The organism is Bifidobacterium callitrichidarum, from assembly GCF_003129905.1.
Lineage (GTDB): Bacteria > Actinomycetota > Actinomycetes > Actinomycetales > Bifidobacteriaceae > Bifidobacterium > Bifidobacterium callitrichidarum.
Map to the genome: position 1 here is coordinate 1 of NZ_QFFM01000021.1, position 55,233 is coordinate 55,233.

General features: G+C 64.6%; 41 protein-coding genes, 3 tRNA genes and 1 pseudogene. 26 read left to right on the forward strand and 19 right to left on the reverse strand.

Annotated features, from left to right (window positions below):
* Positions 1 to 100 precede the first annotated feature (100 nt).
* The 7 genes from ilvN to coaD all read right to left on the reverse strand — a co-directional run bounded on the left by ilvN (position 101) and on the right by coaD (position 6,335).
* Positions 101 to 655 (reverse strand): acetolactate synthase small subunit, encoded by a 555-nt coding sequence (ilvN, locus tag DF196_RS09630; protein WP_109057621.1) that lies wholly within the window; start codon positions 653 to 655, stop codon positions 101 to 103.
* 24 nt (positions 656 to 679) lie between these two features.
* Entirely contained in the window at positions 680 to 2,629 is a 1,950-nt protein-coding gene (locus tag DF196_RS09635) for an acetolactate synthase large subunit (RefSeq protein ID WP_109057622.1), read from the reverse strand.
* Positions 2,630 to 2,968: 339 nt separating this feature from the next.
* Positions 2,969 to 3,718: a ribonuclease III gene (rnc, locus tag DF196_RS09640; RefSeq protein WP_109057623.1), complete on the reverse strand. Its 750-nt coding sequence runs from the start codon at positions 3,716 to 3,718 to the stop codon at positions 2,969 to 2,971.
* A gap of 111 nt (positions 3,719 to 3,829) precedes the next feature.
* Positions 3,830 to 4,024 carry a 50S ribosomal protein L32 gene (gene rpmF, locus DF196_RS09645; protein WP_109057624.1) on the reverse strand — a complete coding sequence of 65 codons (195 nt, stop codon included), beginning with the start codon at positions 4,022 to 4,024 and terminating at the stop codon, positions 3,830 to 3,832.
* A gap of 122 nt (positions 4,025 to 4,146) precedes the next feature.
* On the reverse strand, positions 4,147 to 4,758 hold the full coding sequence (locus tag DF196_RS09650; protein WP_109057625.1) for a YceD family protein: 612 nt from the start codon (positions 4,756 to 4,758) through the stop codon (positions 4,147 to 4,149).
* A 114-nt stretch (positions 4,759 to 4,872) separates the two neighbouring features.
* Positions 4,873 to 5,832 carry a cell division protein gene (locus DF196_RS09655; protein WP_421728479.1) on the reverse strand — a complete coding sequence of 320 codons (960 nt, stop codon included), beginning with the start codon at positions 5,830 to 5,832 and terminating at the stop codon, positions 4,873 to 4,875.
* Positions 5,833 to 5,834: 2 nt separating this feature from the next.
* On the reverse strand, positions 5,835 to 6,335 hold the full coding sequence (gene coaD / locus DF196_RS09660; RefSeq protein ID WP_109057626.1) for a pantetheine-phosphate adenylyltransferase: 501 nt from the start codon (positions 6,333 to 6,335) through the stop codon (positions 5,835 to 5,837).
* A 106-nt stretch (positions 6,336 to 6,441) separates the two neighbouring features.
* Between coaD and DF196_RS09665 the strand changes: the two genes are divergently transcribed.
* Positions 6,442 to 6,723 (forward strand): DUF3039 domain-containing protein, encoded by a 282-nt coding sequence (locus tag DF196_RS09665; protein ID WP_109057627.1) that lies wholly within the window; start codon positions 6,442 to 6,444, stop codon positions 6,721 to 6,723.
* A gap of 275 nt (positions 6,724 to 6,998) precedes the next feature.
* Here DF196_RS09665 and DF196_RS09670 read toward each other — a convergent pair whose 3' ends face one another.
* Positions 6,999 to 8,009, reverse strand: coding sequence for an aldo/keto reductase (locus DF196_RS09670; protein WP_109057628.1), 1,011 nt, complete (start codon positions 8,007 to 8,009; stop codon positions 6,999 to 7,001).
* 236 nt (positions 8,010 to 8,245) lie between these two features.
* Here DF196_RS09670 and DF196_RS09675 point away from each other — a divergent pair, with 236 nt between their 5' ends.
* Positions 8,246 to 8,689, forward strand: a complete 444-nt coding sequence (locus tag DF196_RS09675; protein ID WP_109057629.1) for a MerR family transcriptional regulator — start codon at positions 8,246 to 8,248, stop codon at positions 8,687 to 8,689.
* Between the two features lie 289 nt (positions 8,690 to 8,978).
* Here the strand turns inward: DF196_RS09675 and DF196_RS09680 are convergent, their stop codons facing one another.
* Positions 8,979 to 9,647, reverse strand: a complete 669-nt coding sequence (locus tag DF196_RS09680; protein ID WP_158276310.1) for a TenA family protein — start codon at positions 9,645 to 9,647, stop codon at positions 8,979 to 8,981.
* Between the two features lie 375 nt (positions 9,648 to 10,022).
* Complete coding sequence (locus tag DF196_RS09685; RefSeq protein ID WP_109057631.1) at positions 10,023 to 11,345, reverse strand: nicotinate phosphoribosyltransferase; 1,323 nt, start codon at positions 11,343 to 11,345, stop codon at positions 10,023 to 10,025.
* 120 nt (positions 11,346 to 11,465) lie between these two features.
* Here DF196_RS09685 and rph point away from each other — a divergent pair, with 120 nt between their 5' ends.
* Together rph and DF196_RS09695 are read left to right on the forward strand one after the other, a co-directional pair.
* A complete protein-coding gene (rph, locus tag DF196_RS09690; RefSeq protein ID WP_109057632.1) occupies positions 11,466 to 12,230 on the forward strand; it encodes a ribonuclease PH in 765 nt (254 codons plus the stop codon).
* Positions 12,231 to 12,491: 261 nt separating this feature from the next.
* Positions 12,492 to 13,217, forward strand: coding sequence for a non-canonical purine NTP pyrophosphatase (locus tag DF196_RS09695; protein WP_109057633.1), 726 nt, complete (start codon positions 12,492 to 12,494; stop codon positions 13,215 to 13,217).
* Between the two features lie 191 nt (positions 13,218 to 13,408).
* Here the strand turns inward: DF196_RS09695 and DF196_RS09700 are convergent.
* Positions 13,409 to 13,481 (reverse strand) — tRNA-OTHER (locus DF196_RS09700).
* 172 nt (positions 13,482 to 13,653) lie between these two features.
* Between DF196_RS09700 and DF196_RS09705 the strand changes: the two genes are divergently transcribed.
* From DF196_RS09705 to DF196_RS09715, 3 genes are all read left to right on the forward strand, one after another.
* Positions 13,654 to 14,925 (forward strand): aminoacyltransferase, encoded by a 1,272-nt coding sequence (locus DF196_RS09705; protein ID WP_109057634.1) that lies wholly within the window; start codon positions 13,654 to 13,656, stop codon positions 14,923 to 14,925.
* 107 nt (positions 14,926 to 15,032) lie between these two features.
* Positions 15,033 to 16,361 carry an aminoacyltransferase gene (locus DF196_RS09710; RefSeq protein ID WP_109057635.1) on the forward strand — a complete coding sequence of 443 codons (1,329 nt, stop codon included), beginning with the start codon at positions 15,033 to 15,035 and terminating at the stop codon, positions 16,359 to 16,361.
* Between the two features lie 26 nt (positions 16,362 to 16,387).
* The gene (locus tag DF196_RS09715; protein ID WP_109057636.1) at positions 16,388 to 17,665 is read left to right on the forward strand and encodes an aminoacyltransferase; all 1,278 of its coding nucleotides are present in this window, start codon (positions 16,388 to 16,390) and stop codon (positions 17,663 to 17,665) included.
* Positions 17,666 to 17,981: 316 nt separating this feature from the next.
* Here the strand turns inward: DF196_RS09715 and DF196_RS09720 are convergent, their stop codons facing one another.
* The 3 genes from DF196_RS09720 to DF196_RS09730 all read right to left on the reverse strand — a co-directional run bounded on the left by DF196_RS09720 (position 17,982) and on the right by DF196_RS09730 (position 19,348).
* On the reverse strand, positions 17,982 to 18,983 hold the full coding sequence (locus DF196_RS09720) for an AEC family transporter (RefSeq protein ID WP_109057637.1): 1,002 nt from the start codon (positions 18,981 to 18,983) through the stop codon (positions 17,982 to 17,984).
* Between the two features lie 111 nt (positions 18,984 to 19,094).
* Positions 19,095 to 19,176: transfer RNA gene (locus DF196_RS09725), tRNA-Leu, on the reverse strand.
* Positions 19,177 to 19,275: 99 nt separating this feature from the next.
* Positions 19,276 to 19,348 (reverse strand) — tRNA-Thr (locus DF196_RS09730).
* Between the two features lie 389 nt (positions 19,349 to 19,737).
* Here DF196_RS09730 and pgi point away from each other — a divergent pair.
* The 16 genes from pgi (at position 19,738) to araA (ending at position 39,770) form a co-directional block, all read left to right on the forward strand.
* The gene (gene pgi, locus DF196_RS09735) at positions 19,738 to 21,438 is read left to right on the forward strand and encodes a glucose-6-phosphate isomerase (protein WP_109057638.1); all 1,701 of its coding nucleotides are present in this window, start codon (positions 19,738 to 19,740) and stop codon (positions 21,436 to 21,438) included.
* Between the two features lie 186 nt (positions 21,439 to 21,624).
* The gene (locus tag DF196_RS09740; protein WP_206603795.1) at positions 21,625 to 22,563 is read left to right on the forward strand and encodes a DUF362 domain-containing protein; all 939 of its coding nucleotides are present in this window, start codon (positions 21,625 to 21,627) and stop codon (positions 22,561 to 22,563) included.
* A gap of 130 nt (positions 22,564 to 22,693) precedes the next feature.
* Positions 22,694 to 23,275, forward strand: coding sequence for an ECF transporter S component (locus DF196_RS09745; protein ID WP_109057639.1), 582 nt, complete (start codon positions 22,694 to 22,696; stop codon positions 23,273 to 23,275).
* 16 nt (positions 23,276 to 23,291) lie between these two features.
* Positions 23,292 to 23,846 (forward strand): DUF1893 domain-containing protein, encoded by a 555-nt coding sequence (locus tag DF196_RS09750; protein WP_109057640.1) that lies wholly within the window; start codon positions 23,292 to 23,294, stop codon positions 23,844 to 23,846.
* A 211-nt stretch (positions 23,847 to 24,057) separates the two neighbouring features.
* Positions 24,058 to 25,086: a LacI family DNA-binding transcriptional regulator gene (locus DF196_RS09755; protein WP_109057641.1), complete on the forward strand. Its 1,029-nt coding sequence runs from the start codon at positions 24,058 to 24,060 to the stop codon at positions 25,084 to 25,086.
* Positions 25,087 to 25,474: 388 nt separating this feature from the next.
* On the forward strand, positions 25,475 to 26,470 hold the full coding sequence (locus tag DF196_RS09760; RefSeq protein WP_241519680.1) for a carbohydrate ABC transporter permease: 996 nt from the start codon (positions 25,475 to 25,477) through the stop codon (positions 26,468 to 26,470).
* A gap of 19 nt (positions 26,471 to 26,489) precedes the next feature.
* Positions 26,490 to 27,290 (forward strand): carbohydrate ABC transporter permease, encoded by an 801-nt coding sequence (locus DF196_RS09765; RefSeq protein WP_109057643.1) that lies wholly within the window; start codon positions 26,490 to 26,492, stop codon positions 27,288 to 27,290.
* A gap of 10 nt (positions 27,291 to 27,300) precedes the next feature.
* Positions 27,301 to 29,433 carry a glycoside hydrolase family 43 protein gene (locus tag DF196_RS09770; RefSeq protein WP_109057644.1) on the forward strand — a complete coding sequence of 711 codons (2,133 nt, stop codon included), beginning with the start codon at positions 27,301 to 27,303 and terminating at the stop codon, positions 29,431 to 29,433.
* A 127-nt stretch (positions 29,434 to 29,560) separates the two neighbouring features.
* On the forward strand, positions 29,561 to 30,889 hold the full coding sequence (locus DF196_RS09775; RefSeq protein ID WP_109057645.1) for an ABC transporter substrate-binding protein: 1,329 nt from the start codon (positions 29,561 to 29,563) through the stop codon (positions 30,887 to 30,889).
* A 321-nt stretch (positions 30,890 to 31,210) separates the two neighbouring features.
* Positions 31,211 to 31,576, forward strand: coding sequence for a 50S ribosomal protein L19 (rplS, locus tag DF196_RS09780; RefSeq protein WP_109057646.1), 366 nt, complete (start codon positions 31,211 to 31,213; stop codon positions 31,574 to 31,576).
* A gap of 586 nt (positions 31,577 to 32,162) precedes the next feature.
* Positions 32,163 to 32,933 (forward strand): signal peptidase I, encoded by a 771-nt coding sequence (gene lepB, locus DF196_RS09785; RefSeq protein WP_421728480.1) that lies wholly within the window; start codon positions 32,163 to 32,165, stop codon positions 32,931 to 32,933.
* Positions 32,934 to 32,961: 28 nt separating this feature from the next.
* Positions 32,962 to 33,897, forward strand: coding sequence for a ribonuclease HII (locus DF196_RS09790; RefSeq protein ID WP_109057661.1), 936 nt, complete (start codon positions 32,962 to 32,964; stop codon positions 33,895 to 33,897).
* A gap of 210 nt (positions 33,898 to 34,107) precedes the next feature.
* Positions 34,108 to 35,223 (forward strand): LacI family DNA-binding transcriptional regulator, encoded by a 1,116-nt coding sequence (locus DF196_RS09795; protein ID WP_109057647.1) that lies wholly within the window; start codon positions 34,108 to 34,110, stop codon positions 35,221 to 35,223.
* A gap of 198 nt (positions 35,224 to 35,421) precedes the next feature.
* Positions 35,422 to 37,068: a xylulokinase gene (locus DF196_RS09800; protein WP_109057648.1), complete on the forward strand. Its 1,647-nt coding sequence runs from the start codon at positions 35,422 to 35,424 to the stop codon at positions 37,066 to 37,068.
* A gap of 158 nt (positions 37,069 to 37,226) precedes the next feature.
* Positions 37,227 to 37,919, forward strand: a complete 693-nt coding sequence (locus tag DF196_RS09805) for an L-ribulose-5-phosphate 4-epimerase (RefSeq protein WP_109057649.1) — start codon at positions 37,227 to 37,229, stop codon at positions 37,917 to 37,919.
* 333 nt (positions 37,920 to 38,252) lie between these two features.
* Positions 38,253 to 39,770, forward strand: coding sequence for an L-arabinose isomerase (araA, locus tag DF196_RS09810; protein ID WP_109057650.1), 1,518 nt, complete (start codon positions 38,253 to 38,255; stop codon positions 39,768 to 39,770).
* Positions 39,771 to 40,206: 436 nt separating this feature from the next.
* Here the strand turns inward: araA and DF196_RS14125 are convergent.
* From DF196_RS14125 to DF196_RS09825, 3 genes and pseudogenes are all read right to left on the reverse strand, one after another.
* Positions 40,207 to 41,050, reverse strand: a pseudogene (locus tag DF196_RS14125) (gamma-glutamyl-gamma-aminobutyrate hydrolase family protein).
* 84 nt (positions 41,051 to 41,134) lie between these two features.
* Complete coding sequence (locus tag DF196_RS09820; RefSeq protein ID WP_109057651.1) at positions 41,135 to 42,667, reverse strand: hypothetical protein; 1,533 nt, start codon at positions 42,665 to 42,667, stop codon at positions 41,135 to 41,137.
* A gap of 3 nt (positions 42,668 to 42,670) precedes the next feature.
* Positions 42,671 to 43,426 carry a response regulator transcription factor gene (locus tag DF196_RS09825; protein WP_158276311.1) on the reverse strand — a complete coding sequence of 252 codons (756 nt, stop codon included), beginning with the start codon at positions 43,424 to 43,426 and terminating at the stop codon, positions 42,671 to 42,673.
* 338 nt (positions 43,427 to 43,764) lie between these two features.
* Between DF196_RS09825 and DF196_RS09830 the strand changes: the two genes are divergently transcribed.
* Positions 43,765 to 44,664 carry a hypothetical protein gene (locus DF196_RS09830; protein WP_109057653.1) on the forward strand — a complete coding sequence of 300 codons (900 nt, stop codon included), beginning with the start codon at positions 43,765 to 43,767 and terminating at the stop codon, positions 44,662 to 44,664.
* A 93-nt stretch (positions 44,665 to 44,757) separates the two neighbouring features.
* On the opposite strand, the gene DF196_RS09835 is transcribed toward DF196_RS09830, so the two are convergent.
* Positions 44,758 to 46,581 (reverse strand): AMP-dependent synthetase/ligase, encoded by a 1,824-nt coding sequence (locus DF196_RS09835; RefSeq protein ID WP_109057654.1) that lies wholly within the window; start codon positions 46,579 to 46,581, stop codon positions 44,758 to 44,760.
* 513 nt (positions 46,582 to 47,094) lie between these two features.
* On the opposite strand from DF196_RS09835, the gene DF196_RS09840 reads away from it, so the two are divergent.
* Positions 47,095 to 48,735 carry a sugar porter family MFS transporter gene (locus tag DF196_RS09840; RefSeq protein WP_109057655.1) on the forward strand — a complete coding sequence of 547 codons (1,641 nt, stop codon included), beginning with the start codon at positions 47,095 to 47,097 and terminating at the stop codon, positions 48,733 to 48,735.
* A 162-nt stretch (positions 48,736 to 48,897) separates the two neighbouring features.
* Positions 48,898 to 52,770 (forward strand): thiol reductant ABC exporter subunit CydD/CydC, encoded by a 3,873-nt coding sequence (locus DF196_RS09845; protein WP_109057656.1) that lies wholly within the window; start codon positions 48,898 to 48,900, stop codon positions 52,768 to 52,770.
* 3 nt (positions 52,771 to 52,773) lie between these two features.
* Here DF196_RS09845 and DF196_RS09850 read toward each other — a convergent pair whose 3' ends face one another.
* Positions 52,774 to 55,038, reverse strand: coding sequence for a sugar porter family MFS transporter (locus tag DF196_RS09850; RefSeq protein ID WP_241519683.1), 2,265 nt, complete (start codon positions 55,036 to 55,038; stop codon positions 52,774 to 52,776).
* Between the last annotated feature and the right edge of the window lie 195 nt (positions 55,039 to 55,233).

Here is a 55,233-nt window from a genome sequence, read left to right on the forward strand (position 1 = left end):
TGGCTTAACAGAGCCAAAGAGAAAGCCACGCTCAATGCACGCCGACAAGAACTCGGCGTGCATTGAGCGAGGCTTTCTCTTTGGCTCGCGGCTTAGCGGCTCAGCGGCCGGTGACTTCGGAGCCGACGACCTTTTCCGAAAGAGCGCGCGGGCCACGGGTCACAGCCACGGCACCGGAACGCACCAGCTCGATGACGCCGTAATGCTCGAGAAGTCCCAGCAGTGCGTCAATCTTGCCCTCGGCGCCGGTGGCCTCGATGGTCAGCGACTCCGGATTCACATCCACCACGCGCACGCGGAACAGACGCACAATCTCCAGCACGTCGGAACGGTTGGACTGGTTGGCCGCCACCTTGATAAGCACGAGCTCGCGCTCCACGGTGGAATTCGGATCCAGCTCCACGATCTTCAGCACATGCAGCAGCTTGTTGAGCTGCTTGATGATCTGCTCCAGCGGCACGGCCTCCACATCGGCGGTCACGGTCACGCGGGAGATGTCCGGACGCTCGGTGGGGGAGACGGACAGCGAGTTGATGTTGAACGCACGGCGTGCGAACAGGCCGGCGATACGGGCCAGCACGCCAGGGCGGTTCTCCACCAGGACGGAGAGCGTGTGACGCTCGGAACCCGGCTGGGATGCAGGATACATAGCCATGATTATTCCCTTTCCTCGCTATCCTCAGTGCTCGTCCGCGGCGTTGTCGATGACGGACGGATCGCCGACCGATTCGGTGCCGGGAGCCGGCGCGCCGCCCATCAGTGGCTTGATGCCGGGCATGTACGTCACCTCGTCGTTCGAGGCGCCCGCGGCGACCATCGGCCACACCATCGCGTCCTTCCACACACGGAAGTCGATGAGCACCGGACGGTCGTTGATCTCGTTCGCCTGCTTAATGGCGGCAATCGCCTCGTCCTCGGTGAACGCGCGGATGCCCACGCAGCCATACGCCTCGGCCAGCTTGATGAAGTCGGGCACTTCCAGCGGCGCCTCGCCGGCGGACAGCTGGGACTCGCCCTCGGTGCCGTGGGCCTCGCCGTCCTTGAGGTTGGTCTGCGAGTAGTGGTGCTGGTAGAACAGCGTCTGCCACTGGCGCACCATGCCGTACACGGAGTTGTTGAGAATCGCGATTTTGACCGGGGCGTGATCCAGGAACGCCGCGGCCAGCTCCTCGGAGGTCATCTGGAAGGAACCGTCACCGTCGATGAGCCACACCGGCTTCTTGCCGTCGAACTCGCGGGCGGAGCCCACGGACGCGCCGATGGCGGCGGGCAGGCCGTAACCCATGGTGCCCAGACCGCCGGAGGAGAGCCAGGAGTGCTGGTTCTTGAAGTCGATGAACTGGGAGGCCCACATCTGGTGCTGGCCCACGCCTGTGACCCAGATGGTGTCCGGGTCGGCGAGCTCGGAAAGCTTCTTGATGACCCACTGCGGGGCAAGGGAGCCGTCGGTCGGTTCGTCCCAGGTCATCGGGTACTGCTCGCGCCAGCCGTTGATGGCATCCCACCACGGCTTGAGGTTCGGCTTGCCCTGGATGGCCTGCGTGCGCTCGATCTCGGGGATGAGGTCATCCAGCACGGTGGCCACATCGCCCACGATCGGCACGTCCGGCTGACGGTTCTTACCGATTTCGGCCGGGTCGATGTCGATGTGAATCACGCGGGCCGTGGGTGCGAAGGCATCCAGCTTGCCGGTGACGCGGTCGTCGAAGCGGGCGCCGATGGCCACCAGCAGATCGGCGCGCTGCACGGCGCCGGTGGCGGCGATCGTGCCGTGCATGCCGAGCATGCCGAGGTTCTTCGGGTCGCTGTCCGGCACGATGCCACGGGCCGGCAGGGTGGTCACGATCGGGGCGCCGGTCAGGTCGGCCAGGGCCTTGACCTGGGCGCCGGCGTTGGAGCGGGCCGCGCCGCCGCCCACGTAGAGCACCGGGCGGTAGGACTTGGAGAACAGCTTCGCGGCGTCGGAGAGCACGCGGCCGTGCGCCTTGGTGGTGGGGTTGTAGCCGGGCAGGATCATGCGCTGCGGCCATGAGTAGTACATCTCGCCGGTCTGGGCGGTCTTGGTCAGATCCACCACCACCGGGCCGGGGCGGCCGGTGCGGGCGATGTAGTACGCCTCGGAGAGCACGCGCGGGATGTCCTGCGCGCGGGTCACGAGGAAGGAGTGCTTGGAGACCGGGTAGGTGATGCCTACGATGTCCGCCTCCTGGAAGGCGTCGGTGCCGATGGCGTTGACGCCCACCTGGCCGGTGATGACCACCATCGGCACGGAGTCCATGTTCGCGTCCGCGATGGCGGTGACCACGTTGGTGGCACCCGGGCCGGAAGTCACGATGCACACGCCCACCTTGCCGGTGGCCAGCGCGTAGCCCTCGGCGGCATGGCCGGCGGCCTGCTCGTGGCGCATGAGCACGAAGCGGAACTTGGTGTCCTCATTGATCTGGTGGTAGACGGGCAGAATGGCGCCGCCGGGGATGCCGAAGACGTCCTCAACGCCCAGGTCCTCCAGCGAACGGACCAGCGCCTGCGCGCCGGTCATCTTCTCGCCGTCGATGATGGTCTGCTTGTCGGTGGCCGCATAGGTCTTCGGCACGCCGCTGAATGCCTGCAAGGGCGTAGGTAAAGCCATGATTCCTCTCACCTTGTTATCGATGCGCGCGAGATCCCGCCCGGCCCGGATTGAGGTCGGTCTGTCTCGTCCGTGATTCCGGCCGCGTCTGCTGGGACTTGTGGCCCCGGCGCGGCCTGTCGCTCGTGTGTTCCTAAGTCTATTCGTTCGTCAGACAGCGAGGCCCGGCGTGCTCAGTGGGCAGACATCGGGCCCCGCGTGCCGTCCGCAATGCAGACATGGCACCGATGCAATCGGTTGCATCGGTGCCATGTCATGTGTTTCTTTGCTTGTTCGGCAAGTCCAAGATTGGCTGGCCAACCTGGCGCTACCCGGGCAGCCAAGTATCAAGTCGCGCCGTCAGCGGGCGTCCTTGCGCTGGTCGAGCGTCTTCCATCCGGCCTCGGCGGCGGCCAGCTGCGCCTTGCGCTTGCTGGATCCCTTGCCCACGCCGATCACTTCCTTATAGGTTTCGCCGCCGGTCTTGTCGGTCATGACCAGCGTGGCCTTGGCGGTGAAGATCTGCGCGTATTCGGGGCCGGAGACCTCCATGCGGTAGATCGGGTCCGGCAGTCCCATGTTGTGCGCCTTGACGGTCAGCGAGGTCTTCCAATCGAGCGCCGGGCCTTCGGTGGCCACTTCGGCGAGCGTATCGTCGATGAGACGGTGAACCACCTTGCGGGCCTCGTCGATGCCATGCTCCAGGAAGGTGGCGCCGATGAGCGATTCCACGATGTCGCACAGGATGGAGTTCTTCTCAGCGCCGCCCTGCTCGGCTTCGCCGTGGCCCAACAGAATGTAGGGGCCCACCTTGAGCTTGGTCTTGGCGATGGCGCTCAGCGCGTCCTCCGAGACGGCCTTGGCGCGCATCTTGGCGAGCTGGCCCTCGGTCATGTCCGGGTGGATGGTGAACAGCGTTTCGGTGGAGACCAGCTCCAGCACCGCGTCGCCCAGGAACTCCAGTCGCTCGTAGTTGGGCACACCGGGGTGCTCGTGCGAGAAGGAGCGGTGGGTGAGCGCCTGAACCAGCAGGTCCGGGCTGATGGTGGTGCCCAGAGCCTCAAGCAGTTCGTTGGCGGGTTGCGGTTGCTGTTCGGTGTCTTCGGTCATGGTGATAGGTCATCCTCCGGGTGGGATGGTGGGATGTGATGTGTGGTTGGTTACGCGAAGGCCCCGCCACCCGTCGATGGCAGGGCCTTCATTATGCCGTTATCTCAGGGCTCACTTGGTGTGGGCCGGCTGGATGGCGGAGCGGTAGGTGCGGCCGCGGAAGGAACCGCAGCTCGGGCAGGCCATGTGCGGCAGGGCCGGGGCGCCGCAGTTCGGGCAGCTCACGGTCTTAGCAGCGGTGGCCTTCCAGTTCGCGCGACGCGAGTGCGTGTTGGCGCGCGAGGTCTTGTACTTAGGCAGTGCCATTTTCAGTATCCTCTATTTCGTTCGAACAATTGAGCTTAAGCGTCCGTTATCTTAGCGCGGGGCTCGTACAAAGTCCAAACCGGCGGTGTCACTGTCGAGTTCGCCGCTTGGGCGCCACTGCGTCACTCGCCCTGCTCGGCCTCCAGCTGGGCCTTGAGCGCGGCCAGACCGGCGAAACGGATGTCGGTGGTCTCGTGGTGATGGTCCGGTTCCTCATTGAGGTCCACGCCGCACTGCGAGCACAGGCCCTTGCAGTCTGGGCGACACAGCGGCTGCAGCGGCAGGGACTCGACCAGCGTGTCGCGCAGCATGGCCTCGATGTCCGCGAACGCGCCGCGCTCCAGCAGCGGATAGGTGTCCTCGGACTCGTCCTCGCCGGCGATGATGTCCACTTCCTCGTCGCGCTTGCCCTGCTTGCCGTGGGAATCGTTGGCGGGCGAATCGTAGGGGAAGAAGACGGTGACGTTCACCGTCCAGTCCTTGTCGATGGGCTTCAGGCACCGGGTGCATTCGCTCTTGAACGGTGCGGTCACGCGGCCCGTGAAGATCAGGCCGTCCACGATGGAGTCGAACGCGCCGCTCACGTGGACGGGCTCGCCCTCCTTGATGCCCACGATGTCGTCGCCGATGCCGGCGGGGGCGGGGAAGTCGGCGTCGACCGGCTTGGACTGGCCGGCGCGGGAGGCGACCTGCGCCACCGGGATCGCCCACGGGGAATCCTCAACTCGTGCCATGGTTATGTTGCCTTTCGTGAAAGTGATTGTGCGCGCGTCGTTTCATGCCTGCGCGCGTCTGTATGGTTTCGTGCGGTTTCCGGGTCGATGCTGTCGTTTGCCGGTCGCCGGCCGTCACTGCGCCTCGGGATAGTCGTTGAGCGTCAGGTTCGGCATCTTCTCGCCGGCGGCGCGCTGGCGTTCCTCCAGCACGTTGAGGCCTGCGTGCACATCCTGGGTGAGTTTGCCGAGCTGCTGGGACAGGCCCTCCATCACGGTGGTGCAGTACTGGTCCGCGCCGCGCGTGAGATGGTCCGCCTTGGCCTGCGCGGTCTCCAGGATCGTGCGTGCCTTCTGACGGGCCAGCTCGGTCACGTTCTCCTGACCGGCCAGGAACTGCGCCTGCTCGTTGGCATCCTTGATCATGTCCGCGGCGCGGCTCTGGGCGGAAGCCACGATGGCGCTGGACTGGCTCTGGGCCGATTCCAGTCGGCGCTCGGCCTCGCGCATCAGGGCCGAGGCGCGCTCCAGCTGCACCGGCAGCATCTTCTTGAGCTCGGAGAGCCGGTCGGTGAACTCGTCGCGGTCCACCTTGACCATGCCGGGGGTGAAGATGGACGACTTCGCCTCCTCCAGGGAGGCCTCCATCTCGTCGATGATGTCGTAGACCGTGGTGAATTCCTCGCGGCTCTGGTCGTCGGGGTCGTCGGCCGTGCCTTCGCGCAGGTCCGGCATCGCATCCATGAAAGCGGGGCGGGTGCCTGCTGCGTTGGCCGCGCTGGCGTTCGCGGCGGCCTCAGCGCGGGCCTTGAGCTGGGCGGGCGTGGGCTGCAACGGGCCGTCCGGCATGGCCTGGGCGGCTTCGGTGGGACCGGGCTCGCGCAGGTCCGGCATCTGCGGCATGGCGGCCGGCTGCGCCGGGGCCACCGGGGCCGGGGCGTCGGGCGCGGTGGCGGCCTGCGGCTGGGCGGCGGCCTGGGCCGTCACCGGATCCGCGGGCGGCGTGGGAATCGAGTTGGTGCTCGGCGACTGACCGTCATCGTTCTGGTTCCGGCCGGTCAGATCGACGTAGCCGGTGGGGTGATCATCGTTCATATTCAGTCCTTCCGCATACGTTCCTGGGCCAGGGCCTCGGCGAGCATCGGGACCACGCAATCGGGCACCATGCCGGTCACGTCGCCGCCGTGGCGGGCCACGTCCTTGACTATGGAACTGGAGATGTGTTCAAGAATCGGGTCGGCCGGCAGGAACAGGGTCTCGATGCCGGCGAGCTTGCGGTTGACCAGGGCCATGCCGAGCTCGGCCTCGTAGTCGCCGTTCTGGCGCAGGCCCTTGACGATGACGCTGGCGCCGACCTTTCTGCAGTAGTCGGTGATCAGGCCGTCCGTGGAGGAGACCGTGATGTTGGTGCATCCGGCCTTGTCCAGGGCGCGGCGGATCACCTCCACGCGCGTCGATTCGGAAAACATCGGTGTTTTCGCGGCGTTGACGGCCACCACCACGTGGACCTCGTCAAAGAACCGCGCCGAGCGCTCGATTACATCCAAGTGTCCGGCGGTCACGGGGTCGTACGAGCCGGGGCATACTGCGATAGTCATGCCTTATAGCCTACCGCGACTGGTGCGCTTCGGTGCCGCCGGTGACGTGGGGAATCTATGATGGTAGGCAGACTTGCTGCCAAGTGTGTAAGGAAAGTGGTGCACGATGATGTTCGTTGATGATGCCGAACCGTTGAGGAATCCCGATCAGGGCGCCGGTACGTCGGTGTTGGAGCGCCCGCAGACCCAGGAAGCGCCGGTGCGTGACGATGGCGGCGATGCCGACCGCTTTGCGCATTACGTGTCCAAGGACCGCATCGCCGAGTCCCGTATGACGGGCCGCCCGGTGGTGGCCCTGTGCGGCAAGGTGTGGGTGCCCAAGCACGACCCGTCCAAGTACCCGGTCTGCCCGGACTGCAAGCGCATCTATGAGGAGATGATGGCGTAGTTTTCGCTGGGGATGGAATCGGCCTTCGGCCGATATGAGTTCTTCCGCAGGGCTTACGCCCTGCTTTTTCTTCTCTCCCTCCGTCATCGGCTTCGCCGATGCCACCTCCCTCGTCAGAGGGAGGCAAGGCCCTATAGGTATAGGCTTGGCCCCCTCTGACGAGGGGGCTCCCGCGAAGCGGGTGGGGGAGAGAAGAAGAGCGGGACGTGAGTCCCAGCAGGAAACCCGTATCGGACGAAGGCCGATTCCGCTATCGCCGATGCCGAATGGCGGGATTACCGTGCCGCGATCTCGTCGATGAGCTTGAGCTCCTCGTCGGTGAAGTGCGTGTTCTTCAGCGCGCCGATGTTGTCGATGATCTGCTGCGGCTTGGAGGCGCCGGCCAGCACGGAGGTCACCTTGCCGTCATGCAGCAGCCATGCGAGGCTCATCTCCGCGAGCGTCTGGCCGCGCTCGGCCGCCAGGTTGTTGAGGTCCACGATCTGGCCGTGCAGTTTCTCGGTCAGTGCGGAATCGTTGAGGAACCGCGGGTCGCGGGCGATGCGGCTGTCCGCCGGGATGCCGTTGAGGTAGCGGTTGGTCAGCAGGCCCTGCTCCAGCGGGCAGAAGGTGATGAGGCCCTTGCCCAGCTTGACGGCCGTGTCCTTGAGACCGTTGCGCTCCACGGTGCGGTCGAGGATGTTGTACTTGTTCTGGTTGATGATGAACGGCACATGCAGTTCGGCGAGGATCGCGGCGGCCTTCTCCATGGTCGGGCCGTCGTAGTTGGACAGGCCCACGTATAGCGCCTTGCCGGAGTTCACGGCCTGGGCGAGGGCGCCCATCGTCTCCTCAAGCGGGGTTTCCGGATCCGGGTGGTGGTGGTAGAAGATGTCCACGTAATCCAGGCCGAGTCGTTCGAGGCTCTGGTCGAGGCTGGCGAGCAGGTACTTGCGGCTGCCGAGGTCGCCGTAGGGGCCGGCCCACATCTCGTAGCCGGCCTTGGTGGAGATCACGAGCTCGTCGCGGTGGTGCTTGAAGTACTTGGCGAGCAGCAGGCCGCAGTTCTTCTCGGCCTGGCCGGGCTCGGGGCCGTAGTTGTTGGCCAGGTCGAAGTGAGTGATGCCGTTGTCGAACGCGGTGAAGACCAGCTGCTTCATCTGCTCGAAGGGCGTGATGTCGCCGAAGTTGTGCCAGAAGCCGAGCGAGACGGCCGGAAGCTTGAGGCCGGAGACGCCGGCGTGGTTGTAGGCCATCGAATCGTAGCGATGCGGGTTCGGGGTGTACGTGGCGGTTGGTTCGAACATGATGCTCCTTTGCGCGGGATTGCGGTGCTGATAGTATGGTTCCAGTTCAAGTGAACTTGAATGCAAATGTGGGATGGCACTTCGGCGTGTCGCGCTTTATTGCGGAAAATGATTGGTTCTGTTGAACTGATATGCCGATATGGTTCCTTCCCCTAGCCCCTTGCTGGAGGAGCTGGCGGCGAAGCCGACCGAAGGACAGTCCACTGAAGCCTTGATTTTGCTGGGAGGTTGTCGGTATGGAGTCGGACAAGGAAACGTACACGATTCGCGAGGTGGCGGCGCGGTTCCACATGCAGCCGTCCACGCTGCGCTATTACGAGGACCAGGGTCTGCTGACCAATGTGGGGCGCACCATGTCCGGGCAGCGGGTATACGAGGATTGCCATATCAACCGGCTGCGGGCCATCTGCTGCTTCAAGAATGCCGGCATGACCATCGACGATCTCAAGAAGTTCTTCACGTACGAGCAGGACGAGCCGGCGCACATCGACGAGATCATGGAACTGTTGGAGTCCCGCCGTGAGACCCTGGACGAGCAGCGGCGTGCGCTGAACGAGGCGGCGATGCACGTCCAGCGCAAGCTGCATTACTACGGCGGCATCAAGCAGGCCCTTGACGCGGGTGAACCGTTGCCCGACTGGAACGACTTCAAGACCCGCGTCTATTCGATTGATTGCTGAGCCGGTCGCGGTTTTTCCGGTGACCCTGTTCCGGTGAGGGGACACCAAAACGTTTGGCTCTGTTACACCGGGATCGGCATGAACCTATTCCTAGCTCCCCTTGTCAGGACATTGCCGTGAAGCAAACGGCAGTGCCGTTTGCAGGCAATGTGCGGAGCGACGGCCGATTCGGTAGGCTGCGAACGGAGTTCGTCATTGATTGCAGGACGAGCCGTCGGCGTGGCCGACTGAAGGCGGTCCCATCGGATTCATGCCAATCCCGGTGTAACTGAGCCAAACGTATGGGCGGTTACTTGCCGACGTACGGGTCGTCGAAGAAGCCGAGCTCGTACTTGACGGCGGTCTGGAAGCGCTCGCGCAGCTCGGGGTCGTTCGGGTCGGCCACGCGGTTGAACTCGTTGATGAGGAACTCGACCCACTCGGTGAAGTAGTCGCCGCGATGCACGTCCACCCAGCCGCGGTGCTCAGGCTTGACCGGCAGGTTGCGGCCGTGATCCGTGGCACGCTCGGCCCAGTCGAGGTAGAGGCTTTCGGCCACCACGAGCACGGCGAGGCCGTCCGCGTAGGAGCGGGTCTCGATGGTGTCCGTGTACAGCTTCTTGAAGCCGATGCTGGCCGGGGCCAGTTCGGGGTGCAGGATCTGGTCCTCGCTCACGCCGTACTGGTCGAAGCGGTCCTGGAAGTAGGTGTCCTCGTCGGCGGCGATGAAGCCGAGCTGGGCGGCGAGACGCACCTTGGCCTTCATCGTGTCGGCGGAGGCCAGCACCTGGCCGATCAGGGAGAGGAAGTCGCTGGCGAACTGGTAGTCCTGGATGAGGTAGTCGCGCAGGACCTCCGGGGCGATGGTCTCGTTCACGAGCTCCTTGACGAAGCGGTGGTTGACGGCCGCCTCCCAGTCGTCGTGGGTCAGTTCGCGCAGCTGCTCGTACGGGGTTTTGGTGGTGCTGGTCTCGGTCATGGTCGGAGCCTTCCCTTGTTCGTGGTGATGATGCATTGGACGCCGTGGCGGCGCATGCCCCTTCACGCGCCCAGTCTAGCGGGATACGGCGTGGTGCGGAAGGGTTTCGCGCTATGACCAATCGCACATTGGGGGGAGTAGAGTCTTTTGGCTCCCCTTGAAGGACGCCGCCGTAAAGCGGACAGTTCAGTGGACTGTCCGCTTTACGGCGTGCGAGACGGCAGTCGAGCCAGCAAAACGCGAACGAAGTTTGTCCGTAATTGCGGAAGAGTCGCGGAGCGTGCCTGAGGGGTAGTCTGTTCGATTAATCTGGACTACCCCTCAGTCACGCTCCGCGTGACAGCTCCCCTGACAAGGGGAGCCGAGAGAGGGGGGCTACAGGACTGTAGTCTCAGTAGGAATCACCGGCTCGCCCTTCATGAGGCTCTGGGCGGTGATGGGCAGCTCGGCCAGGGCCTTGGCGCGGTAGTCGTGCGCGGCCATGATGGCGTCGTGGCCCTGCCAGGTCGAGTCGATCTCGCCGTGGTCCACGAAGTCCACCAGCAGGTTCTTCCACTCCGGGTTCGGCTCGAACGTGGCCAGCTTGTCCTCCGAGCCGGAGATCACGTGCTCGGCGTCGGCCAGTGCATATTCATAGGAGCGGAACGCCAGCTTGCGGCCCGGTACGGTGGCCTTGTTCTTGGACTTCTTGGCCACGGACTGCATGGTGCCGTCCGCGCCCTCGCGCTCGGTGAGCTTGTACACCATCGCGCAGGTGGGGGCGCCGGAGCCGGTGACCAGCATGGTGCCCACGCCGTAGGAGTCCACCGGCGCGGTCTGCAGTGCGGCCAGCGCGTACTCGTCCAGATCATTGGTCACGGTGATGGTGGTGTTCGTGGCGCCCAGGGCATCCAGCTGGTTGCGCACGCGCTGGGCCATGGCGGCCAGGTCGCCCGAATCGATGCGCACGCCGCCGAGCTCCGGGCCGGCCACCTCCACGGCGGTCTTCACGGCTTCCTCGATGTTGTAGGTGTCCACCAGCAGCGTGGTGTTGCGGCCCAGGGCGTTGATCTGCGATTCGAAGGCGTCACGTTCGGAATCGTGCACCAGCGTGAAACAGTGCGCGGCCGTGCCGATGGCCTTGAGCCCGTACATCTGGGCGGCCAGCAGGTTGGCGGTGCCCTTGAAGCCGCCCACCACGGCGGCGCGGGCTGCGGCCACGGCGGCCCACTCGTTGGTGCGGCGTCCGCCCATGTCCATGCACGGGCGGTCCTTGGCGGCCGAGACCATGCGGGACGCGGCCGAGGCAACGGCGGAATCGTAGTTCAGGATGGACAGGATCAGCGTCTCCAGCAGCGTGCACTCGCCGAACGTGCCTTCGACCTGCAGGATCGGGGAGTTCGGGAAGAACATCTCGCCCTCGCGGTAGCCGCGGATCGAGCCGGAGAAACGGAAGTGTTCCAGCCACTTGATGGTCTCGGGGCTTACCACATGGCGGTCGGCCAGGAACCGCAGGTCCTCCTCGTCCAGGTGGAAGCGTTCGAGCGCGTCGAGGATGCGGCCGGTGCCGGCCACCACGCCGTAGCGGCGGCCTTCCGGCAGATGGCGTGTGAACACCTCGAACACGCACTTGCGGTCGGCGGTGCCGTCCTTGAGTGCGGCGTCGAGCATCGTGTATTCGTACATGTCGGTCATCAGCGCCGGCGAATAATCAAGCATGGCGGACCTTTCTTCAGTGATTAGGCTGCGTTCCCACTTTTGGTTACAGTGACTATAAGTGTAGTCGCGGCCGTGGCCCGGCACCTCCCGCGTCATACGGCTGGGCGTACGATGGGGCGCATGGTTGAAATCAAAGATCTGCTCAAGGAACATCAAATCATCCGCGCCGACGGCCGCAAGGTGGACGAGCTGCGTCCGGTGCGCATCACCCGTCACTTCACCGACGCCCCGGAGGGCTCCGTGCTCATCGAATGCGGCAACACGCGCGTGATGTGCACCGCCACGTTCACCCCCGGCGTGCCGCGCTGGCGCAAGGATTCCGGTCTGGGCTGGGTCACCGCCGAATACGCGATGCTGCCGCGCGCCACCGCCGAGCGCACCGACCGCGAATCCGTCAAGGGCAAGCTCGGCGGACGCACGATGGAGATCAGCCGTCTCATCGGTCGCTGCCTGCGCGGCGTGGTGGACATGAAGGCACTGGGCGAGAACCAGATCCAGCTCGACTGCGACGTACTCCAGGCCGACGGCGGCACCCGCACCGCCTCCGTGACCGGCGCGTACGTGGCGCTGGTGGACGCGGTCAACTGGGCCGAGCGCAACCATCACATCAAGTCCGCCGCGCGTGTGCTGAAGGATACGGTCTCCGCCGTGTCCGTGGGCGTGATCAACGGCACGCCGATGCTGGACCTGCCCTACATCGAGGACAGCCAGGCCATGACGGACATGAACGTGGCCATGACCGGTTCCGGCGCGTTCATCGAGCTGCAGGGCACCGCCGAGCACCGCCCGTTCACCCGTGCCGAGCTCGGCGTGCTGCTCGACCTGGCCGAGAAGGGCAACAAGGAGCTGCAGGCCGCCCAGCGCGCCGCCCTGGCCCTGGACTAGTCGAGTCGGCGAGGCTCAAGGCCGCACGCTTCGTCAGGTCCGCCCCTGCCGGGCTCCTGCCGGGGTCTGCCCGGTCTTGCAGGGAAACCGTTTGCGGGAAAAGGACTGTATGTTCGCGTCCCAACGAGACCGCCGCGAACATACAGTCGCTACAGGCCTCTAAACAGACTGTATGTTCGCGGACCCTCCGTTCACGCGCGAACATACAGTCTTGTTTCAGACCCCGTCACCGTTCGGAATCACAGACGTAAAGGAAAAGGTATGAAAATCGTTGTCGCCACCCATAACGAAGGCAAGCTGGTGGAGATTCGCCGCATCCTCGAGGAGGATTTGGGCGAGGCCGCAGCGACCATCGAACTCGTCTCCGCCGGCAGCCTGCACCTGCCCGACCCGGTGGAGACCGGCGTCACCTTCCAGGAGAACGCGCTGCTCAAGGCCCGCGACGTGGCCAGCCGCACCGGTCTGCCCGCCGTCGCGGACGACTCCGGCCTCATCGTGGACGTGATGGGCAACGCCCCCGGCATCCTGTCCGCCCGCTGGGCCGGTGCCCACGGCCATGACAAGGCCAACAACGCGCTGCTGCTCGCCCAGATCGAGGACATCCCGGACGGCAAGCGCACCGGCCGCTTCCGTTGCGCCGCGGCCCTGGTGGTGCCGGACGTGGAGGCAGGCGCGGATGTGACCGGCGGTACGTCCGGTGCCGCTGCGGGCACGACCATGGTCCAGGCCCGCTACTCCATCAAGTCCGAGACGGTGGAAGTGGGGGAGATGCCCGGCGTGATCATCCGAAAGCCCCGCGGCGAGCACGGCTTCGGCTACGACCCGCTGTTCGTGCCGGACGACCAGCCCGGCCGCACCAGCGCCGAGCCCGACTACGAGGGCGAGCCGCTGACCAGCGCCGAAATGACCCCGGACGAGAAGAACGCCATCTCCCACCGCGGCAAGGCCCTGAAGGCCCTGGTCCCCGCCATCGAGGCGCTGCTGTAGCTGGCTGTAACCCCGTTGGCAGGAAGTTGTGGGGGAAAAGTACCACTGACAGTCGCTTCACGGTACTTTTCCCCAAAGTTTCGTACGAGTTTGGAAAAGTGCCACTGGCGACAACTCAGCGGTACTTTTCCCCAAACCGTATAACCATGGAATGCGAAATCAGCCGAACGGCCGGAACAATACAAGCAAAGAGCCACCCGAAGGAATCGAACCCCCGACCTTCCCGCAAACGATGGGGATGCTCTACCACTGAGCTAAGGTGGCGTGGCTTGAAACGTAGTCTCGAGCCAAGAGAGCAATATAGCACTTCGCATTGCGGCATGCAAACGACGATGCAAACGAATGGTGTCGGTCGTCCGCCGCATCCCGCAGCACGGGGACCGCGCGTTATGCTAGCATCGGTAAACCTGACTGCTGGTCCGGAACAAGGAAGAACATGCGTGATTTTGTGCTGGTGCGGTTGAGTGACGACGAGTTCGATGAGTTCTCCGCCAAGCATCCGCAAGGCAATTTCCAGCAAACCTCGGCCATGGGCCGTCTGCGCGCCGCCCAGGGAGTGGACGTGGAGTACCTGGCCGTCAAGGAACATGACGATATCGTGGCGGCCGCACTGTTCGAGACGCACCGTTCTCGTCTGTCCACGTTCGCCGCCATCCATGACGGGCCGATGGTGGACTATCACGACGCCGAACTGCTCACGTTCTTCATGGCCCAGCTCAAGGCCCACGCCAAGGCCAAGGGTGCCTCCCAGCTGGAGATCACCCCCGAGACCCCGTACCGCCTGCGCGACTCGGACGGACAGCCTCTGCCGGCCGGTGCCGAAGGGGCACAGCCGGATGATGCGCTGTTGGCCAATCTCCAGGCCATCGGCTTCAGGCATGGCGGCTTCACCGTGGGATACACGGCCGTGCCGCGATGGCGCTATCTCAAGGACCTCACGGGTATCGAGACCGAATCGGACCTGCTGAAGTCCTATGACAAGCGCACCCAGTGGAGCGTCAAGCGCGCCCGTTCCATGGGCGTGCACGTACGCGAGCTGGCTGACGACGAGCTGGGCGTGTTCGCCGCCATCGAGCAGCAGACCGCCGAACGCCGCAGCTTCGAATACCGCGGCGAGGAGTACTTCCACCGATTCAAGAAGGCGTTCGGCGCCAAGGCGCATTTCATGGTGGCCGAAATCCACATCGACGAGTACGTCAAGGACATGACGGCCAAACGCGAGGCGCTCGCCGCCAAAGTGGAGTCGCTGACCGCCAAGAACGCGGAGCACCCCACCACCAAGACCGAACGTCAGTTGGGGGAGGAGAGCCGTAACCTGGCCGCCGCCGAGAAGCGACTCAAAGAGGCCGCCGAGCTCGCCAAGAAGGGTGATGTGCTGCCTGCCGCGGCCTCGCTGTTCGTGGAGCACCCGCGCGAGACCATCTACCTCTTCTCCGGCAGCGTGGAGGAGTACAAGCCGTTCTACGCCTCCGCACTCATCCAGCACGAGGCCATGCTGCACCTGTGCCTCGAACGCGGTGTGAGCCGGTACAACTTCTACGGCATCGACGGCGTCTTCGACGATCCGGACGACGAGGGCCGCGGCGTGCTCGAATTCAAGCAGGGATTCAACGGATACGTCGAGGAGCTGCCCGGTGAATTCGAGCTGACCGTCAAGCCGCTGGCCTATGCCCTCAAGCAGCTGGCGCACAAGGTGCTGTCCCGCTGAGCGGACGAGCGAAACCATCGAAAACCGTCGAAACCATCGAACAAGACCCAAGACGCATCAGGCGGCGGCAAGCCGCTGCAAGAACCAAGAAGAGAAAGCCTGGACCCATGACCACTGCAACCGCAGCATCGACTTCGTTGAAACCCGTCAAGATCACGCCCGAGGAGCTGGACGCCTTCTCCGCCAAGCACCCGCAAGGCAGCTTCCAGCAGACCTCGCAGATGGCCGCCATGGGTGCGTACAGCGGCGAGATTGATTACGTGGGCGTCAAGCGCGGCGGTGACACGGGTGAGCTCGTCGCCGCCTGCTACGTGGTGTACACCAAGGGCCGCCTCGGCCTGGAAGGCTCCGTGTGGTGCGGTCCGCTGTGCGATTACGACGACCCGCAGGTGGTCGAGGCCATGACCGAGGCCCTGCGCCGCTCCGCCAAGGCCCACCACGCCATCAGCGTGTCCTGCTGGCCGGCCGCCGTCTATCAGCTGCATGATCTGGACGGCAAGCCCACCAGCGACCCGGACACCGCCATGATGGAGAACATGGCGTGCTTCGGTTGGCGTCACGGCGGCTTCACCGTGGGCTACGAGAAGGTCATCAACCGCTGGAACTTCATCAAGGGTCTCGATGGCATCCACGACGAGCAGGAACTGCTCGCCTCCTTCTCCAAGTACCGCCGCAAGAACATCCGCATCGCCCAGGATGCCGGCCTGACCGTGCGCCGCCTGCGCCGCGACGAGCTCGGCACGTTCGTGAAGCTGTGCGACATGTCCGCCGCGCGCCAGGGCTTCAAGGGCCGTGACGTGGCCTACTACGAGCGACTGTTCGACACCTTCGGCAGCAACATCGAGTTCAACGTGGTCGAGACCCACTTCGACGAGTACCTGAAGACCCTCGAGACCAAGCTCGCCGCCGCCGACAAGGACAAGCGCAACCTGGAACGCCAGCTGGAACGCGCACGTGCGGCCGCCGAAAACGGCGAAGCTCCCAAGAAGAAGGGCGCCTCCGACCCCGCCACGCTGGAAAAGCGCATCGCCACCGCGGACAAGAAGATCGGCGCACTGCAGCAGGACATCACCAAGGTGCAGGGCATCATCGACTCCGACGGCCCGGTGATCCCGGTGGACGCCGGCGTCTACTTCTGGCATCCGAACGAGGAGGTCTGCCTCTCCAGCGGCGAGGACGACCGATTCATGGACTACTACCCGTCCTCCCTGATTCATTTCCACTCGATGCTGGACTGCATCGCGCGCGGCGTGACCCGGTTCAACTTCTACGGCATCTCCGGCATTTTCGACGAGAACGACCCGTCCTACGGCGTCTGGCAGTTCAAGACCCGCTTCGGCGGCTTCGTGGAGGAATTGCCCGGCAAGTTCACGCTGCCGGTTGACGGCCTGCGCTTCGCGGCCGCCGAAGCCGCGCACAAGCTGCTGCATCGCTGACGCCGGTCTGACGGAAGGGGAATAGTATGGGCACCACATCGTTGAGCACCACGGGCTACACGTTCGGCACCATCACGCCGGACGAACTGGACGAGCTCTCCCGCACCGCCGCCCAGGGCAGCTTCCAGCAGGCCTCCGGGCAGGTCAGGCTCGCCGAGGCGCGCGGCCATGAGGCCGAATGCATCGGCGTGCGCGACGCCGAGGGCGATCTGGTGGCCGGATGCGTCGTCATTTATCTGAACGGCCGGTTCGGTGCCGACGGCTCCATCTACTTCGGCCCGATCCTCACCTCGATCGAACCGGGATTGGTCACGGCCGTCACCGAGGCGATCCGCGATTCCGCCCGCCGTCATCACGCCGTTTCGGTGGCCTGCTGGCCGAACATCACCTATCGCCGCTACTCCTCGCAGGGCGAGCCGGTGAGCACCCCGAACGATACGGTCATCAAGGCGTTCCAGGACGCCGGCTGGCAGCACGGCGGCTTCCACACCGGATATGGCGTGGTCTGCCAGTGGATGTACGTCAAGGACCTCTACGGCACCACCACGGCCAAGGAGCTCATGGCCTCGTTCGGCAAGCGCGCCCAGTGGAGCGTCAAGCGGGCCCAGTCGATGGGCGTGCATGTGCGCGAGATCGGTCCGGACGAATTCGGCGTGTTCGCGGAGATCGAGCGTCAGACCGGAGAACGCCGCGGCTTCGCCACACGCGGCGAGGACTACTTCCGCCAGTTCAAGGAGGCCTACGGCGATGCCGCGCACTTCATGCTCGCGGAGATCCACATCGCCGAATACGTGGCGGACATGACCGCCAAGCGTGAGGTATTGGCCAAGAAGGTGGCCGATCTGCAGGCCAAGTACGACGAACGCCCCACCACGCGCATTGAACGTCAGCTGGGGGAGGAGAGCCGTAACCTGGCCGCCGCCGAGAAGCGACTGGCCGAAGTGGAGGACTTCGCCAAGCGCGGCGACGTGCTGCCTGCCGCCGCCTCGATGTTCGTGAGTCATCCGAACGAAGTGGTCTACCAGTACTCCGGCTCGGTGGAGGAGTACAAGCCGTTCTACGCCTCGGCGCTCATCCAGTACGAGGCGATGCTGCACCTGTGCGTGGAGCAGGGCATCAGCCGGTACAACTTCTACGGCATCTCCGGCGTCTTCGATGATCCGGACGACGAGGGCCGCGGCGTGCTCGAATTCAAGCAGGGCTTCAACGGCTACGCCGAACAAATGGTGGGCCAGTTCACCCTGCCAGTGGACAAACTGCGCTTCGCCGTAAGCACCTGGGCGCACAAACTCCTCAACCGCTAATCGGCATCGGCCTTGGCCGATACAGGTTGCTGTGCCGCGGCTTCAAAAGATAAAGCTCTGTTACACCAAGATTGACATGAATTCCATTGGACTACCCCTCAGTCGGCTTCGCCGCCAGCTCCCCTGACAAGGGGAGCCAAGAATAGAGGGCATGTCAATTTTGGTTTAACAGAGTCGAAGATAAAGCCATGCCTCCCTCTGACGAGGGAGGTGGCATCGGCAAAGCCGATGACGGAAGGAGAGAAGTCGCAGGCGAGCCTGCGGAAAATGAAGTATCGGCCTCGGGCCGATGCCGATGTCGCTAACGACTATCGCCTCACACGCCCATCAGCATATGGGCCACGGCCATCAGCACCAGCGAGATCATCGCGGTCAGGGCCAGCGAGAACCCGGCGAGCTTGGCGTTGCCGAGCACCTTGTCCGTGAACAGCGTGGAGAAGATGGCGATCGGTGCGAGCGAGCAGATCACGGCCACCGCGCGCACCGATGCGGAGAACGGCAGCAGGAACCAAGCCGCGCAGGCGAACGCGATGCTGAACGGCAGTCGCCAGGCCACCACGGCCAGCACCTCCTTCACGTCGTGCTTGGACTGCGGCAGATCCATGAGCATGCCCACCATGAGCATCGAAACGAGCGCGTTCGCATTGCTCAGCGGCTGGCAGAACGTGGCGATCCAGCCGGGTACGTGAATATCGGCCACGGTGAGCAGGATCATCAGCAGATACGTGTCGAACGGCACGGACCCCAGGAAGCTCTTGGCGATGGTACGCAGCAACGCGCGGCGGGCGAGACGCTTGGCGTCCTTGTCTTTCGGTTTCTCATACGGCAGGGTGGGGGCATCGCCCGCGTGCTGTTCGGCCAGCGTCTTGCCGGGCTTGATGTGCAGCAGCTGCTGGGTGAGCACGTTGGTGCCGGCGGCCACCATCACGCAGTTGCCGATATCGAACATCGCGGCTGGCACCACGGCGCCCGCGCCCCAGAACGACTGCACCACCGGGAAGCAGAAGCAGCCCAGGTTAAAACCGGCGCCGTTGAGCATCAGGAAGGCGCGGTCGGTCACGTTGCGCCGGCGCGTGGTCAGGAAGATGAACACCACCGGCAGCAGCGAGCAGAAGAACGCGAACACGGAGATCCACAGCAGCGAGATGTCATGCGGGTTCGTGGCGAAGGAATAGACGATGGCACCCGGCAGCACGATGTTGAATTCGACGGTCTGCAGAATCCGGTAGTCGCTCTGCCCGAACAGGCCGAACCGCCTGAACAGGTATCCGGTGAGAATGATCAGCAACAGGCCGACCGGCGTCAGAATGGCGGACATGGCTCGCTCCCTTCAACCCTTACCACACCACTATCTGCCGTTCGGCGCGGCCGTTGCGCCGTGATTCCGTACCATGGACGGCCATGTCGTTCGGGAGGATGGGTGAATGGGTGCGAGAGACGGGAATCGAACCCGCAAGACCGAAGTCACAGGAATCTAAATCCTGCGCGTCTACCAATTTCGCCACTCTCGCGTATCCCGGCCGGATTCGTGGGGCCTTGAGGGTCCACGCCGATCCGTTTTCCGGGTGATATGCAAAACCCTAGGCGGACGAACCGACCTAGGGTAGTCGAGCCACTTGTCAGAATCGAACTGACGACCTGCTCATTACGAGTGAGCCGCTCTACCGACTGAGCTAAAGTGGCTTGGTTCGCGGGAGGCCTTTCGCCAGCCGCGCACAAGAAAATAAGTATAAGGCATCCTCCGGATTTGTCCAATCGACGTCGCGTCGGCCGTGTCGCATCGGTGCCGGCGTGGTGCGTTTCGGTGCTGTGCGGGGATGCATGTTGGGTTCGCGTGGGACGCGCCGGGTTGGCTTGGGGCGCCGCGTGTCGTTCTGCGGCCGGATGGTTCGCTTTAACTACCGATTGGTCATCTGAAGGGTGTTTCCGAAACGTCGGTTTGCTGCCATCGATGGGACACTGACTGTTTTTGTTCTGTTCATGTCTGCTTTTGTGAGTATTCTGTGGGGTGATACGGAACGCATCCAGCTGCGTGCAAGGACGCTCCAATCAACGAGGAAAGGAAAAATTCCATGGCAATCAATCCTCCTGTTGACGCCACCAAGACCCCCGCGTGGGTCGCGTTGCAGAAGCACTACGACGAGCTTCAGGCCGAGGGCATCGACCTCAAGAAGTGGTTCGCCGAGGATCCCGACCGCGTCAAGGAGCTGAGCTTCGACGCCGGCGATCTGCACTTCGACCTGTCCAAGAACCTGATCAAGCCGGAAACCCTCCGCCTGTTCACCTTCCTCGCCGACGAGGTCAAGCTCGGCGACCGCATCAAGGCCATGTACACCGGCGTGCACATCAACAACACCGAGGACCGCGCCGTGCTGCACACCGCGCTGCGTCGCCCGGTCGAGGACGAGGGCAAGTACATCGTCGATGGCCAGGACACCGTCAAGGACGTGCGTGAGGTGCTCGACCGCATCTACAAGTTCGCCGACGACGTGCGTTCCGGCAAGTGGACCGGCGTGACCGGCCGCAAGATCGAGACCGTGGTCAACATCGGCATCGGCGGCTCCGACCTGGGCCCCGTCATGGCGTACGAAGCCCTGAAGCCGTACGCGGACGCCGGCATCTCCGCCCGCTACATCTCCAATATCGACCCGAACGACCTGGCCGAGAAGACCAAGGGCCTCGACCCGGAGACCACCCTGTTCATCATCGTCTCCAAGACCTTCACCACCCTGGAGACCCTGACCAACGCCCGTGAGGCCCGCACCTGGCTGCTCGAGGAGCTCGAGGCCAACGGCGCCATCGCCGCCGGCGACGAGGCCCAGCGCGCCGAGGCCATCAAGAAGCACTTCGTGGCCGTCTCCACCAACCTGGAGAAGGTCGCCGAGTTCGGCATCGACCCGAACAACGCCTTCGGCTTCTGGAACTGGGTCGGCGGCCGCTACTCCGTCGATTCCGCCGTCGGCACCTCCCTGGCTGTGGTCTTCGGCCCGGCCCGCTTCGAGGAGTTCCTGCACGGCTTCCACGAGATCGACGAGTACTTCGCCAAGACCCCGTTCGAGAAGAACGTCGTGGTGCTGCTCGGCATGCTGAACGTCTGGTACCGCAACTTCTTCAAGGCCGCCTCCCACGCCGTGCTGCCGTACGACCAGTACCTGCACCGCTTCCCGGCCTACCTGCAGCAGCTGACCATGGAGTCCAACGGCAAGTCCGTGCGTTGGGACGGCACCCCGGTCACCACCGAGACCGGCGAGATCTTCTGGGGCGAGCCCGGCACCAACGGCCAGCACGCCTTCTACCAGCTGATCCACCAGGGCACCCAGCTCATCCCGGCCGACTTCATCGCGTTCGTGAACACCCCGAACCCGACCAAGGACGGCGACCAGGACGTGCACGAGCTGTTCCTGGGCAACTACTTCGCCCAGACCAAGGCCCTCGCCTTCGGCAAGACCGCCGACGAGGTGCGCGCCGAGGGCACCCCGGAGGAGATCGTCCCGGCCCGCGTGTTCACCGGCAACCGTCCGACCACCTCCATCTTCGGTGTGGCCCTGACCCCGTTCGCGCTCGGCGAGCTCATCGCCCTGTACGAGCACATCACCTTCGTCGAGGGCACCGTGTGGGGGCTGGACTCCTACGATCAGTGGGGCGTTGAGCTCGGCAAGCAGCTGGCCAAGCAGATTACCCCGGCCATCTCCAAGGATGACGAGGCCCTTGCCCAGCAGGACGCCTCCACCCAGAGCCTGATCGAGTTCTACCGCAAGAACCGCGAGTTCTGATATTTCCTGGCTCCCTCTGATGAGGGAGCTGTCACCGATAGGTGACTGAGGGAGAGATTAAGCCCGGCATCGTATTCGTTGATGCCGGGCATTTTTGTGCCTTGGCGGCACCGCGAACACCGTGAGTTCACCTTTGGGCGGTATCGTGGAAGTGGAGAAAAGCATGGCTTTGCAAGGAGGCACAGCATGACAGCACCATCAACGGCACCACGCGACGCCGAACGGACCCACAACCACGACACCAACTATCCCATGGCCGCCGACGTCTACTTCACCCGTGACATCAGTCCCTCCGGCCTCATGCGCGTCTACGAGGCGTTGGGCGCCCGTCCGCAGGGCAGGGTGGCGGTCAAGCTCAGCTCCGGCGAGGGCGGCAACACGCACTACCTGCAGCCGGCCCTCATCAAGGACCTCATCCAGCATCTGAACGGCACCATCGTGGAGTGCAACACCGCCTACCCCGGCACGCGCGACGTCTCCGCCCACCACTGGCAGACCATCAAGGACCATGGATTCATGGACATCGCCCCCTGCGACATCCAGGACGAGGAAGGCGAGATCGAAATACCGGTCGAGGGTGGCAAACGCATTACCGGCGACATCGTGGGCTCCCACTTCCCGAACTACGACTACTACGCCGTGCTTTCCCACTTCAAAGGCCATATGATGGGCGGCTTCGGCGGCGCACTCAAGAACATCTCCATCGGCATGGCCTCTTCGAATGGCAAGAAGCGTCTGCATTCCGGTCAGGACGAGATCCTGCCCAACCCGTTCAGCGGCGACCAGGACTCCTTCCTGGAGGCCATGGCCGAGGCCGCGACCGCCGTGTTCAACGCGCTCAAAGGCAACATGCTCTTCATCAACGTGATGAACAACCTTTCCGTGGACTGCGACTGCGACGGCAACCCGCACGCGCCGGTCATGGCGGACATCGGCATCTGCGCCTCGCTCGACCCGGTGGCCGTGGACCAGGCCTGCGTGGACATGATCTATGTCTCGCATGACAACAAGGAGCCGCTCATCGAGCGCATCGAATCCCGCCATGGGATCCACACCATCGAGCACGCTGTCGAAATGGGCCTCGGCTCGCGCGACTACCACCTCATCGACCTCGATCAGCGCTGAGCTGACGGCGAAGCGTGATTATCCGCCTCCCTTTGTGCTCCCCTTGTTAGGGGAGCTGTCGTCGGAAGGCGACTGAGGGGTAGTCACTGCCATCGATACGCAAACAGTCGTTTATCAAGGAGTCTTCATCATGCAAAACACCGCAACCACACGCACCCACGCCCTGCCATCCGTCAAATTCCAGTCCGCGGCGGCCGTACTCGCCGTCATCGCGGCCGTGGCCCTGCCACAGGTTTTCCACCTGGCCGGCGCCGCGCTCGGACTAGGCACGGCCCTCGGCCAAACGCTGCTGCCGATGCACCTGCCGGTCCTGCTGGTCGGTCTTCTGGCCGGCCCCTACGCCGGCGTGGCCACCGGTGCGCTCGCCCCGATTGTCAGCTTCGCGCTGACCGGCATGCCGATGGCCCCGATGGTGCCGTTCATGGTCATCGGACTCGCCTCCTACGGCCTGTTCGCAGGTCTGCTGCGCGGGGTCTGCCTGCCCGCCGCGATTCGCTCCCCGTTCGACTGGCTCGCCAAGCTACTGGCCGCGCAGGTGGCCGGTCGCGTAATCGACGCCGTTGCGATCGCCGTGGCCGTGACGCTGCTCGGCAACGCCACCATGACGGTCGCGTCCGTCTGGACCGCCGTCGGCACCGGACTGCCCGGCCTGATTCTCCAGTGGCTGGCGATTCCGGCCATCATGTTCGCCGTGGACCGTCACCACGAGTGACGGGACGGGCCTCTGCATGAACGACAATGCTCTGGAACGCGCCAAGGCCGCGCTGTTGGCCGACCCGTCCGTCGGCTGCGTGGCCTGCCGTGTCCATGCCGGCGGTGACCCGGACGATGATATGGGACGTGACGATCTCGTCGGCTCCGGACTCCGCCGTAGCGGTGGCGATACCGGCTATAGGCGGAACCTCTCCGCCGGCACACACGCCGAATCCGACGAAATCCTCACCGGCTTCGGCCACGGCGTACGTCCGCTGCTGCAATGGCTTGCCGCCGGGCAAAGTCTCATCGGCTATTGCGCCGCCGACCGTGTGGTGGGCAAAGGCGCGGCGCTGCTGTACGCCAGACTCGGCGTCAGAGCCGTGTACGCCGAAACGATGAGCGAAGCCGGCCTCGCCGCCCTGCGGGCCAACGGCATCGCGGCCTCCTATGGCACGCTGGTGCCGGTAATCCTGAACCGTTCGCACACCGGCGTCTGTCCGATCGAGCAGTCCGTGGCGTCCATCGGCGATCCGGCCGCCGCCGAACCCGCCATCCGCGCCGCCGTGGCCCGTCTCATGCGGCGGTGATTTTCCCGAACCGCACATTCCGGGTGAACGATTTCGTGCCGTGGGCTATGCTGGGAATGGAAATCTGAAACATTTCAGAAACCGGCTGGTCGGATGCCGACAATCGACGGCGCGGAACGCCTGCCCGGAATGCCGGTCCGGCCGCTGGTCGCGGGGCATCTGGTATACATCGATGCGAACCGCAATGACCGGCAAACGAGGGGAGAGACCAATGGCCGCGGGCTCACGCAAGCCGACGCTTCATGATGTGGCGAAGCGCGCAGGCGTTTCGGTGGCATCGGTCTCGAACTACCTCAACGACTACCCGTACATGAAGCCCGCCACGCGCGAACGCATCCAAAAGGCCATCGACGAACTGGGCTACGTGACCAACCAACAGGCCCGCAACCTGCGTTCCGGCCGCACGGGCCTCATCTCCCTGTCCCTGCCTGATCTGAACCAGATCTACTTCGCCGAACTCGCCGAGGAGACCATCAAGCAGGCCCGCGAATACGGCTACCGGGTGATCATCGAATCGACCGGTAACGACCGTCAGCGCGAGATCGACAGCGCCCGCGCCATGGCCAGCAACATGACCGACGGCCTGATCCTGAGTCCCACGCAGCTCAGGGCCGAGGACGTCCACGAACTTGAGGGCGACTATCCGCTGGTGGTCCTGGGCGAACGTCTCTTCGGCGCCCCGGCCCCGCACGTGATGATCGCCAACGAATCCGCCGCGCAGGCCGTCACCGAGCATCTGCTGAAAGCCGGCTGCCGCACCATCGCCGTGGTCGGCGGCACGTTGGACGCCTCGCTGCCGTCATCCCGTTCGATGCGCACCAAGGGCTATGCGGCCGCCCTCGCCGACCGTGGCCTGCCGGTGCGGCCCGAACTCGTCCGTGAGATCGGCGAATGGACCAGTGCCGAGGGCGCGAAGGCCGTGCGCGACATGTACGCGCAGGGCATCCGCCCGGACGGCATCTTCGCCCTGAACGACCTGCTGGCCATGGGCGTGATCAGTCAGTTGCGGGAGATGCGCGTGCGTGTGCCGGAAAGCGTGCGTGTGGTCGGTTTCGATGACATCGACGAGGCGAAGTATACGATTCCCTCGATGACCACCGTGGACCCGGACCGTGCGCAGGTGGCCAAATTGGCCATCGAATCGATTCTGAAGCAGCTGGACGATGGGGCGCGCGCGCCGCAGAGCCGGATAGACGTGGCCTTCCAGCTCAAGTACCGTGCCTCCTCGCCGCAGGTGTGAGCCGTAGGAGGGCGGAAGAAGGCCGTGCGCCTGTATGGCCGAATGGCGCAGGCTCACAGGCTTACTGGCCGCCACGCTTGCCGTACTCGTGCGAGCGGCAGTGCTCCCCGATGGGTGGATACGGCGTGTCGCCAATGATTCCAATGGGTTGCACGGTGTCCTCCCATACGTATTGATAACAAATTGACAAACTTCTGAATCGTTATAGAATTATGACCAACAACAAAATCTGAAACGTTCTAGAAAACCGACGCGCAGTGGCGCCGGCAATGACGAAACAACATACCGAAAAGCATCCAGCACACTCCGATGCGTCGGGGCTCCGTGTTTTTCGTGCGTTATTTCTGAAACGTTTCACGAACCTGTGGGAGAACCAAGGGAGGTCACCATGACGGCAAGCGCAGACGGCGTTTCCGTAGGGAAGAAAACGGCAATAGGCCGCGGGGGAGCGGCGTCGGAAGCGGCGCAACGGCGTCGCACCCGCGTCTCGAAGCCCGGCGAATCCATGAACTCATGGCAGAGCAAGCTGCGCCCGTACCTGTTCATCGCGCCGCTGGTCATTCTTTCCGGTATCTTCATCTACTACTGCATCGGATTCACCGTGGCCACCTCGTTCACCGACTGGGACGGCATCTCCGACGAGATGGACTTCATCGGCCTCAGGAACTACGCCAAACTGCTCACCCCGGGTTCGGTGTTCTGGACCGCCCTGAAGAACAACATCATCTTCATGGTAGTCACCGTGGTCATCCAGGCCGGCCTCGGCCTCCTGCTCGCGGTGATCCTCAAGGAGCGGCTGCGCGGCTCGAACGTCTTCAAGGCGATCTTCTTCATGCCCATCGCCATGGCCCCGGTCATCATCGCGGCCATCTTCCGCATCATCATGGATCCGAACGTCGGTGCCATCAACGAGGCCCTGCGGTTCCTGCACCTCGATTTCCTGGCCCAAAGCTGGCTCGGCGACCCGAAGATCGCGCTCTACTCCATCTGCGCCATCAACATCTTCGAATGGATGGGCTTCTCGATGATCATCTACTACGCCGGTCTCATGTCCATTTCGGAGGACATCTACGAGGCGGCCAAGATCGACGGCTGCGGGTTCTGGAACACCCTCTTCCGCATCACCATCCCGAACCTGTCCGGCACCACCAACACGCTCATCCTGCTCGGCATCGTCGGCTCGCTCAAGACCTTCGACATCGTCATCCAGACCACCGGCGGCGGCCCCGGCCGCTCCACCGAATTCCTGAACACCTACCTGTACAAGGCCGGCGTGCAGCAGTTCAACGGCGGTCTGTCCGCGGCCATCGGCGTGATGGTGCTCATCATCGCCGTGATCCTCTCCATCGTCCAGGTCATCGTCAACAACCGGGCCAACCGGTAGGAACGGAAAGGAACGCATCGTGAAGCGCAAAACCAGCACTACGGTGATCATGTACGTGGTCCTGTTCTTCTTCCTGATCATCTGGCTGTTCCCCATCGTCACGGCCATCACCAAGTCCCTGCAGGTGGGCGGCTTCTCCAGCTACCAGTCGGTGATCACCAACCCGGACGTGCACTACTTCCGCGTGGTGTTCAACTCGCTGTTCATCGCCCTGGTCACGGCAGTCGTGGTGGTGTTCATCACCTCGCTCGCGGGCTTCGCCTTCTCCAAGATGAAATTCGCCGGCCAGAACGTCATCTACGTGGCGATGCTCGCCTGCATGGCCGTGCCTATCGCCTCCGTGACCATGCCGCTGTTCTTCACCATCAAGACCTTCGGCCTGACCAACACCTACCTCGGCATGATCATCCCGCTCGTGGCGTTCAACGCTCTGCAGATGCTGCTGCTGTGGCGCAACTACTTCGATGGCATCCCCAACGAGATCATCGAGGCGGCCCGCGTGGACGGCTGCTCCACCTGGCGCATCTACCTGCGCATCCTCATGCCGATCTCCACCCCGATGATCGCCACCACCGGCGTGCTCACCTTCGTCTACTCCTGGAACGAATACCTGATCCCGCTGCTGCTCATCCGCGACGAATCGAAGTACACGGTCACGCTGGCCTCCACCTACTTCATGGAGACCCGCAGCCAGACCCCGGAGATGGTGGCCCAGGAATACGCGGCCCTGATCCTCATGACCATCCCGTCCATCATCGTCTACCTGATCAGCCAAAAGTGGCTGCAGTCCGGCATCACCGCCGGCGCCGTCAAGAGCTGAGGTGAGTGAGATGACAGCAATCACAGCCAATCCCAAGCCGGGCACCGCGGCCGCCACGGTTGTGCCCGACCCGCCCGCATCCGGCACCATCGTCCCGCTCACCTCCCGCACGTACGTGAACCCCGTCCCGTACGCGGACGGCAAGTCCCACACCGCACCGGACCCGTTCGTCCTGCGCTACCGCAGCCTCTACTACTGCTACGCCACCGACGAGCACGGCATCCTCGTCTCCACCTCGCCGGACCTCGTCCATTGGACCTCGCACGGCTACTGCTACACCGAAGCCGGCCGCAGGAACTTCTGGGCCCCCTCCGTGATCCTCATCAACGGCGTGTTCCACATGTACTTCTCGAACATGCCGGAGGATGAGACGGACACCCACACCGAGATCATGCGCGTGGCCACCAGCGAGGACCCGCTCGGCCCGTTCGCCAAGCGCGCGGAGCTGTTCGGCACCTTCGCCATCGACTCCCAGGTGGTCTGGGGTGACGACGGCAGGCTCTACCTGCTCTACGCCGACAACCAGGTCACCGGCCTGTCCGAGGACCGCCCCGGCACCTCGGTGATGATCGACCGCCTCGCCACCCCGTTCGCCCGCGAAGGCAGGCCCCGCCCGCTCATCGTGCCCACGATGGACGAGGAGATCTTCGCCCGCAACCGCTTCGGCGACGGCCGCGACTGGCACACCGTGGAAGGCGCCACCTACTTCACCTACCGCGACCGCGCCTTCATCACCTACTCCGCCAACGCCTACGAGCACGAGGACTACTTCGTGGGCTACTCGGCCGCACCGCTGCCCGCCGACCCGGCCGACGCGCACATCGACACGCTCGAGTGGGCCAAGCAGCTCAACGGCACCAGCTTCGACCCGCTGCTCATCCGCAGCCCGCAGGTGGAAGGCACTGGCCACAACTCCATCGTCCGCGCGCCCAACGCCATCGACGACTGGATTGTCTACCACGGCCGCAACGCCGCCGACGAACTGTATGTGGGCACCGAACAGCGTGTGATGCGCATCGACCCGCTCTACTACGCCGAAGGCGGGCTGGATACACCCGGCCCCACCGCCGACGCCCAGGACGCGCCGCTCGCCGGCACCGTGCACGACGACTTCGCGCATGGACTGGGCCCCGCATGGACCGTGGTGTCCGGCGCCGCACACGCCGCGACCGCGCCGGAATCGGATGGTGGAACGGCAGCGCTCGCCGACGCCGCGCTCGTCGCCGACGAGACCGGCACCTTCATCGCCGTGGCCGGCACCCCTTCCGCCACGCAGGTGGTGGACGTCTGGGCCAAGGCCCCCGTGACGCCGCTGGGCGCGTGCTTCGGCATCATGGTGCGGTACACGGACGACCGGAACCTCACCAAGGTCGAAATCGACGCCGGTCGCGGCCTGATCGCCGTCATCGACGTGATCGGCGGCGTGGCCTCCGAACGTGTGATTCGCCGCGGATTCGACGGCCTCGACCTCAACGCCTGGCACGAATACCGCATCGAACGCCGCTACTGCCGCCTGAACGTGACCATCGACGGACGGTCCTTCGCCTCCTGCACCATCAGCGACGTCCCCGGCCGCACGGGACTGTTCGCCCGCCGCACCGCCGCCGCGTTCAGCGCATACGTGGCCACCGAACATGTGGATCTGTGGGGCGCGCGGCTACGCGACTTCGGCCGCGAGGTCCGGACCGACGAACGTCTGGTCATCGGCGATGGCGTGCGACCGCACGGTGTGCGGCCCGCCACCATCACCCTCGACACGCCGCTCGACGGCAACCGGTTCGTGCTGGACTTCGCCTCCGACACTGACCGCGGCCAGACGCTCATCGCCGTGGACGACTACCGGCTGTCCATCACCGCGGGCGGCGCCGTGCTCATGCACGATGGCGAGACGCTGGACGGAACGGCCCGGCCGGTGCGTCTGCGCGAGATCGGCGGGCCCGTCCGGCGCGACCGGCTTGGCCGTGCGGCGCTCACCGTCCGCATCGAAGCGCTCGACGGCACGCTGCGCATCCACGTGCGCGGCCGCAGCTGGCAGATGCCGCTGGACGGCCCGGACGCCCACGTCCGCATCACCCTCGACCGCACCTCCCTGACCGGATACACGAGGACATCGCTCGTATCCGACGAACGGAAAGGAGCGTGACTGGCAAAGTCCTTCCTCTTCCGTCCTGTCCGATGTCCCGTCCAATGTCCCGTCCAAATCAACCAATCACCATCAACCCCGCTTTCCACAACGGTGTGAAAACACAAGAGAAACAAGGAGAACCATCATGTTCAATATGAAGAAGACGGTTGCCGCCGTAGGCGCGCTGGCCATGTCCGTCGGCCTGCTGGCCGGTTGCGGTTCCAGCTCGGGCGGCGGCTCCGACGAGGGCCTGGGCACCGCGGACAACCCGGTCACCCTGACCTTCTGGACCTGGCAGCCCACCGACGCCCAGTGGAAGACCATCTACGCGGCCTTCGAGAAGAAGTACCCGAACATCAAGATCGACTGGTGGCGCACCTCCGAGATGGCCGACTACCAGAAGAAGCTGCAGACCTCGATGGCCGGCGGCGAGGGTCCGGACGTGTTCGGCGTGCAGGCCGGCTCCACCGTGGAGCAGTACGGCCGCTTCGCCGAGGACATGAAGGACCTGGCGGACAAGTACATGCCCGGCTGGGACTCCAAGGTGGCCGAGGGCGCCGTGGAGCAGACCACCAACTCGGACGGCAAGATGGTGGCCATGCCGACCATCACCTCCGGCTCCGAATACATCCTGTACAACAAGACCCTGCTGGACGAGAACGGCGTCAAGGTGCCCACCACCTACGACGAGCTGGTCGAGGCCAACAAGACCCTCGTCTCCAAGGGCCTGATGCCGCTGGCCCTCGGCGCCAAGGACGGCTGGCATCTGGACGACATCTTCGTGTGGCTGTCCAACCAGTACGGCGAGGGCGACGTGTACAAGGCCGCCGAAGGCAAGGCCAAGTTCACCGACGAGACCTTCGTCAAGACCATGAAGGCCTGGAAGCAGATGATCGACGACGGCCTGTTCCAGGACGGCGCCGTGGGCACCGCCACCTACCCGGACGCCCGCGACAACTACTTCTACGCCCGCAAGACCGCGTTCTTCCCGACCGGCTCCTGGCATGTCTCCGCCGTGCTGCCGAACGATGAGACCAAGGGCACGGCCGTCGAGAAGGACGAGCTGGGCATGATGGAGTTCCCGACCGTGGGCGACAATGCAACCGGTCCGACCACCGGCGTGGACTTCGGCCTGGCGGTGAACAAGGACTCCAAGAAGCAGGAGGCCGCCATGAAGTTCATCGAGTTCATGACCACCGGCGAGGGCCAGCAGGAGTGGATCAACACGCTGCAGGGCGCCCCGGTCGACAAGGACATGAAGGTCGAGGTGCCGTCCGACGCCACCGAATCCGCCAAGGCCAGCATCGACCTGGTGACCAAGGGCCAGGCCTCGTCCAAGCTCCAGCGCAAGCTCACCTCCCAGGAGCTCAACGACGAGATCGGCGTGCAGATGCAGAACATCTACACCGGCGACGCCACCGTCGAATCCGCGCTGAAGGCGATCGAGCAGGTCAACGAATCCATCGAACGGTAGTCACGGCGGTCCGATCCGCATCCATTGAGGGCCGGCTGGCAGGCGCGTCAGCCGGCCCTTTCGTGTCCATAATCTGCCGTACACTTATCGATTGCTGTGTCGAGAGGCAGGCCGCCGCATAAGCCGGCTTCTCCACGGGTCCAGTCCGAACGGCCGCGCGAGTCGCAAGACGAACGCAAGGCCCGACTTTCGGCGGATTGACAGGCTTCCCAAGGGCAAACCCAAGGGATACACGTGAGCGATCGCGCCCCGGCAACGCAACAACACGGGCGTGCGATCCCAAACCTGGGGCTGATATGCGGCAGCACTGAAGGAACAACAATGGTTAACGCTATTGAGGCTTTTGACGCCAAGCACCTCAAGCCGGCCGAGGAGATCCCGGCCTTCCGTCCCGGCGACACCGTCGACGTGAACGTGAAGATCAAGGAAGGCAACAACTCCCGTATCCAGACCTTCACCGGCGTGGTGATCGCCCGTCACGGTGCTGGCGTGCGCGAGACCTTCGTGGTCCGCAAGATCAGCTTCGGCACCGGTGTGGAGCGCCGCTTCCCGGTGCACTCCCCGTCCATCGACTCCATCAAGCTCGTGCGCAAGGGCCGTGTGCGCCGCGCCAAGCTGTACTACCTGCGCGCCCTGCGCGGTAAGGCCGCCCGCATCGTCGAGCGCCGCGACAACTCCGCCAAGTGAGTTCGTCTACCGGTTGGCCGCGTGACCCACGCGAATAAACCGTGAAATTCAGCCCGGAACCGTTTTGGCTCCGGGCTGTTTTCGTAGAACCCGCGTATGATGGACGCGCACCGGCGGCACCGCCGCGGTATGCGCATCGGTTGGAACTCAAGGAGATGGCATGCAGGACGATCAGGACAACGGCGTATTCCCGGCTTCCGTGGCACCCGTGGCACCCGTGGATTCGGCGGGGGAGCGGCCTCGGTCCGATGAATCCCGGATGCCGCAGTCCGTTCCCGGCCTGTCCGATGCGAACGTTGCCGGTCCGGCGGCCGATTCCGGCATGATCGTGTCCGCTGACTTCCGCGATGCCGATGACGCCGCAGATTCCGGCAGCGGGTTGGCCGCGTCCGCTGGCACCGCCGCCAACGATGGCATGATCGTCTCGGCCGACTTCCGCGATGCCGATGCGGCGGAAGACGCCGGTTCCGGAAATCCCGATGATGCTTCCTTCGATGCGACGCCGGGGAACGCCTCGCAGCCCTACGCCGCCGTCGAAACCGAATCCGCCGCCGACGCCGCGGCCCGCGACGCCCGCACCTTCCAGGTGGCCGATCACGGCGTGGACTCCTCGCCGGTGCCGCCCGCCCCGAGCGTGGCGATCGCCGCCGAACTCGCGGACGACGGCTCCCGTGCGGATACCGGCACCGCTGCGGCAGGCGGCAGGGGGCGCAAGGCCCATGCGGCCGCCAAGTCCGCCGACGACCGGTTCACCCTGCGTGACTTCTTCCTGTGGTGCGGCGTGCCCGTGCTCATCGTGCTGCTCATCCGACTGTTCCTGGTCGGCTTCTACGAGATCCCCTCCCGCTCCATGATGGACACCGTGGTGCCCGGCGACCGCGTGGTGGCCAGCAAGATCACGACCAAGATCTCGGGCCTGCAGCGCGGCGACGTGGTCGTCTTCAAGGACCCCAACAACTGGCTGAGCGCGGAACAGAGCAGCGGCATCGGCGGCGGCTACCTCATCAAGCGACTCATCGGCATGCCCGGCGACGTGGTGGAATGCAAGGGCGCCGGCCAGCCGATCACCATCAACGGCGTGGCCATCAACGAGACCTCCTACATCCGTCCCGGCGTGGATCCGAGCTCCTTCCCGTTCTCCGTGACCGTGACCGAGGGGCACGTGTTCGTCATGGGCGACAACCGCGCCAATTCCGCCGATTCCCGCTACCACCAGGACGATGCGGACCATGGTCTGGTGCCCATCTCAGACGTGGTCGGCACCGCATTCGTGCGTTACTGGCCGCTGAACCGCATCGCCGGCATCGACTCCCATCACGAGGTCTTCGCCGACGTCCCGGACGCCTCCGCCAAGTAGTGCGGGACAACTGGGGAGAATCATGGCGATAATCACACCGACGCTGGAACTGGAGCGTGAACTGGCCGCTCAGGGCTACGACCTCATCGTGGGATTCGACGAGGTGGGCCGCGGCGCGCTCGCCGGCCCGGTGATGGTCGGCTGCGCCGCCATCTGGGCCCGCGACTTGGAACCGTTGAACGATACCGATCGGGCGGCCGCCGAAGGGGAATCCGACGAAGCCCTGAGTGATACTGACCGGACGGCCGCCGGGGTGATATACGGCGAAGCCTGCAATGATGCCGACGTGCCGAAGTCACAATTCCTGACCGTCCCGGACGGCGTGGCCGATTCCAAGCTTCTCACCGAACACCGCCGCGAGGCCATCTACGACGAGCTGTGCGACTGGTGCGCCGCCTGGGCCGTGGGGCAGGCCAGCAACACCGAAATCGACGACTGGGGCATCACCTACGCCCTCGGCATCGCCGCTCTGCGCGCCCTCGCCGACGTCGAACGCCAGCTCGGACTCGACGGTTCCCAGTGCGGTACTGCGGCAAATAACTTTGGCTCCCCTCTCCGAGGGGAGCTGTCAGCGGAGCTGACTGAGGGGAGCCCCCGAACCACCGTAACCGCGTCCGCAACAGCCTCCGCTCCCACCCGTCCAATCCGCGTCGGCGCCATCCTCGACGGCCCCAGCGACTACATCACCAAGGCACTCGGTACCTTCGACGCCCCGGACGTGCCCATCCCCGCCGTCGTCACCACCAAAGTCAAGGGAGACCGCAGCTGTGCCACCGTGGCCAGCGCGGCGGTCATCGCCAAAGTGACCCGAGACCGGCTCATGGTGGACCTCGCGCAGTCGGACCCGAAGTACGCGCCGTACGAATGGGCCCACAATAAGGGTTACGGTTCCGCGGCCCACCGTGCCGCCATCGCCGAGCATGGGCCTACCGCACTGCATCGCGTCTCCTGGCATCTCACCTGACGTTTCCCCGGCCATCCGGTCGCTTCCGATCCGATCCGCCCGACCAGAACCGGACATGCGGGCCGGACCAAACGCCCCTTCCCGCGCCGCGACACGACGATGTGAGCGCTAACGCGGAACCGGCCGGAACGCGCTAAAGTCAGAGGAGACATATATCAGCCGGGTCCGCAACGATCGCAGACCCGCCAGCGGGAAGGTTCGGGAAGTTCTATGGTAACCAGCCGCAAGCCAGGCAAACGTCCGTCCATGTTCGAGGTGGCCAAACTCGCCGGGGTCAGCCACCAGACCGTCTCCCGTGTGATCAACAATTCGCCGGACGTCTCCGACGCCACCCGCGCCCGTGTGCAGGCCGCCATCGACCAGCTCGGCTATCGCCCGTCCAATTCGGCGCGCGCGCTGGCCTCCCGCCGTTCGCGCACCATCGGCCTGATCGCCGGCGGCCTCAAGTTCTTCGGCCCGATCTCCGCCATCACCTCCATCGAATCCATGGCCCGCGACCATGGCCTGTTCATGAGCGTGATGATGGTCCACGAGGCGCTGTGCACCCAGGCCGACTTCGACAACCTGTGCGACACGTTCAACGAACAGAACGTGGACGCCTTCATCTTCCTGACCCCCACGGATGTGATGTTCGCCGCCGCCTGCCGGGCCAAGGTGACCCAGCCGCGCGTGATCGTGACCTCCACCCACGGCCAGATGACCGTGCGCGAGGGGCTGAGCCTGCTCACCGCGGATGGCCGCCGCAGCACCGCGCTGGTGGGCATCGACCAGTGGGGCGCCATGGCCAAGGTGGTGGGCCTGCTCGCCGAATACGGCCACAAGTCGGCCCTGTACTTTGCCGGACCCAACGAATGGCGCGACGCCCACACCCGTCTCGACTCCTGGCGCAAGATGGCCGCGGCCAAGTCCATCGACTCGCAGATCGTGCGCTGCCACAGCTGGGATGCGGACGAGGCGTACGCGCACATGAACCACCTGCTGGATGAGTACGGCCGTCGCGGCGCCGCGCTGCCCACCGTGGCCGTGGCCGCCAACGACAGCCAGGCCATGGGCATCTGCCGCGCCCTGCACGAGCACGGCCTGCGCATCCCTCAGGACATGAGCGTGGTGGGCTTCGACGACATGTCCGGCATGGACAACATGTACCCGCCGCTGACCACCGTCCGTCCCGACTTCGAGGGGCTGGGCGTGGCCGCGATGCGCGAGACGCTGCGCCTGCTGGGGGAGAGCGGCGAGCCCGCGTTCCTCGCCAGTCAGCACGGGGTGGGCCTGATCCCCACGCAGGTGATGGCACGCCGCTCGCTGGGCCCCGCGCCACGCCGCTGAAAGCGCGCGCCACGCCCGGAAAGGCAGCCCGAAAGCATTGCGATTCGGCGGTTGTTATCTAACCGTTATCTTTTGGGACACGGTATAAGTTGTGTCGAATACGGGTTATCTGTACAATGATTTCTGGAAATTGTGAGCGCTAACAGCCACCCCAAAGAGGGGGTTCGCGCCCAGGCGTTTTCAAAGACAAGGATAGATATGGCAGCAATCGACAACGCGGCCGAACAGGTCGCCACCATTGCCGAGAAGATCCGCGCGGGCAAGACCACGCTGGGCATCGAATTCGGCTCCACCCGTATCAAGGCCGTCCTCATCGACGACGACTTCCGCACCATCGCCTCCGGCGACTACAGCTGGGCTTCCCACCTGGAGAACGGCCTGTGGAGCTACTCCACCGAGGAGATCTGGGGCGGCCTGCAGCATGCCTACGCCTCCATGGCCAACGACGTGGAGACCGCCTACGGCGAGAAGCTCACGCACATCGGCCACATCGGCTTCTCCGCCATGATGCACGGCTACCTCGCCTTCGACGAGAACGGCGAACTGCTCGTGCCGTTCCGCACCTGGCAGAACACCAACACCTCCGAGGCCCACCAGAAGCTTTCCGAGCTGTTCCAGTACAACATCCCGGAGCGTTGGTCCATCGCCCACCTGTACCAGGCCGTGCTCAACAAGGAGGAGCACGTCTCCAAGGTCGCCTACTTCACCACGTTGGCCGGCTACGTGCACTGGAAGCTCACCGGCAGGAGGGTGCTCGGCGTGGGTGACGCCTCCGGCATGTTCCCGATCGATCCGACCACCCACACCTACGAGGCCGAGTTCATCGAGAAGTTCGATGCCCTGCCCGAAGTGGCCGCCCAGCCGTGGAAGCTCGAGAACCTGCTGCCCACCCCGCTCGTGGCCGGAACCCCGGCCGGCGAGCTCACCGAGGAAGGCGCCAAGCTCCTCGACCCGTCCGGCACCCTGGAGCCCGGCATCGTGCTCGCCCCGCCTGAGGGCGACGCCGGCACCGGCATGGTGGCCACCAACTCCGTGCGCGTGCGCACCGGCAACGTCTCCGCCGGCACCTCCATCTTCGCCATGGTGGTCCTGGAGCACAAGCTCAAGGCCCTCCACCCCGAAGTGGACCTCGTCACCACCCCGGCCGGCGATCTGGCCGGCATGAGCCACGCCAACAACTTCACCTCCGACCTCAACGCCTGGGTGGGCCTGTTCGGCCAGTTCGCCAAGGCGCTCGGCACCCCGGTGGACGCCGGCACGCTGTACGGCACCCTGTTCCGTGCGGCCATCGCCGACGATGTGGACTCCAACTGCGGCGGTCTGCTGAACTACCCGTTCCGCTCCGGCGAGTTCCTGGCCGGCCTGCCCGAAGGCCGTCCGCTGTTCGCCCGCAGCCCCGAGGCCAACATGACCCTCGGTAACTTCATGCGCGCCCAGCTGTTCTCCGCGTTCTCCCCGGTCAAGATCGGCATGGACGTCATGACCAAGCAGGAGCACGTCCAGGTGGACTCCCTGGTGGGCCACGGCGGCATCTTCACCACCCCGAAGGTCGCCCAGAGCATCCTGGCCGCCGCCTTCAACACCCCGATCAAGGTCATGTCCACCGCCGCCGAGGGTGGCGCCTGGGGTATGGCCGTGCTCGCCAACTACCTGTGGAACACCAACGAGGACCACACCAACCTGGCCGACTACCTTGACGGCTGCGTGTTCAAGGACGCCAAGTCCACCACCGAAAGCCCAATCGCCTCCGACGTGATCGGCTTCGAGGACTTCTTCGCCCGCTTCACCAAGGGCCTGCCCATCGAACACACCGCCATCGAGTCCATCGATCTCGAAGACAAGTGACCGTATGGCTTGGCTCCCCTTGTCAGGGGAGCTGGCCGCCGAAGGCGGACTGAGGGGTAGCCGGACAGGTTGCTGTCTGACTACCCACCGGTTTGGCCATCATCGATAACACAAGATTTAGCAAACGTCCATCCATTTCAGTGGAAAGGAAACCAACAATGGCAACTCTGGCTGATTACGGTCCCGAGGTCCGTGCCGAGGTCAAGCAGGTGCGCGAGGTCGTCGCATCCCTGCACGAGCAGCTCATCAAGTGGAACCTGGTTGTGTGGACCGCCGGCAACGTCTCCCAGCGCCTGCACACCGCCGACCTCATGGTCATCAAGCCCTCCGGCCTGCGCTACGAGTACCTGACCCCGTCCAGCATGGTCGTGTGCGACCTGGACGGCAACGTGGTCGACGGCGCCGAGGCCCCGTCCTCCGACACCGCCTCCCACGCCTACATCTACCGCAACATGCCCGACGTCTACGGCGTGGTCCACACCCACTCCACCTACGCCACCGCCTGGGCCGCCACCGGTCAGAACATCCCCTGCGGCCTGACCATGATGGGCGACGAGTTCGGCGGCCCGGTGCCGGTCGGCCCGTTCCGTCTCATCGGCTCCGAGGCCATCGGCAAGGGCGTCGTCGAGACCCTGAAGAAGTACCCGAAGTCCCCGGCCGTCCTCATGCAGAACCACGGCCCGTTCACCATCGGTAAGGACGCCGAGGCCGCCGTCAAGGCCGCCGCCATGACCGAGGAAGTCGCCCACACCATGTGGGCCGCCCGTCAGCTCGGCGACATCATCGAGATCGACCAGGCCGATATCGATAAGCTGAACGACCGCTACCAGAACGTCTACGGACAGCACTGACCCGGCGGAGTGTCCGCGGCATTGCTCCTCGGTCGACGTACCTTCGTACGCCTTCCCTCGGTGCGCTTTGCGGACACACGCCGGCCCAGTGCTTCCAGCACTGATTTGATGGAGCGTCCTCGTCGTTGTGGAAGGCTCGAAGTACCTTCGTACTCCTTCGCCTTCCACGCCTAGAGGCCGCACGCATCAAATCACCGCTGACTCCGTCAGCACTGACCTTTCCTCTGGCTCCCCTCTCTGAGGGGAGCTGGCAGCGAAGCTGACTGAGGGGAGCCCTCGGTCAGCCACGAAATGTACAACACTCCACACAACGAAGTAAACAAAGGAGCCATCATGGCAATGGAAAACCCGTTTGAGGGCAAGGAAATCTGGTTCGGCGTCGGCTCGCAGGACCTGTACGGTGAGGAAGCGCTGCGCCAGGTCGCCGCTCACTCCGCCGAAATGGTCGACTACCTGAACGCCACCGGCAAGATCCCGGCCAAGATCGTCCTCAAGCCCACCCTGAAGTCCTCCGACGGCGTCAAGCAGTTCATGGTCGAGGCCTCCGCCAACCCGAACGTCATCGGCGTCATCGCCTGGTGCCACACCTTCTCCCCGGCCAAGATGTGGATCCGCGGCCTCGAAGTGCTGACCAAGCCGCTGCTGCAGCTGGCCACCCAGCACCACAAGGAGATTCCGTGGGAGACCATCGACATGGACTTCATGAACCTGAACCAGGCCGCCCACGGCGACCGTGAGTTCGGTTACATCGTCTCCCGCCTCGGCATCCCGCGCAAGATCGTCGTCGGCCACTACACCGATCCGGAAGTCGCCGAGAAGGTCGGCACCTGGGCCCGCGCCTGCGCCGGCTGGGACGCCTCCAACAACATGAAGGTCATGCGCTGGGGCGACAACATGCGTAACGTCGCCGTCACCGAGGGCGACAAGACCGAGGCCGAGCGCGTGTTCGGCGCCTCCATCAACACCTGGGCCGTCAACGAGCTCGTCGCCGCGTACGACGCCGTCAAGGACGACCAGGTCAAGGAGATCATCGAGGACTACAAGGCCAAGTACGACGTCGACCCGGCCCTGCTGGACGCCAAGTACGACTCCCTGTTCATCGCCGCCAAGGAAGAGGCCGCGATGGTCAACATGATGCGCGCCAACGGCTGCACCGCCGGCGTCGACAACTTCGAGGACCTCGGTGCCCTGCCGCAGCTGCCGGGCGTCGGCCCGCAGCGCTTCCCGTCCGAGTACGGCTGGGGCTTCTCCGCCGAGGGTGACTGGAAGACCGCCGTCCTGGTGCGCATCGGCGCCGTGATGGGCTACGGCCTGCCCGGTGGCGCCTCTCTGATGGAGGACTATTCCTACAACTTCACCGAGGGCAACGAGCTCGACATGGGCTCCCACATGCTCGAGGTCTCCCCGGCCATCGGCACCATCGCCAAGCCGAAGCTGGAGATCCACCCGCTGGGCATCGGCGGCAAGGCCGACCCGGTGCGCCTGGTCTTCTCCGGCGCCCCGAAGAAGGACGCCGTCGTGGTCTCCATGGCCGACGAGCGCGAGCGCTTCCGTTTGCTCATGGACGTCGTGGACGTCGTCGAGCCGCAGGGCTCCCTCAAGGAGCTGCCGTGCGCCCGCGCCGTTTGGAAGCCGCAGCCGTCCCTGAAGACCGCCGTCCAGTGCTGGATCACCGCCGGCGGCTCCCACCACACCTGCATGACCACCTCCGTCGGTCGTGAGGCTTGGGAGGACTTCGCCCGCATCGCCGGTGTTGAGCTCGCCGTCATCGACGAGAACACCACCGCCCGCCAGTTCGAGAAGGAGCTGGAGCTGTCCGAGATGTACCACCGTCTCAACAACCAGCACTGATTTATCGGACGCATCTGCGGCGTTGGATAATCCAATGCGTTGATCGCCATGCAAGGGCCGTTCCGGGAAACCGGGCGGTCCTTTTGCGTTGTAACGGGAAGAGGGCTGAATCCGGTAGTCTCCTGCCGTTGTCATCGGACCAAGGACTGGCCTCCTGACGTCATTGAGTCCCGGATTGCAGATGTCGGCGGGCCAATTGATGGTTGGACGCCGTCGCTGAGCTTCTCATTGACGTTGTGGGGCCAGTTCTTGGCTTTCCGCCGTCGCTGCAACCGTCATCAATGACGTCGGCGGGCAATTGATGGCTGGATGGCGTCGTTAAGCTTTTCATTGATGTCGTGAGGTGAGTTCTTGGCCTTTTGCCGTCGCTGAGATCGTCATGAATGACGTCAAAAGGCCAAGAGCTGGCTTGTTGACATCGCTGAGCAGCATCGGTTCATAGCCCCAAGCGTTCCGATACGAATTCAGAGGCCCACTCGCCCCGGGCCGCGGCTACGAATGCATCGAAAATGGCCTGCGAGCGTACATCCACACGGTGCAGGAATTCAGGATGCCACTGCACGGCCCACAGGAAACGGCTCGCCGGTCGCCACAGCGCCTCGATCACGCCATCGGATGCGGTGGCCATCACTTCCAGGCCCGCCGCCGGCTCCCTCACGGCCTGATGATGGTAGCTGTTCACCGCAATCTCCGACCGCCCGGCGAATAGCGCGGCCAACGGTGTGCCGGGAACCAGAGAAACCGAATGCCCGAACGCATCGTACGGCGGATTCATATGATGCTCGACCGTGCTGGGATGCTGCGCTGGGCAGATCCTGCCACAACGTGCCGCCCAGATATCGGTTGATGAACTGGATGCCGCGGCAAATACCCAGAATCGGCTTGTCCAGCTGCATCACGGCCGGCAGCAGCAGCGATTCCATGCGGTCTCGTTCGGGACTGAGCGCTTCGCTGCGACCGGTATCGGCGGCGATTGCCAAGGCGGGAGCGAGGTTGCCGTTGGATGGGGAATCGGTTTCCGCATCGGGCCGCCCGCCAGCTTCGACGCCGGAACCCACATCAGGTCCCACACCCGGCCCCACATCAGGCCCGCCCGTGAACAGGAATGCATCGAACCGTTCGGCGCATTCCTCCACCACATCCGCGTCATCGGTCAGCGGCAGTATCACCGGAGTGCCGCCCGCCCGCAGCACCGCATCCATGTAACCGGGCAGCATCCACAGGCTGTCCCGGCCGTAATCCATCAACGGCGTCACGGCGATCATCGGTCTATCGGTCATGGTGGCACCTCCATTCCGGCGGCCCGCACCGGGCCTCCAGTCGATTCACAGCGACGTCGCCACTGTACCGGACCGATGTAACCGTCAGATCAGGGGGAGTTTGAGCAGGCAGGTCCACGTGCCCTCCTCGGCGGAAGCGGTGAACTCGCCACCCGCGGATTCCGCCGCCTGCCGGCATCGGGCGATTCCCGTGCCGCCGGTCAGCACCGATGCCAACGGATTACATGCGGCAACGTCAACGCTGTCTTTCGAACCGGCGTCTGGAGAACCATCCGGCAGCGACTGTCCGATTCGTCCGCATCGATTGGAACCGATGCCGTTCGACGCCGACACCGTGGCCAATCCCGGGCCGAGCGTGACCGCGATGCAATAGCCGGCATCCGGATCGGCGTACTTCATCATGTTGCCGACGATTTCATGCAGGATATCCAGCAGTGCGGCCTTGCGCTCATCCGTGCACGTCGAGGATTCCGCGCCGCCGATGATGGTCTCGCCGACCAGCCCGTTCGCGTGCAGCCGTGCGTCGGCGGATTCGCCCAACTCCCGCAATTCGTCCGCCGTAAGCGAGGCGATGCGTGCCGGTGGGACAGACGATGACGCTGTGCCGGCACGTCGGGGCCATGACGGCCTATTCGCTGATGGAGCGACGGCAGGCGTAGGGGCAGCGATCCCGTTGTACATGACACCCTGCGCTGTCTCGGAACCTATTCCGGGGTCGGGTTTAGGTGCGGGCCGGATGCCGGTATGCGAGTCGGTGGTCACCGGGCTGCCGTCTGCATGGTCCAATCCCGCAATCAGCGTGCGTATTTTGGCCAGCGATTCGGTTGCGGTCCGTTCGATGAGGGAGATGGTCTCGGCCTCATCGATGCGTCCGATCGGATTGGCGCGTTCCAGGCCAGAATCATGCATGGGAGCCGATTGCCCGCCGTTCGGCACGCCGATGCCCTCCGACGCATCCGTCTCGCCGTGAGTCTCACGTCGTACCGCATCCGACTCCAATTGCCGGGCCAGCAGCAGGATCGTGGTCAGATCGTTGGCCACCGAATGATGCAGTTGCGTCGCCAATTCCTGATCGGCCAGCTCATGCAGCAGCTCCGCACGTTCCCGTGCCTCGATTTCCTGCCGTTCGCGCCAGCTCATCATCGATCCGAGCCAGAGCGCCACCATCAGGAACGCGGCCGTGGCGCACACGATGGTGAACACCGACGAATCCCACGGATACAGCCATATTCGGGACGCCGTGGCCATCTCGGCAATCACCGCCGCCGCCAATGCCATGCCGGCATGTAGGTAGGTCATGATTGTGACGGCCATCAAGAGACAGAACAGTATCGAAAACGGCGTAGTCTGCGGCACCACGCACCGCGCCGCCCACAGCGCCACGATCGCCCAGCCGCCAACGCTTGGCAGCAGGGCCATGAGCAGACTGCACACGATTGCGAGCAACGCGAACAGCAGCGTGACATCGTTCGCCTCACCAGTCGCGTACAGATATGCGGTCTCGATTGCCGCCGGAATCGCCGCACACGCCAGCAGCAGGCGAGTGCGCGCATCCCAAAGCAAACGTTTGCCCGTGTTCTTGCCGGCTGCGATGTCGGCCGGATTAACGACTCCCATGACTCACATCCTCAGGTATCGGCGGCACAGCGCCACCGCCTCATCGCGGTCGCGCGCATGCAGTTTCTCCCGCACGCGGGCCACCTGCGAGAAGATCGTGCCCTTCGAGATGCCGAGCTCGGAGGCAATCTCCTCGGTGGAACGTCCGTCGGCATATCGCCGCATGATGGCCGATTGCTGTGCGGACAATGCGAACGATCGCGCCGGCTGTCTGTTCGGTTCGTGGGTCGTCCGGAGCTCCGGGCTGGTGGCTTGCGCAGCGGTTTCGGTAAATGGACGACCATTATCCGGAAGGTCGGCGGAGGTGCGTTGGTCAGCTGTTGAATACGATGCAGCATATGTTTCGGGCGATTGCGTTCTCTCCGACTGTGTGCCAACCGGCAGTCCGGCAGCCGAAAGGCCGGCAGTACGTTGGACGGCAAGACGGCGGATGATTCCGGCGATGGTCGTGATGTCGTCTTTGCTGATGACATCGGTCGCACCGGCATCAAGCGCTGCATCCCGGTATACGGCCGGGTCATAGGCGGTCATGCCGATCATCGACAACTCAGGCGCCCAGCGGCGTACAGCCCGGCAAACATCGATGCCGGTCATATCCGTCAACGCCATATCCACCAGCAACACATCCGGCCGATCCTGCGCACGTATGCATCGTTGGATCGCCGCCGCCCCCAATTGCGCGGTCCACAGTATCGCGAACCCCTCGCGGGCGAGCAGCGAACGCAACGCCATCAAGGCCATCGCGTCGTTGTCCACCATCGCGATGGTGATGCGGCCGTTCCTCTGTTCCATAACCCAAGTCTATGGCGCTCGCCGCGCCGCGCCGCAACCCATGTCATGCGGCGCATGTCAGCGGCTATGCTTCTTGGGAAGGCGGGCCATAGTCTGGAACCATCAATCCACCCGATGGTGTCAGACGAACCGATAGGCTTCGTTACCACTAGGCCGGCATGATCCGGCAGGACCCGGCTTCACCGTCGGCCTCCCTGACTGGGATCCGAGGCCGCGGACCGCGCCGATTTTGGCTGAACGGGTCGGCCGGCATCCGGGATGGATTGAATGGCCAAACAACCATCACCCGAGCAAGGAGGCCCGCGATGAACAAGGCAATGCAGGCAATGCAGGCACTGCGCAACCATACGCCCGTGCTCAATGGAAGCCGCGGTCCGGAACGCAATCCGGGGCGTGTAGTCGTCAATCCAAACAATTCGGACAATCCGGATCGCCGCGCCGCGCGCCCGCTCTGGTGGTGGCTGCTGGCGGCGTTCCTGGCGTTCGCGGTGATCGTGACCAGCGCGTTCGTCTGGCAGCGTTCCACGCGCATGACCTCACAGAAGATCTACGACGAACTGGTCGCCCTCGACCCGAACGTCACCGAAGCGCAGCTGGAATCGGACGGCTACGTGTACGGCGGCGAGGCCGTGGCCGGCTGGCACGGATACTCTGACGGTGAGTCGTACCCGTGGTATTTCAATCCGGATCAGAAGCGCATCGACAAGTTCGTCGATGACGTGAAGGCCGGACGCGAATCCGTGCTGAAGCTCGTGGTGCGCGGCACGGGGCCCACGCAGCAGGCCGATGATGCCGCGAACGGCTCCTCGTCCTACGACTCAAGTGGCGTCTCGGTGCGCATCCTCTGGTATGACCCGAACATCAGCGCCGACTGGGCCGAGAAACCAAGCTCCCTCGACCCGGTGACCGTCCATCACGACGGCAAGGGACAGATTCGCGAATGGTGGTGGCGTAAAGGCGAGGTGGTCGTCTCGGATAAGCGGTTCTCGCGCGGCATCGAGCAAACGGACGACCCCAACACCGCCTATGTGCTCAAGCACCAGCCGTCAATCCCGGTCGGCGCTGATGACAAGCAGTCCACCGATACGGGTTCCGGCCAGGCCGGCCAGACCGAGTCCGGCAAGTCGGGCAAATCCGGCAAGTCCGGGCAGGATGACACCATCATCATGGAATACGACGAAGTGCTCTACGCGCTTGGCGGCTGACAATGGCGGAATGACTGTCATATACCCGGATTACCTCGCTGGACATTCCTGAGCGGGGCAATCCGGGTGATCACAACCAGCTATTGCGCCCACTCAGCGCTTGCCGTTGTAGATCTCGCGATCGATCACATCCGCGAACACACGGTTCACGGCCGGGCGCACCACCTTCAGGGACGGCGTCAGGCACTTGTTCTCCTGCGTGAACTGCGTATCTAGCACCACGAACTTGCGCACGGATTCGGCACGGGAGACCGTGGCGTTCGCCTTGTCCACGTACTGCTGGATCTCCTCGCGCACCGCCGCGTTCGTGGCCAGACGGTCCACCGGCGTCTCGACGGACAGGCCGTGCGCGGGCAGCCAGACCGCCAGCGACTCCGGGTCGAGCGTCACGAGCGCGCCGATGAACGGACGCTGGTCGCCCACCACCACGCAGTGCTCCACGATCGGGCACTTGGCGATCTCCTCCTCCAACGGGATGGGGGAGACGTTCTTGCCGCCGGCCGTGATGATGATGTCCTTGATGCGACCGGTGATGGTGATGCGGCCCTCGTCGTCGATTTCCGCAAGGTCACCCGTGCGCAGCCAACCGTCCGCGGTGAACGCCTCCGCGGTCTTCTCCGGCAGGTTGTGGTAGCCACGGAACACGTTCGGGCCCTTGACTTGCAGCTCGCCCTCATCGGAGATGCGGACGGAGGAGCCGGGGGCGGGCTGGCCCACCGTGCCGATCACGTTGTCACTCACGCGCGTGGCGGCGAACGGGGCGGCCGTTTCGGTCATGCCGTAGCCCTGGATCATCGGCAGGCCGATGCCGTTGTAGAAGTGCGCCAGATCAAGCGAAAGTGGGGCGCCGCCGCAGGCCACGTACTTGATGCGCGGGCCCAACGCGCCGCGGACCGTGCGGTAGACCAGCGTCTCGTACTTCGCACGCTCGGCGATCTCCGCGAACGTATGCTTCTCACCGGCCTGCTCCTTGCGGCTCCAGACGCGCGCGGCCTCGGCGGCCTTGAGGAACAGGCGGCCACGGAAGCCCGCACCGGCCTTGTGTGAGGCGGCGTTGTACACTTTCTCGAACACGCGCGGCACGCCCAACAGGTACGTGGGCTCGAAGGAACGCAGGTCCGGCAGCAGCGACTTGGTATCCGGCAGGTAGCCCACCACGCCGTCGTCCGAGGCGATGGAGGCGTACTGGATGAAACGCGCGAAGCAGTGGGCCAGCGGCAGGAACAGCAGCAGACGCGGATGGTCGTCGAGGATCATCTCATGCAGCGCCTGCGAGGCCGCGATGGTGATGGACACGAAGTTCTTGTGCGTCAGTTCCACGCCCTTCGGGGTGCCGGTGGAGCCGGAGGTGTAGACGATGGTGGCCAGGTCGTCGATGTGCACGGTGGCCACGCGCTCGGCCAGCTCCTCGTCGGAGACGGCCACGCCGAAGCCCTCCAGCGCGCCCAGCGCGTTGCCGTCGATCATGAGGATCTGCTTCAGGGACGGGCAGCGGTCCTTCACCGAGTCAAGGCGGTCGAAGCGCTCGCGGTTGTCTGCGATGGCCAGCTTGACCGAGGAATCGTTCATGATGTTCTGGGCTTGGGAGGCAGAGTCGGTGTCGTAGATCGGCACACTCACCGCGCCCACGGCGGCCAGCGCGAAGTCGAGGATGCCCCATTCGAGGCGGGTGGAGGAGAAGATGGTCACCGCGTCACCCTTGGCGATGCCCAGCGCGATCAGGCCTTTGGCCGTGCGGGTCACCAGGTCGTTGAATTCGCCGGTGGTGATGTTCTGCCAGCGTCCGGGGCCGAGTTTCTTGGCGGCGATGACCGTGTCCGCGCCGGTGCGGGCGAGTCGGTCCGTGAGCAGGGAGTAGATGGTCTGGTTGTCGTTGAGGGTGATGGATTCGCCGGGGGTGGTGTATTCGGTGAGCATGGATGCGTGGGTTCCTTAGGGTGTGCGGGGTCGTTCTGTCGTAAGTCTTTCGGGGATGGCTGTTGACGATTTCGGCCATTCTGTCCATGAGGTTACGCGCGCGTAGGGTGGCCGCGCGTTGTGCGTACCGGAGAAGTTGGGGCGCGCGTTTTGTCGGTTGCCTACAAGGATGGCCGGGATGTGGAGGAAGCGGTGCGGATGCGGTGCGGATTCGGGATGGATGCGGCGGGGCCTAGCCCGCGAAGCATACGGAGGGGTAACCCCGAACGGTGTCCCCGATGGTGCCGTGGGTGGCGGCTCTTGATAATGACCCCGAACGATAACGGTTTGGCAACGATTTGCTCTCGGAGTTCATTTTTGGTCATTAAGCCGTCCGATAGGGGGTAGCATATCTTTTCGGCAAGAATCGTGTTAACGCTAACAGCCGGTCGGAAGTAGCTGAATCGTCCGGATGAAACCAAGCGTTGACACCCTTGTAGGCATCGTCGGCGACGCAACGTCACGCCGCGCCACCTGAGAAGAAGAACCCCAGAGAAAACCAAGAAACGCGAGGTCACTGCAGTGAGTCAAGCGACATCGACAAGCGAACCCATCAAGACGGTCGAGGAAGAGGACGAGCACCAGCGCCGCGGTTCCGGCCGTTACATCGTGGGCCTGGCGCTGAGCGCCGGTCTGGCCGGTCTGCTCTACGGATACGACACCGTGTCCATTTCCGGCGCCATCGACTTTCTGCAGTCCAAGTACGCGCTGAGCCCGGCGCTGCAGGGCCTGGTCATCAGCTCCATCATGATCGGTGGCGTAATCGGCGCCGGCTTCTCCGGCTTCCTGTCCGACAAGTACGGCCGCCGCAAGATCCTCATGTTCGGCGGCGCGTTCTTCTTCGTGGCGGCACTGTGGAGCGCCTTCACGTTCAGCCCGTTCACGCTGATCCTGGCTCGCGTGATCGGCGGCATCGGCATCGGCCTGGCAGCCGCGCTCGCCGTGACCTACATCACCGAGTCCGCCCCGACCAACATCCGCGGCGCCCTGACCAGCGCCTACCAGCTGCTGACCATCTCCGGCATCTTCCTGACCAACGTCATCAACTACTTCATTGCCTCCTCCGGCTCCCATGAGTGGGGCATCGACTTCGGCTGGCGCTGGATGCTCGGCATCGGCGCGATTCCGGCCGCCATCTTCGTGGCCGCGCTGTGGTTCTCCCCGGAATCTCCGCGATTCCTGGTTCAGGCCGGCCGCGTGGAGGAAGGTTACAAGGTCCTCGAACGCATCAACGGCTCGGACAAGGCCCGCCGCGACGTGGAGGAGATCCAGCTCCAGATCAAGGCCGAGAAGGAGGCCAACGCCCAGTTCTCCGACCTGTTCAAGCCCGGCCTGCGCAAGGCCCTGCTCATCGGCATCTTCCTGGCCATCTTCAACCAGGCCATCGGCATGAACGCCATCTCCTACTACGGCCCGGTCATGTTCAGCCACATGGGCTTCGGCGGCAACACCGAGTTCTTGGCCTCCTCCCTGGTGGGCGGCATCGAGCTCGTGTTCACCGTGGTGGGCATGTACCTGATCGATACGGCCGGCCGTAAGAAGCTCATGGCCGTGGGTTCCGGCCTCATGGTGCTGTTCGCGCTCGGCATTTCCTTCTCCTACGCGAACAACTACCAGCTGCTCATGCTCATCTTCGTGATGTGCTTCACCTCCTGCTTCGCCTTCTCCATGGGCCCGATTCCGTGGATCATGATCCCGGAGCTGTTCCCCACCTACCTGCGTGGCCGCGCCACCGGTATCTGCACCGTGTTCCTGTGGGCCACCAACTGGGCCATCGGCCAGTTCACCCCGATGATGATCAGCGGCATCGGCGGCATGGGCACCTTCCTGGTGTTCGCCTGCACCAACCTCATCTGCTTCCTCGGCGTGATGACCTTCGTGCCGGAGACCAAGGACAAGACCCTGGAGGAGATCGCCGAGCTGTGGAAGCCGAAGGGCGAGCAGCAGTCCAACGCGCAGCTCGAAGTGGTGCGCGCCACCGCCGACCTCAAGCAGGCCGAGGCGGATATCAAGGCCGCCGAAGCCGAATTGGCTCGCGCCCGCCGTGCCAAGGAACGCGCCATCGCCACTAAGGCCGCCGCGGAGGCGCTTGTCGCCGCGCAGAAGCGCCGGTAGTCGTACGCGATTACCGCTTGGCTGATCGGTTTCAGCTGAGTTGATTGGTTCGGGCCAGAGCCCCCGTTCGGGAGCCCGGCCCGAATTCGTCTGGCGTGTGCCCGCTGTTTCCGCTACGGTGACAAGCAGTCATCGTGTATGCAAGAGGGGGAAACGACAGGCATGTTCGATAAACGATTGTTCGCCATCACGCCGGGGCTCGGCCGTCTGGTGGCCGGCAAAGTGGCGCTCATGTGGGTGAGTCTGCTGGCCAACATCGGCTTCATGCTCTCGCTGGTCATGCTGCTGCAGGGGTTGCTGGCTGCCGCGGCACCGGACATCTCCCACTGCGACGATACCTCGCCGGACGTGATCTGCCCCACGCCGCTCGCCGATGTCTCTGGATCCGCCGTGCTGCCGATGGCCGGCGACCTCGCGATCTACGTCCTGCTTGCGCTGTTGTGCGCCGCCGTACGATACCTCGCCACCACCCACGCCACCAGACTCGGCACCGAAGCCGCCGAACGGGTCAAGCTCGCCCTGCGCTCCAGGCTCTACCGCAAGATGCTGGCCCTCGGCCCGTCCTACAAGTCCCGCGTGACCACCGCGGACGTCATCCAATCCGCCGGCGAGGGCGTCGAGCAGATCCAAAGCTTCTTCGAGCTGTTCCTTCCGCAGCTCTTCTACGCCGTCCTCGCGCCTATCACGCTGTTCGCGGTCATCGCGCCGATAGACATGCCCTCGTCGCTCACCATGCTGCTGTGTGCGCCGCTCATCATCATCGTCACCGGCATGGTCTCCATGACCGCCGCCCGCGCCTTCAAGAAATACTGGGGCCGGTACACGGACATGGGTGCCGCCTTCCTGGACAACCTGCAGGGCCTCGAGACGCTGAAGAACTTCGACGCGGACGACCGAGCCGCCGCCGAAATGGACGAGAAGGCCGAAGGCTTCCGTGTCATGACCATGCGCGTGCTGCAGATCCAGCTGCGTTCGCTCACCGCCATGGACGTGGTGGCGTACGGCGGCGCCGCGGCCGGCATCGGCGTGGCCCTGTGGCGCTTCGCCCACGCGCCCGTGTTCGCGGCCGGCTGGTCCCCGGCGATGATGGCCGACCAGCTGCCCGGGCCGCTCGCGTACGTGGCCTACGGCCTGCAGTACCTGATGCCGTTCGGCGCGGGATTCCCGCTGACTCTGGCCGGACTGCTGTTCATCATCCTGCTATCCGCCGAGTTCTTCATTCCGATGCGTCAGCTTGGCTCGTTCTTCCACGTGGCCATGAACGGCATGACCTCCACCAAGCGCATCTTCGCACTGCTTGACGTACCCGAACCCGCCCGTGGCAGGGCCGCGCTGCCGGCCTCCGACAACGCCCCTGAAGTCCGATTCGACAAGGTGGGCTTCTCCTACGATGACGGTACCGAAGCACTGTCCGACGTGACCTTCACCGCGCAACCGGACCGGTTCACCGCCATCGTCGGCGTCTCCGGATCCGGCAAATCCACGGCCGCCGCGCTCTTGGCCGGCTCGCTCATCGGCTACCGTGGGTCGCTCATGCTGGGCGGCGTGGAGGTCCATGACCTGTCCGGCGAGGCGCTGGCCGGTGCGGTCACGTTGATCGGCGCGCGCAGTCACCTGTTCGCCGGAACGTTGCGCGAGAACCTGATGATGGCGTTGCCGGTGGGGGAGGGGAACGATTCCGCCGGTGCCGTGGCCGCGACGAACGTCGGCGGTGCCGCTTCGGCCAGCCCGACGGGTTCCGCCGACACGACCGGCTCGACTTCCCGGACCGCGGACGACCGGCTGTGGTCCGCGCTCGAGCAGGCCCGCATCGCCGATTTCGTGCGCTCCCAGCCGGCCGGTCTCGACATGGTTATCGAACCGGACGCCGCGAACCTGTCCGGCGGCCAGCGCCAGCGCATCGCCATCGCCCGTGCGCTTCTGCACGACTCCCCGGTGTTCGTCTTCGATGAGGCCACCAGCAGCGTGGACGTGGAATCCGAGGCGATGATCCTCGACACCATCCGCGAACTCGCGGCGGCCCATGGCAAAACGGTCATCATGATCACCCACCGCATGGTCAACGCCGAACATGCCGACCAGGTGGTGGTCCTCGAACACGGCCACTCCATCGAAACCGGCACGCACGCCGAACTCATGGCCGCCGGCGGCCGGTACGCCGAACTTTTCACCACCCAGGCCGACATCGAACGATTTGACGGACAGGTTGCAGGCGCTATCGCGGCAACCGTCACTGTCAAGACGGGTACCAATAACGCCGCTGCTCCCGCTGGTTCAACGCATGCCGGTACGTCGGCCGCGCACGGCAAAACGACGGCCAGCCAGGAGCCTGCGCCGGCCGCCTCCCGACTCACCACCTGGCAGGTCGTCGGCCGCCTCCTCAAGGAAGCCAGCCCGCTGGCGCGGCTCATGGTCGCGGCCTCCGTCTCCGGCTCCATCGGGCATCTCGCGGCCACGTTCCTGCCGGTCTTCGGCATCGTGGCAGGCTTCGCGCTCGCCGGTCATCCGGTATGGGGCATGGGCGTGGGCCCGGCGCTCGCCGGCGTGATCGTATGCGCGCTGCTGCGCGGCGTCACACGCTACGTGGAGCAGTACCTCAACCACAACGTGGCCTTCCACCTGCTCGCGCTCTTCCGCTCCAAGGCCTTCGCCTCGCTGCGCAGGCTCGCCCCGGCCAAGCTCGCCGGCAAGGGTAAGGGCGACCTCATCGCCATGCTCACCACGGACGTGGAGCTGCTGGAGATCTTCTTCGCGCACACCATCAGCCCGGTGGCCATCGCCGTGACCACCACCGTCGTCTACGCGGCCGTCATCGCCACGCTCAACCCGTGGATGGCACTCATGCTCATCGCCGCGCACCTGATCATCGGCGTGATCGTGCCGAAGTTCTTCGCCACCGGCGTGCACAACCTCGGTCCGGCCATCCGCGGTGCCGCAGGCAAACTGGATGACGTGATGCTGGACGACATGCGCGGTCTGGACGAGATCATCCGCTTCGGCCGCGGCGAGGAGCGCGCACGGGCCATCGAGGACCGTACGCGCGCCCTGTGGCGCGATCATGCGAAGCTGAGCAGCGTCAACGGCCGGTTCGCCGGCATCGGCGGGTTGCTGGTGTTCCTGCTGATGGGTGCCGCCACCATACTGGCGATGAAACTCGCCGCCGCGAAGCCGCTTGACATCCCCGCACTGGTGACCGCCTTCGTGCTGCTCGTCAGCTCATTCGGCCCCACGCTCGCCCTGAGTGCCCTGCCCGCGAACCTCACGCAAACGTTCGCCGCCGCCCGCCGACTGTTCGGCATCATGGACGAGACCCCGGCCGTCACCGAAACCGGCACTGCCACCCCTGAATACGATGGCATGCGGTTGGATCATGTGACGTTCGCCTACCCGGCCGCCGCCGGTGCCACCACCGCTGCTCCGATTCTCACCGGTTTCGGCCTCGACATCCCACGCCATGGCATCCTCGGCGTGCAGGGCCCGTCCGGCCGCGGCAAGTCCACGATGCTCAAGCTCCTCATGCGGTATTGGGATCCGCAGTCCGGTGCGATTACGATGTCCGGTACGCCGCTGTCCGCAATCGACGCGCACCATCGCCGCCGCATCCAAGCGATGATGAGTCAGGAAACCCACCTGTTCGACGGCACGATCCGCGACAACCTGCTCATCGCCCTGCCGGAATCGGATATCGAGGCGGCCCAGCCTGACGCTCTCGACGCTAGGCTGCGCGAGGCGCTGTCCAAGGCTTCGGTGCTTGACCTCATCGATTCATTGCCCGATGGCCTCGCCACGCAGGTAGGAGAGCTCGGCGATCGCCTTTCGGAAGGCGAACGCCAGCGCATCGGACTGGCCCGCGTGTTCCTGCGTCAGGCCGACCTCATCCTCTTCGACGAGCCGACCAGCCGCCTCGACGCCCTCAACGAGGCGATCATCCTGCGTTCCATCCGAGGGGCCGCCAGCGAACATGGTACCGCCGTGGTCCTGGTCTCCCACCGCGAATCCGCCATGCGCATCGCGGACGACGTGCTCAGTCTGTAAATATCACGCCTTGATGAGGGCGTCGAGCGAGTCCAGGGCCTCATCGATGGCCCGGGCTTCGCGGGCGTCCTCCGCCTCGTGGTAGGTACGCTCGTCAAAGGGTTCCTCGCGTGCAGAGGGCAGCAGTACGCCGCGCGCCGCATCGGCATCGTGGAAACGTTCCACCGACGATATCGACGTTGGCTTCAGACCCTTCGGCCGGCTTTCGTCGGAACGGTTTGCGGTACCGGAACGGCGTCCGACCAGTTCGGACAGATCGGCGGGCAGCGAGTCGACCAAGGCGTCCACCGCGGCCCGTGCCGCTGCTTCGGCGGCAGCCTCGTCCAGCATCGGCGCGTGGCCTTCATGGGATGCGTCGCCGTCTGCCGTGCTGTCGCCGACCTCCTCGGTACCGTCCGTCTGCGAAGCATGCTGTGCGGCGGCGGAAGCGGTCGCCTGCGCAATCGCCTGCGCGATGCGTTCGGACGCCTCCTGCACGGCACGGGTGACCTCATCCGTGATGACCACGGAGTTGAGCGCCCGCAGCAGCCCGGAATCATGCTGGGTGGACTGGCCTGATTCGTGTTCCCGGCCTTCTCGGGCCTCGGTATCGGCAGCGCCGTTCCGCTTGGCATTTCCGGTGCCCTTATCGGCCCCGGACGACTGCCGCATTGCGGTCTTGCGTGCCTCTTCCGCCGCCTTCTCCGCCGTTTGTTCGGCGGCCAGACGCTCCTCCTCGGCCTTCTCGGCCGCTTCGAGATCGAAGACCTTCTGCTGTGCCTCGACGCGCGCACGCTGGGCCGCGGCCATGATGCCCAGCGCCTGCTGACGCTCGTTCTCCACACGTCGCAACGTGGCTTCGGCATGGCGGATGTTCGCGTTGGCCGAGCTCAGCGTGTACTTCGCGGCCGCCAACTTGGTCTTCGGCTGCCACAGATGCTCGATCTCCTCCAACGTGCGACCCATCGTCTCCGGCACCAACGTGATGATGCCAAGCAGGCAAACCAGGTTCAGGACACCGAACAGCGCGAACGAAACGCCGCCACCCAGTCCATCGATCATCAGCGGCGTGAACTGCGCGATGACCCAATTGGCGAACAGCAGGCACATCACGCACAGGCCGGTCGCACGTCCACGCAGATACGTGGGGAACAGCTCGGGGATGACGATCCACGGAATCGGACCCATCGAGAAGGCGAACGAGACGGTGAACGCCATCACGAACACGAGTGCGAGCAGCGAGCTGTCCAGCATATAGGCGATGGAGATGCACAGTGCGAACACGCACATCATGCCGGTGCCCACTTCCATGAGCCGTTTGCGGCCGAAGGTGTCGATGAGGTACATGCCCACCACGGTGGCCACCAGTTCCACGCCGCCTACGCTTGCGGCCGTGAGGAATTCGGTGTCGCCGCCGAAGCCGAGCTTGGCGAACATGACCGGGCCGTAGTAGGAGATGGCGCTCATGCCGACGAACTGGTTGAACACCGCCAGGAAGATGCCGATGGCCAGCGCGCGACGCAGACCAGGGCGGAACAGGTCGTGGAATTCGCTCGACATCTCGTTTTCCAGCTTGACCGATGCGCGGATGTCGTCGGTACGCAAGCGGGCGCGCTCGGTGCCGAGGATGTGCTCGAGCACCGCGAAGCCCTCGTCGGTCTTACCGACCTGGATGAGGAACCGGGGACTTTCGGGCGCGCGGGTCATCGCCAGCAGGAACGCGGCGGCCGGAATCGCGCCGAGCCCCAGCATCCAACGCCAGCCGGTGCTGATGTCCCAGCTGCTCGATCCGTAGGATGCGATGATGTAGTTGATGACGTTGGTCAGGAAGATGCCGCACACCGCGAGCAGCTGGTAGGAGAAGGACAGCAGTCCGCGGATGCTTGTGGGGGCCGATTCAGTGATGTAGGTGACGGCCAGCGCCGAGGTCAGGCCGATGCCGTAGCCGCCGACCACGCGCGCCACGATGAGGTCGATGGGGCCGAAGGTCAGCGCGCTCCAGATGGCCGCGACGAAGAAGAACGCGCCGCCGATGATGAGGATCCGACGCCGGCCGAACCGATCGGACAGGAAACCGGCGGTCGCCGCGCCGATGACGGCGCCAAGCATGATGGAGGAGATCACGAGTCCCTCCATCAGCGTGCTGAGCCCATACCGGAAACGCAGGAACTCGATGGCACCGGAGATGGACACCGTGTCGTAACCGTACAACAGGCCCGCAAGGCCGGCGCTCAACGCCAGACCGAAGGTATATTTGCCCGACCCTTGGGCACGAATGGTCGTTCCCAAAGGATTCCGCTGTTTTTTGGCAGCTTGAAACAGGCCCGCCATGCGCTCTCTTCCTCTCAACCGCAACAAGGGGGTACCTGACCATCATAGACATCGGGGGAGTGGGAGGCCAGAGGATCGACGTGCCTCACGTTTTTTGAGCGCGTAGGGTGTGGTGGTGCCTCATCGGGAATGAGCGCGAACGGTATCGGTCCT

Coding starts and splice junctions, on each gene's coding strand:
- ilvN (WP_109057621.1), bottom strand. CDS start 655: ATGGCTATGTATCCTGCATCCCAGCCGGGTTCCGAGCGTCACACGCTC.
- DF196_RS09635 (WP_109057622.1), bottom strand. CDS start 2,629: ATGGCTTTACCTACGCCCTTGCAGGCATTCAGCGGCGTGCCGAAGACC.
- rnc (WP_109057623.1), bottom strand. CDS start 3,718: ATGACCGAAGACACCGAACAGCAACCGCAACCCGCCAACGAACTGCTT.
- rpmF (WP_109057624.1), bottom strand. CDS start 4,024: ATGGCACTGCCTAAGTACAAGACCTCGCGCGCCAACACGCACTCGCGT.
- DF196_RS09650 (WP_109057625.1), bottom strand. CDS start 4,758: ATGGCACGAGTTGAGGATTCCCCGTGGGCGATCCCGGTGGCGCAGGTC.
- DF196_RS09655 (WP_421728479.1), bottom strand. CDS start 5,832: ATGAACGATGATCACCCCACCGGCTACGTCGATCTGACCGGCCGGAAC.
- coaD (WP_109057626.1), bottom strand. CDS start 6,335: ATGACTATCGCAGTATGCCCCGGCTCGTACGACCCCGTGACCGCCGGA.
- DF196_RS09665 (WP_109057627.1), top strand. CDS start 6,442: ATGATGTTCGTTGATGATGCCGAACCGTTGAGGAATCCCGATCAGGGC.
- DF196_RS09670 (WP_109057628.1), bottom strand. CDS start 8,009: ATGTTCGAACCAACCGCCACGTACACCCCGAACCCGCATCGCTACGAT.
- DF196_RS09675 (WP_109057629.1), top strand. CDS start 8,246: ATGGAGTCGGACAAGGAAACGTACACGATTCGCGAGGTGGCGGCGCGG.
- DF196_RS09680 (WP_158276310.1), bottom strand. CDS start 9,647: ATGACCGAGACCAGCACCACCAAAACCCCGTACGAGCAGCTGCGCGAA.
- DF196_RS09685 (WP_109057631.1), bottom strand. CDS start 11,345: ATGCTTGATTATTCGCCGGCGCTGATGACCGACATGTACGAATACACG.
- rph (WP_109057632.1), top strand. CDS start 11,466: ATGGTTGAAATCAAAGATCTGCTCAAGGAACATCAAATCATCCGCGCC.
- DF196_RS09695 (WP_109057633.1), top strand. CDS start 12,492: ATGAAAATCGTTGTCGCCACCCATAACGAAGGCAAGCTGGTGGAGATT.
- DF196_RS09705 (WP_109057634.1), top strand. CDS start 13,654: ATGCGTGATTTTGTGCTGGTGCGGTTGAGTGACGACGAGTTCGATGAG.
- DF196_RS09710 (WP_109057635.1), top strand. CDS start 15,033: ATGACCACTGCAACCGCAGCATCGACTTCGTTGAAACCCGTCAAGATC.
- DF196_RS09715 (WP_109057636.1), top strand. CDS start 16,388: ATGGGCACCACATCGTTGAGCACCACGGGCTACACGTTCGGCACCATC.
- DF196_RS09720 (WP_109057637.1), bottom strand. CDS start 18,983: ATGTCCGCCATTCTGACGCCGGTCGGCCTGTTGCTGATCATTCTCACC.
- pgi (WP_109057638.1), top strand. CDS start 19,738: ATGGCAATCAATCCTCCTGTTGACGCCACCAAGACCCCCGCGTGGGTC.
- DF196_RS09740 (WP_206603795.1), top strand. CDS start 21,625: ATGACAGCACCATCAACGGCACCACGCGACGCCGAACGGACCCACAAC.
- DF196_RS09745 (WP_109057639.1), top strand. CDS start 22,694: ATGCAAAACACCGCAACCACACGCACCCACGCCCTGCCATCCGTCAAA.
- DF196_RS09750 (WP_109057640.1), top strand. CDS start 23,292: ATGAACGACAATGCTCTGGAACGCGCCAAGGCCGCGCTGTTGGCCGAC.
- DF196_RS09755 (WP_109057641.1), top strand. CDS start 24,058: ATGGCCGCGGGCTCACGCAAGCCGACGCTTCATGATGTGGCGAAGCGC.
- DF196_RS09760 (WP_241519680.1), top strand. CDS start 25,475: ATGACGGCAAGCGCAGACGGCGTTTCCGTAGGGAAGAAAACGGCAATA.
- DF196_RS09770 (WP_109057644.1), top strand. CDS start 27,301: ATGACAGCAATCACAGCCAATCCCAAGCCGGGCACCGCGGCCGCCACG.
- DF196_RS09775 (WP_109057645.1), top strand. CDS start 29,561: ATGTTCAATATGAAGAAGACGGTTGCCGCCGTAGGCGCGCTGGCCATG.
- rplS (WP_109057646.1), top strand. CDS start 31,211: ATGGTTAACGCTATTGAGGCTTTTGACGCCAAGCACCTCAAGCCGGCC.
- DF196_RS09795 (WP_109057647.1), top strand. CDS start 34,108: ATGGTAACCAGCCGCAAGCCAGGCAAACGTCCGTCCATGTTCGAGGTG.
- DF196_RS09800 (WP_109057648.1), top strand. CDS start 35,422: ATGGCAGCAATCGACAACGCGGCCGAACAGGTCGCCACCATTGCCGAG.
- DF196_RS09805 (WP_109057649.1), top strand. CDS start 37,227: ATGGCAACTCTGGCTGATTACGGTCCCGAGGTCCGTGCCGAGGTCAAG.
- araA (WP_109057650.1), top strand. CDS start 38,253: ATGGCAATGGAAAACCCGTTTGAGGGCAAGGAAATCTGGTTCGGCGTC.
- DF196_RS09820 (WP_109057651.1), bottom strand. CDS start 42,667: ATGGGAGTCGTTAATCCGGCCGACATCGCAGCCGGCAAGAACACGGGC.
- DF196_RS09825 (WP_158276311.1), bottom strand. CDS start 43,426: ATGGTGGACAACGACGCGATGGCCTTGATGGCGTTGCGTTCGCTGCTC.
- DF196_RS09830 (WP_109057653.1), top strand. CDS start 43,765: ATGAACAAGGCAATGCAGGCAATGCAGGCACTGCGCAACCATACGCCC.
- DF196_RS09835 (WP_109057654.1), bottom strand. CDS start 46,581: ATGCTCACCGAATACACCACCCCCGGCGAATCCATCACCCTCAACGAC.
- DF196_RS09845 (WP_109057656.1), top strand. CDS start 48,898: ATGTTCGATAAACGATTGTTCGCCATCACGCCGGGGCTCGGCCGTCTG.